We start from the raw sequence: 57,671 nt of genomic DNA, 5'->3' as shown, positions 1-57,671 counted from the left end.
CACTACCTCAGATTCTGAAATCCTGCTAAATATCTTTGCCAATGAATTAACGCAATTCCCGAATTTCCCATTAGAGCCTGACAACATTTTTGCCGCCGTTGCGGAAATGCACAGGAAAGTTCGCGGTGCTTATGCTTGTGTTGCCATGATTATCGGGCATGGATTAGTGGCTTTCCGTGATCCGCATGGTATTCGTCCTCTGGTGTTGGGGAAACGTACACTGGAAGATGGCCGCAATGAATATATGGTGGCATCAGAAAGCGTGGCACTGGATACCTTGGGCTTTGAATTCCTGCGTGATGTGGCTTCCGGCGAAGCGATTTATATCACCGAAAACGGGCAATTATTCACTCGCCAGTGTGCTGAAAATCCGTCACTGACACCCTGCTTGTTTGAGTTTGTTTATCTTGCCCGCCCTGATTCCTTTATTGATAAGATTTCGGTATATAACGCACGGTTACGGATGGGCAAGAAGTTAGGCGAAAAAATTTCCCGTGAATGGGAAGACTTGCATATTGACGTGGTGATTCCGGTTCCGGAAACGTCTTGTGACGTTGCGCTGGAAATTGCTCACATTTTAAATAAACCCTATCGTCAGGGATTTGTTAAAAATCGTTATGTCGGGCGTACTTTTATTATGCCCGGTCAGAATGAACGTCGTAAATCAGTTCGTCGGAAACTCAATGCTAACCGCGCTGAATTCCGTGGTAAAAATGTCTTGCTGGTGGACGATTCCATCGTGCGCGGGACAACTTCAGAGCAGATTGTTGAATTGGCACGTGAAGCGGGAGCCAAGAAAGTTTATTTTGCTTCGGCGGCGCCAGAAGTTCGTTTCCCGAACGTTTATGGTATTGACATGCCGAATGCCAATGAGCTGATTGCCCACGGGCGAGAAGTGGATGAAATTCGCCAGCTCATTGGTGCTGATGCCCTGATATATCAGGATCTCCAAGATCTTATTCAGGCGGTACGGGAAGAAAACCCAGATATTGAAAAATTCGAATGCTCTGTATTTGATGGTATCTATGTGACAAAAGACATTGATCAGACTTACCTCGATTATCTGGAAAATCTGCGTAAAGATGATGCCATGAAAGTGCTTGGGCAGAGCGAAATAGAGAATCTGGAAATATATAATGAAGGATAATATTGTTATTATCATCAGGTTATAGCCAGAACCTCAGAGGAAAAAATGAAAAAATTGATTGTCGGGCTGACCGGGGCAAGCGGTGCGGTTTATGGTGTCAGGTTACTGCAAGTTTTGCAGCCAGTAGAAGGCATTGAAACGCACTTGGTCATCAGCCAATCAGCCCGGCAGACATTAGCATTGGAAACGGATTATACCTTGCGCGATGTGCAGGCTTTGGCAGACGTGGTACATGATAATCGCGATATTGCTGCCTCCATTTCCTCAGGATCATTTAAAACATTGGGCATGGTGATTCTGCCATGCTCCATAAAAACCTTATCTGGTATTGTGCATAGCTATACCGAGGGCCTAATTACCCGTGCGGCAGATGTTGTTTTGAAAGAAGACCGCAAATTGGTGCTGGGAGTGAGGGAAACGCCTTTGCACTTAGGGCATTTGAGGCTAATGACTCAGGCGGCTGAAATCGGGGCGGTGATAATGCCACCTGTTCCTGCGTTTTATCACCGTCCTGAGCATATTCAGGATATCATTGACCAGACTGTTAACCGTGTACTTGATCAGTTTGATATTGACTTACCAGAAGATCTATTTAACCGTTGGCAGGGAGCTAAACCTGCGGGGAGCTATACCCAATAGATTTCAAGTTACACTGTCATCTGTCTTTAATATATCTTGCAAGGCTTCCTCCAGCCGGAAATAGCGAAAGCCAAATCCGGCTTCTTCCAAATTTTTCGGAATAGCTTGTTGCCCACCTAAAACTAATTCTGCTGCTTCCCCCATCATCGCTTTTAATACAAATGCAGGAATGCGAACGAAAGATGGACGGTGTAAAACTTTCGCCAATATGGCACTAAATTGTTCATTATGAATAGGGTAGGGTGATGTCATATTAAAGGGGCCGCTTAATTCAGGCGATACCAGCAGATAGTAAATACCATTAACCATATCATCAATATGTATCCACGGTATATATTGCTTGCCATTACCGATTGCTCCCCCTAAGCCCAGTCGGAACATTGGCAGCATTTTTTGCAGTGCTCCCCCTTTTTTGGCTAATACAATACCAGTGCGTAGCAGGCAAACACGGGTTTTTTCACTTTGAGCCTGTAAGGCAAGCTGTTCCCAACGTTCACAAAGTTGATGGGAAAATTCATCGTGAGGCGGATCATTTTCAGTCACAACGGATTGCCCCTGATTGCCATAATAGCCAATCGCTGAGCCGGAAATGAACACCGATGGAGGAGACTCACTGGCGTTGATCAATTTACTCAACCGTTCAGTAAGTTGCCATCGACTTTGACAAAGGATTGTTTTTTGCTTTGGCGTCCAGCGCTTATTTACAATAGGCTCGCCAGCAAGATTAATAACGGCATCAAAATCATTGAGATCACTCTGGTCATCCAGCGTTGTCCAACATTCAACGCGATCGGAAAACAGAGAATAGACCTTTTGTGGTGAACGGCTCAAAATAGTAATGGAGTGAGAAAGAGAAAGTAATAGGCAGGTCAAATGATGACCAATTAACCCTGTTCCCCCTGTAAGTAAGATACGCATAGCCACCCCCTGTGAGGAAATAGATAGTCGATTGTTGACTATAGCAAGGGATGGCTTACATGGCAGCGAAATATGCTGTTATCTGTTACCAATATCAAATTTTATGGTGAAAAATTTTGCCAATAACTAAATTATTTGCATGAGTTACATTTAAGCATCATTATAAGCAGTTATTGTCGCAGGGCGCTGTTTAATCTTATCGAGCCATTTTTCAACAGCAGGATAATCTTGCAAATTAATTTTTTGAGACTCATGGCATTTAGCCCATGGATAAGTGGCAATATCCGCAATGCTGTATTCGTTCCCACCCAGATAGTCTGTTTTTTCCAGTTGGGTATTGAGCACTTTGTATAAACGTTGTGACTCTTCCACGTAGCGTTTAATGGCATAAGGAACAACTTCAGGAGCATAGCGATTGAAATGGTGATTTTGCCCTAACATCGGGCCAAAACCGGCCACTTGCCAGAACAGCCATTGCAATTGTTCAGTGCGTTCGCGTAAATCTTTGCTTAACAACTGACCTGTTTTGTTTGCTAAATAAAGTAAAATGGCACCTGATTCGAAGAGGGAGATAGGTTCACCCCCATCGACAGGTTGATGGTCAACAATAGCCGGAATTTTATTATTGGGTGCAATGGCAAGGAATTCAGGCTTGAATTGTTCGCCAGTACTGATATTGATGGGATGAATAGTGTAAGGTAAGCCGACTTCTTCAAGAAATAGAGTGATTTTATAGCCATTAGGGGTTGGAGCATAATACAGATCTATCATATAACCTCCAGTAATAATAACTTTCAAATAAGTATAGTGGCGTTACACTAACATTATTTATCTGTGACATGTTACACATTTCTTATATCCGTGTTGTGGATTTATGTTAACCAACTATGGTAACCCTTATCCGTTTTAGTCCCCCCTTAATCGGGACATCACAGCAAAAAACTGGCATACAAATCATTTACTAAAGGTTCTTCGGATGGCGCAAGAAAAATCAGTAGGTATTGAATGGATTGACATTGTCAATGAAGACAATGAAGTGATTGCGCAGGCGACTCGTCATCAGATGAGAGCGCAAAACTTGAGGCATCGTGCTACCTATATCGTTGTACATAATGGTATGGGCAAAATTTTGGTTCAGCATCGTACAGAGACGAAAGATTTTTATCCGGGAAAATTGGATGCAACGGCAGGTGGTGTTGTTATAACAGGAGAAAATTTGCTCGATTCTGCCCGTCGAGAAGCGGAAGAAGAGCTAGGGATTGCGGGTGTTCCATTTGCTGAACATGGTATTTTTTACTATGAAGAAGATATCTGTCGTATATGGGGCGGCTTGTTCAGTTGCGTCAGCCACGGGCCGTTTGCACTACAGGAAGAAGAAGTCACGGCTGTTTATTGGCTAACACCGGAAGAAATCACGGCTCGTTGTGATGAGTTCACACCAGATTCACTGAAAGCGCTTTCCTTATGGTTAGCGCGCAATAATCAGATGGAATATTGATGCTGTAATCATTTTTCTTATATTGTTTAGTCCTGATATACGTTGACACTGATTTTACTCATAACGCCTGATGATGGACTTCATCGGGCTTTTTATTTTTAAGTGCGCCGGGCATGGTGCGTAGCGCTGTGACAGGTGCTATTGACTCACTGTGGTGGTGAATCAACGACTTGGAGGTGCGAGTCTTCTACACACCCGGCAAGGGTGTTCACTGCGAGGTGAAATCTGAAGGAAGCTGAAAGCAAAATGCTAGCTTGACGAGCAGGAAACGGCTTATATCGTCAAAGCCCAATACTTGCACAGAACGCTGTGACGTAGAGTCGACAGGCATAAGCAGGAAGGTCGCGCGAATTACCCCGGGAGATCTGCCATTCTGCCACAGTGCTACGGGCATCGAGAGGTGCCGGGATGGAATGACAGAAGTCAACCGAGGCCGTAGTAGAGCTATAAAACCGATAGCATGAAGGGCTGAACATGGTTAACCACAATTAGGACATGGATAATCAATACATCGACGACTCGTACTCTCCATGTATCATTTAACAGGTAAATTTACGTCCAATACAATTCACCATTATCTGAAACCTACACTATCCCGCCAGGGCACTCTTCAAAGACGAACCATAACCCGTTGTACAATTCTTCTTCTGTTTTTGGAAAAGCCGCCCGAAGGCGTGCCAACTGCTCATCAATTGTGCCTTCCAGAAACACTCCATGTTTAGCGAGTTTGATTTTGCCGTCTTTTAATAACCACTCAAGAAATTCAAAAAAATAGTCTTGTCTCTCGCCAAAAGAGAGGTAAGCCTTTTCGAAGTTTTCTGCCGTTATAGTTCCCCAAATAGTACTGGGGGAACTTCCTTCTAGCTCATCTCGGAAAAATGTATATGTCTTCTCATCAAACAGCATATTCAGCCCTCACCGAAATTTGATTTCCACAGGTTTTTTAACGTTACCCTGCAAATTGCCTATCTGTTCATCACGCAAAATTTCAATTGTCCAACGCGCCTGGGTTTTATCTACGCTGGTTGAAAATTGACGCAAGGTTATGACACTACCATCAACCAGCCTCGCGATATAACTATCCGTTTTACTTGGAACTCTGGTTAAAGGCACTCCGCCTGTTAAACTTTCAGCATAGGCAAAAATATTCTGCTCAGTTAATTTTTTCGGTTGCAAACACCTTAGTAGTACCTATAGAAAATAATGACGGCTGATATTGATAAGGGCTGGATGTTATAAAACTCATTTAATTAAATCAGGCAAATATATCATACAAAAAAATTCCAACTTTTGAGGCTGGGATTTAACCAATACATCGACGACTCGTATTCTCCATGTATCATTTAACAGGCAAATTTACGTCCAATACAATTCACCATTATCTGAAACCCACACTATCCCGCCAGGGCACTCTTCAAAGACGAACCATAACCCGTTGTACAATTCTTCTTCTGTTTCAGGGAAAGCCGCCCGAAGGCGTGCCAACTGCTCATCAATTGTGCCTTCCAGAAACACTCCATGTTTAGCGAGTTTGATTTTGCCGTCTTTTAATAACCGTTCAAGAAATTCGAAGAAATAGCCTTGTCTCTCTTCAAAAGAAAGGTAAGCCTTTCCTAAGTTTCCTGCTGTCATAGCTGACCAAATAATGCCAGGAGAACTTTCTTCTAGGTCATCTCGGAAGAACGTATAGGTCTTTTCATCAAACAACATTTTCTTTTCCTCACCGAAACTTGATTTCCACAGTTTTTTTAGACTTACCCTGTAAATTGCCTATCTGTTCATCACGCAAAATTTCAATTGTCCAACGCGCTTGGGTTTTATCTACGCTGGTTGAAAATTGACGCAAGTTTATGATACTACCATCAACCAGCCTCGCGGTATAAATACCTTCTTGACTGGGAACTCTGGTTATCGATGGTGAATCGGGAAGAGGTCAATCGGTTAAGATATTCTAATCCTTGCTCTATGTCGCGCAAGTTCAAGGTTTTTCCCACCATGTTGGGAAACAGCATCTTGGCCATACGCGGGGGGTTACCGTCAATCTCGACGGCGCCAACCTTGCCTTCAATTACGACAATGAGTAGTTTGCCATCCGCCAAGTTTTGTTCCGGCAGTTGTGCTTGCGAAGTGACATAGCCAGAAGAGATATAGGCGTTAGTGGCCGCCCGTACCAGTTGCTTAAGCCCGGTAAGTGTAACGCATTGATGCACATAAGGCTGAATCAACGTGTTCAGGGTTGAGGCGGATAATGATTCAGCCCCCTGAAACGTGATTTCGTTAATGGTAACGCACTGTGTGTCAGTGGTTGAAACATCCTCGTCTGGCTGTGTGGGCAATAACAGGGATTTTTGTAAATCCTCACGTTGGTGCTGTGCATCTTCGAGCCGTTCTTTCTGTTGCTGATGTTGGCTATCCAATACAGCGGAAGACGTGTCCAGATGTGGTGCTGTTTGCTGAGCCTGACGGCTAAAGGTCGGTATATCTGCCTGCACGGGCTGAATGGCGAATATAGCCCATCCTAATAGCCCTGCTATTATCTTGTAGGGTATTCTTATTGCCATAATTGAACCAAATAAAGTTAATTATTATTAAATGTTTATGAATGAAATTTGAGAGAGGCTATTATGATTCAAGTTGATTGTTTTTCAAGTGATCGGGATAAAAAATGAAATAAAGGGGAATTATTGGTTTGTTAAACCAAAAATATATCTATCGCCAAAATAAAATATAATAAATAAAACAGGAAAGGATAAATAAAATATATTCATCTTGGTTTTGTATTTACAAAAAACAATAAAACTATAAATATGATGAAAAATGCTAATGATTGGCGCAATATTCAGACGATTCTTAATTGCTGCGTAGGAGCTATTTATGGAATTAATTCATGTGGCGAGTAAAATGACGCTGAATGCAAAAAATCATTCATTATAAATTTGTTAAACAAAGAGCATGTGGCTATAAGAAATTTCTGTTATAAATTATAACCCTTGCCAAAGATAACTATCAGAAGAGTAATAACAGCTTAAAATGAAATAATCATCAATAAGCCTCCTTTTTAGGAGGCCATATCAAAATTACCCGTTATGCAGGTGATTTTTTATTTCACTGATTATCAGGAATTTCTTCCAAATAAAAATTAAAGTGATATTTGCCTACTTTCTCAAACCGCATATGAGGCGGCTTTGTTTCATTATAAGTAATAATATCAAGATCGGTGCCATTATATTTAAAATAAACAGCTCCCTGAGTTACCGGGATATTTCGATCATTAAATATCACGACGGAAGTCACATATTCTTGCCCATCTTTGGGTATAAGCCCAACTACTTCATAATCGCCATCTGAATAAGAATCTGCTGGATCAGTGATTGTATAGGTTCGGATATTCGCTCTAAATACTTGCTCATCTCCGGACTCGTTAATCAATTTAACAGCTAATAATTCACGGTTTGACGGTGATACAATAAATTTTGTTAAACCTTGAATATCACTGATATCAGCCTGGCTTGTATCCCATTCGCGATAAATTTGTCCGGCTTGGCTATTACTGCCGTGCCGCCAGGCAAAAACCATTGACTCCAGGCCTATTTCGACAGAAAGAAAATTATCATTTAGTTCAGTGCCATGTAAATTTACTATCTTACTACTTTCTGGGTATTTGTAAGAACTGCCAGTATAATTCTTTTTAGTATAAAATATAGCGCCATTGATTAGCTCAGCTTTAGACATAATAGATCTTTTCCTTACTTTTATTGCGGTAATGGTGGGTTATAATAAAGAAGTGGAGTTATATGTCAAGGTAATGGATGGATCTTATATTAAGCGTTTATTTCAAAAAATAATTGGTTCAATTTTTTATAAAATTAATAAATAAGGGTGTTTTTATTTAATGGGGTTTATTCTGATTTTCTTCTAAGATATTTATTTTTTAATAATTTCTTGAGTAAATAATAATAATACCAATAATTATTATTGGTAGGTGTAATATATTCACAAAAAATAAGTCCAGTGATTTTAACTATATTTTTAACGAACAGTTTAGTAAATAGGGCAGCCAATATGGCTGCCACTTATTGATAATCAACGGCGCAGTTTATTTATATCTACATCTGTTTATCCACACTAACTATCGCTGATGCTAATTCCTGAACAAAAGGTTGGCGCATGATGGTGATGTGATCACCAGATAAACTCTGTGCCGCAATTTCCCCGGTCAGGATTGTCTTCCATCCGTCAATAAAACTCTCGACCGAAGTACCTGACTCCTTATGTTCTTGGTTATCTTCTGCCATAAATAGGTTAATTTTTCCTGAATAGTGCTCTTGTGGTTGATAAGTCATCAAAGAGTGAGCCTTGTACACACTTAAATAGGTTGCTATTTCACGAGATTCAAGTTGAGGTGGTAAAAGTTCCTCTTCAATCAGGCGAAGTCGCAAACTATCAATTTGCTCTTCTTCTGTCATAGATTGAAACTCTTCTTCAGTGAAGTTCTCTTCTGCCCCTTCCAATGAAGCAAGAACATTACCGAATTCGGCTATCCACTGGCTGTTAGACCATTCTGATTCAACCCGGTGCGCTAAGCTCTCAAGAGGAGATTCGCTATCGACCAAAGCCAGTAAGCCAATGCTTTCACCTTGTTGAACAAGTTGTTGAGCCATTTCGAAGGCAAGCCAGCCGCCGAAAGAATGTCCGCCCAAGTAATAAGGGCCATTTGGCTGGACTTTTTTAAGGTCGTTGATCATTGCGCTAGCCATAGCTTCGAGGCTCGATAGGGGAGCATTGCGGCCATCCAGTTCTGGAGACTGCATACCCCAAACCGAGTAAGATCCTTCTAATGCTGTCGCCAATTCCCGCAAGTAGAATACATGTCCCCCGGCTCCCGGTGCAAAGAACAGCGGTGTTGCCTGGGTATTCTGCGACAGGGCGACCATAGAACCCACATCAGCATTCTCGCGGTTTTCAATAGCGTGAGCTTGATCTTTGATGGTTGTAAAGGCCATCAGACGCGCCATCATATTCTGTTCCAGCGCAAACTTTTCTACTGCTAAAGAGCAGGCTTTCAGGATGAGCAACGAATGCCCGCCTAATTCGAAGAAGTGGTCATGGCGGCTGACACGGTCTAATCCCAACAATTCTTGCCAAATTTGAGCCAGTGCTGTTTCCACTTCGCCCTGAGGGGCTTCATAACCACGAGCCACGATGGCAGATTGGTCAGGGGCAGGGAATGCCTTACGATCGATCTTACCATTGGATGTGAGTGGGAAAGCATCAAGGGTGACAAATGCGCCAGGCAGCATATAGTCTGCAAGATGCTGCGAAAGCTGTTGGCGCAGTTCAGCCGGAACGAGTGTAACGCCGGGCTGAGGCAGAACATAGGCGACGAGCCGCTTATCATCTGGTGCTGTTTCGCGGACAAGGACAATAGCTTCAAGCACACCCTGACATTGCACTAAACGGGTTTCTATTTCGCCAAGTTCAATACGGAAACCACGCAGCTTGACCTGAAAGTCATTGCGCCCCAGATATTCAATTGTGCCATTTGGCAGCCAGCGTCCCAAATCACCGGTTTTGTACATGCGGGCATTGGGGTGATCGCTGAATGGATCGGCAACAAATTTCTCTGCTGTCAGTTCGGGGCGGTTCAGATAACCACGGGCAACGCCTGCACCACCAATGTGGATTTCACCACTCACTCCAAGAGGAGTCGGTTGTCCGTGTGCATCCAGAATATAAATGCGGGTATTTGGCAGTGGATAACCAATCGGGATGTTATCGGTGATATCAGTCGATTGTTTACCATCCAGTTTTAATGTGGTTGCAATAACTGTCGTCTCCGTCGGGCCATAGGAGTTGATCCAACGGCACGATTGGGTTTCCGGTATTGACTGCCAACTCAACAGGTGACGAAGTTCTGCTTTCTCACCGCCGACAATGATGGTATGCAGATGTTGGCCGAAACCACTGCGTCCTGCCATCATCTCCTGTACCCATTGGTGCCAGAAAGCGGTCGGCATATCCATAATGGTGATTCGTTGGTCATTCAGCAAAGCGACAAACTCTGCATCCGGTACGCGGATATGCGCAGGGCGCAGAACTAAGGTTGCTCCTGAGGCAAGAGTCGGGAAAATATCAGATACTGAGGTATCAAATGCCACCGTCGCAAATTGCAGTATGCGATCCCCTGACTGAGGTTCACTGGTCTTGTGCTGAGCATGGATGAAGTTCACCACGTTACGGTGTTCCAGCATCACGCCTTTTGGTTGTCCTGTTGAACCCGATGTATAGATGATATAGGCCAGATGATGTGGTTTGAGGCCCAATTGAACAGCGTTAGGATTATGTTCAGGCTGTTTTGCCACGTTATCCCGCAGGGCCGCATCATCCATCAGCCAGACGTTTAAGCCTTGTACTGGTAAATGGGCGTGTAAATGTTGCTGGGTCAACAGTAATACGGGCTTACTGTCCGATAACTGATAGGCCAGTCGATCAACGGGATATTCCGGATCGAGCGGCACATAGCCGGCACCCGCCTTGAGTATTGCGTACATGCCAATAATCATATCCAGACTGCGGTCAGCACAGATAGCGATACGATCATCAGGACGTACACCCGCCGCAATTAATTGATGCGCCAGTTGGTTAGCGTGGCGGTTCAATTCGACATAACTTAATTGCGTGTCACCAAATACCAGCGCAGTTGCATCCGGTGTGCGTTCTGCCTGTTGTTCGAACAATTGGTGGATTAACATATCCTGCGGATAGTCCAGTGCAGTATTGTTAAAATCCACCAATAACCGGGTGCGTTCTGCCAATGGCAGGATATCGATTGATTGGATTGCTTGCTCAGGCGCATGTTGTAATGCGGTCACTATTCCTTTCAGTGCGGCGTTGACATAGGCATTAATGCGCACAGGATTAACTCGCTGGCTGCATTGTGCCGTGAGTTCGAATCCGTCATCAAAATCATCCACATCCAGTGATAACGGATAGTTACTACGCTCTTCACTTTCCTGTTCTTGAATGCCTTCCCATACCGATGATCTGGATTGCTCGTCATCACGCGGGCTATGACGGAAATTGAGCAAACTATTAAACAGTGGCAAGGAAGCCTGAACACCACTGCAACGCTGAGCAATGGCTAATGGTGTTTGCTCATGATCCAGCAATTCGCTCAAGCGCTGATAAGTTTCCTGTACCGCCTGCTTAACTGTGCGTCCCTGCAACTGAATGCGGACGGGCAGCGTGTTGATAAACATACCGAGCACTTGAGAAGCGCCCGAACCTCCCTGCAACCGACCTAACAGAACGGTGCCGAACACCACATCATCACGACCACAGCATTGTGCCAATACCTGCGCCCATGCGACATGGAACAATACGGCTGAACTGATACCTTGTTGGCGGGCACAATCACGGATTTGCTGTGCCAGTTCGCTATCCAGTGTGAGGATGTCTTCCACTATTTCATCGTGTTCATCACGATGGCTTCCCTGTACATCAAGTAAATCAAAAGGCAGGGTAGGCTCTTCTACATCCCCCAATAATTGTTGGAAATAAGCCTTGTGTACTTCAATCGGCACTTTGCGGGTTTCAGCAATAAAATTGCGGTAAGGCACGGGAACGGGCAGGCTGTCTGTTTCCCCTGAAAGCAATGCCTGTATTTCACCGAAAATGATTTCCAGTGACAGATGGTCACAAACCAGATGATGATGTAACAAGCTTAGCCACCACTGTCCAGTGGCAGGATCTTTAGCTGTATAGGAAGCCAATAATGGGGCTTTGGTGATATCCAGACGGACTGTGTCAGGATCGGTAAGACGCTGTAATTGTGTTTCGGCACTTTCTGCCGCGGATAACGTCAATTCGGTAATCGGCATGGGTGCATGGCGATAGACAACTTGTACAGGCACTGGCAGTTCCTGCCAATGGAAGGCACTACGTTGAATATCATGCCGATCAATAACCTGCTGGAGTGCATGTAAGAAGCTATCCAGTCTGGTCCGGCTGTCAAAGTTGATGAGAATGTTTTCGAGATAGGTATCGCCTTCCTCTTCCCGTAAATGATGGAACAGAATACCTTCCTGCAATGGCCCAAGCGGGTAGATATCCTGAATATTGGCAACACCTCCCGGTACGCGGGCAATAATCTGGTCGATCTGGGATTGGGTTAATTCCACCAGTGGTAGCATATCCGGGGTAATGTTCTGGCTGTCTTCACGGATCAGATTAGGTGGAATAGCCTGTCTATCGGCATCCTGATCACTATTCTGATTTAAGCGGGCGCTCATGGCAGATAGTGTAGGAGCGGAGAAGACAGCGCTGACATCAATCGATAACCCTTGCTGGCGTAATTGTTCGATTAGGCTGACTACCAGCAGAGAATGTCCGCCCAGTTCAAAGAAGTTATCGTGGCGTCCGACCTGCTCTAATCCTAGCAAGGATTGCCAGACCGCCGCCAGTTTCTGCTCGATTTCACCTTGCGGTGCTTCAAACTCACGGCTGACAGTAGCGGTGCGATCAGGCGCCGGCAGTGCTTTGCGGTCTAATTTACCGTTGGCGGAGAGCGGGAAGGCATCCAGCATGACAAAGGCACTTGGGAGCATATACTCCATCAAGCTGACACTCAGTTGCTCGCGTAGATTGGCAGGGGTCAGTGTGACGCCCGTTTGCGGGATCACATAGGCGATGAGACGCTTGTCACCTGCTTCTTCTTCACGGGCGATAACGATGGCATCGCTGACGCCTTCACAGTTTGCCAACTGAGCCTCAATCTCTCCCAGTTCAATGCGGAAACCGCGTATCTTGACCTGAAAATCGTTGCGTCCCATATATTCAATCATGCCGTTTGGCAGCCAGCGTCCTAAATCCCCGGTTTTATACATACGGGCATTGGCCTGTTCATTGAATCGATCGGTACTGAATGGATCGGCAACAAATTTTTCTGTAGTCAGTTCTGGCCGATTCAGATAACCACGGGCAACCCCCGCACCAGCGATATGAATTTCACCGCTCACGCCGACAGGAACTGGCTGACCGAGTGTATCTAAAATATAGATACGGGTATTCGGTAGTGGGCGACCAATCGGAATATTGTCAGTCACATGTGGAGAATGTTTATCATCGATCGTTAACGTTGTGGCAATGACTGTCGTTTCAGTCGGGCCATAGGAGTTTATCCAACGGCAGGATTGTGTCTCTGAGCTGGATAACCAGCCAACTAAATGGCGATGTTCTGCTTTCTCTCCACCGACAATGATGGTGTGCAGATAAGGGCTGAAACCACTGCGACCCGCCATCATCTCTTGTACCCAGTGATGCCAGAACGCGGTTGGCATATCCATGATGGTGATTTTTTGTTCCCGCAGGAAATCAACAAATGTGGTATCCGGTATTCTGATATGCGGCGGACGCAGAACCAGTGTCGCGCCTGAGGCAAGGGTGGGGAAAATATCAGACACTGAGGTATCAAATGCCACGGTCGCAAATTGCAGGATACGATCACCCAATTTGGGCTCGCTGGTTTGTCGCTGGACGTGGATAAAGTTAACCACATTGCGGTGTTCCAGCATCACGCCTTTAGGCATTCCGGTAGAACCGGAGGTGTAGATGATATAGGCCAGATGGTGCGGTTGCAGCCCCAATTGGCTGGCATCAGGGTTATGGGCAGGCTGTTGTGCCACGCTATCCCGGTTATGTTGATCATCCAGCAGCCAGACAGGGAGGTTCTTTATCGGCAAACGCGCCTGTAAATGTTGTTGAGTCAACAATAATACGGGCTTGCTGTCCGATAGTTGATAAGCCAGCCGTTCAGCCGGATATTCTGGATCGAGTGGCACATAGCCTGCACCCGCCTTAAGAATACCGTACATGCCAATGATCATATCCAGACTGCGATCGGCACAGATTGCCACGCGATCGTCGGGACGGACACCAGATTCAATCAGTTGGTGTGCCAATTGGTTGGCGTGCCGATTCAGTTCAGCATAACTCAGTTGGCTCTCGCCAAATACCAACGCGATGGCATCTGGTGTCAGCTCTGCTTGTTGTTCGAACAACTGGTGAATCAGGATATCTTGCGGATAGGCTATGGCGGTATCGTTGAAAATTTCCAGTAATTGGGTACGCTCTGTCAGGGACAGAATATCGATCGTTTCAATTGCCTGTTCAGGCACATGTTGCAGGGCGGCTACAATCCCTTTCAGAGCGGTATTCATGTAAGCATTGATGCGGGCAGGGTTAATTTGCTGGCTGCATTGCGCGGTTAAAGCAAATCCGTCATCAAAATCATCTACATCAAGCGACAGCGGATAGTTACTGTGTTCTTCTCCCGCCAGTTCCTGAATCCCTTCCCAGGCTTGTGAAGCAAGTTGTTCATCTTCACGCGGACTATGGCGGAAGTTTAGCAGGCTGTTAAACAGCGGCAACGGTGCCTGAATGCCACTACAACGTTGAGCGACAGCCAATGGTGCCTGTTCATGTTCTAAAAGTGTGCTTAGCTGCTGATAAGTTTCCTGTACGGCTTGCTGAACGGTGCGCGTCTCTAATTTAATGCGGATAGGCAAGGTATTGATAAACATACCGAGCACTTCGGAAGCACCGACCCCTCCTTGTAAACGTCCCAACAGCACCGTACCGAACACGACATCATTCCGTCCACTGCATCGTGCCAGAACTTGTGCCCATGCTACATGGAACAGTACGGCTGAGCTCATGCCTAATTGGCGGGCGCAGTCGCGCAGGTTATGAGCCAGTTCGCTATCCAATGTGTAAGTATTTTCGACTATTTCATCGAGATAACCTCCCTGTACATCCAACAATCCAAAGGGAAGGGTTGGCTCTTCGACATCACCCAGTTGCTCATGGAAGTAGGCTTGGTGAGCTTCCAGCGGCACTTTGCTGATTTGAGCAATAAAATTACGGTAAGGCAGTGGCGTAGATAGGCCGGCGCTGTCCCCCAAGAGAATTGATTGTATTTCACCGAAAATCATATCCAGTGATATATGGTCGCAAACCAAATGATGATATAGCAGGGAAAGCATCCATTTACCGGATGCAGGATCTTCGGCAATGTGTGCAGCCAGCAATGGCGCTTTGGTGATATCCATTCGTACTGCACGAGAATCAGTGAGGCGGCGTAATTGTGTTTCAGCGCTTTCTTCTGCTGATAATGTCAGTTCTATAATAGGCAATGGTGCGCGGCGATAGACAACCTGCACCGGCTTAAGAAGTTCTTTCCAGTGCATGGCGCTGCGCAGAATATCGTGTCGGTCAATAACCTGCTGGAGTGCTTGCAGGAAAATATCCAGCCGTGTGCGGCTGTCAAAGACAATTAAATGATTATCCAGATAGAGATCGCCTTCTGTTTCCAGCAAGTGATGGAACAGAATGCCTTCCTGCAATGGCCCTAATGGGTAGATATCCTGAATATTAGAAATGCCGCCTGTCACATGGGCAACAATCTGGTCGATCTGGTTTTGTGTCAATTCCACCAGAGGCAGCATATCCGGCGTAATCGTCAGACTGTCTTCGTGGATGAGATTCGGTGGCACATCCTGTACCGTGCTGGTTAAGTCGTCATTCTGACTGATAAGCGCACTCATGGAGGCCAGTGTTGGTGCAGAGAATACCGCGCTGACGTCAAGGGACAGGTTTTGTTGACGCAGTTGTTCAATCAGGTTGACCACCAACAGGGAATGCCCGCCCAATTCAAAGAAGTTATCCTGACGTCCGACTTGTTCCAGATTCAGCAAAGATTGCCAGACTGATGCCAGTTTCTGCTCAATTTCACCTTGTGGTGCTTCATATTCACGGCTGACGATAGCGGAGCTATCAGGCGCCGGCAACGCTTTGCGATCCAGCTTGCCATTAGCGGACATCGGGAAAGCATCCAGCATGACAAATGCACTGGGCAGCATGTACTCCATTAATCGGGAACTGAGTTGTTCACGTAATTTAGCCGGGCTGAGTGTGGCCCCCGTCTGTGGGATCAGGTAAGCCACCAGACGTTTATCACCCATACCTTCTTCGCGGGCAATGACCACTGCATCGCTGACACCTTCACAGGCGGCTAATTGTTCTTCAATTTCACCCAGTTCAATACGGAAACCGCGGATCTTGACCTGAAAGTCGTTACGCCCCATATATTCAATCATGCCATTTGGCAGCCAGCGTCCCAAATCGCCGGTTTTATACATACGGGCGCCAGGTTTTTCTTTGAATAGATCGACGCTGAATGGATCGGCAACAAATTTCTCTGTCGTTAAATCGGGCCGGTTCAGATAACCACGGGCAACCCCTGCGCCGGCAATGTGGATTTCGCCACTGACACCGATAGGCACTGGCTGACCTTGTGCATCCAGAATATAAATACGTGTATTGGGTAATGGATAACCAATCGGAACCACTCCTGCCAGTTCAGGTAATTCCTGATTCTTTAAGGCCAGTGTGGTTGCGATAACCGTGGTTTCGGTCGGGCCGTAGGAGTTAATCCAACGGCAGGACTGGGTTTCCGGGCTGGATAGCCAGTTCATTAAATGACGGTATTCTGCTTTCTCACCACCCACAATGATCGTGTGGAGGTAAGGGCTGAAACCACTGCGGCCTGCCATCATCTCTTGCACCCAGTGATGCCAGAATGCGGTGGGCATATCCATGATGGTGATTTTTTGTTCACGCAGGAAGGCAACAAATGTTTTATCCGGTATTCTGATATGCGGAGGACGCAGAACCAGTGTCGCGCCTGAGGCAAGGGTGGGGAAGATATCAGACACCGAAGTATCAAAGGCCACAGTAGCAAATTGCAGGATGCGATCCCCCGATTGTGGTTCACTGGTTTGCTGCTGTGCGTGGATAAAGTTCACCACATTGCGATGTTCCAGCATCACGCCTTTAGGCATGCCAGTAGAGCCGGAGGTGTAAATGATATAGGCCAAATGATGGGGTTGCAGCCCCAATTGGCCGGCATCAGGATTATGGGCAGGCTGTTTCGCCACGCTATCCCGGTTATGTTGATCATCCAACAGCCAGACAGGGATATCCTGTATTGGCAAGCGTGCCTGTAGATGTTGTTGAGTCAGCAATAATACAGGCTTGCTGTCCGATAATTGATAGGCCAGACGTTCGGCCGGATATTCCGGATCGAGTGGGATATAGCCCGCACCGGCTTTAAGAATCGCGTACATGCCAATGATCATATCCAGACTGCGATCAGCACAGATAGCAATGCGGTCATCAGGGCGTACCCCCGAAAAAATCAGATGATGTGCCAATTGGTTGGCATGACGGTTCAATTCTGCATAACTCAACTGACTATCGCCGAAGACTAATGCGGTAATATCAGGAGTGCGTTCTGCTTGTTGCTCAAATAGTTGGTGGATCAGCAAAGTTTGCGGGAGCGGGAAAGCCGTATCATTGAAATCTGCCAAAACCTGAGTGCGTTGCTGTGGTTGCAATAATGGCAAATCGGCCACTCGTTTCGAATCATCCTTAACCATCGCAGTCAGCAAGGTTTGCAGGTAACTGACAATGCGTTCAACGCTGGCATGGTCAAACAGATCGCTGGAGTATTCCAAATCCCCTACTAAGCCATTTTCAGTATCATTCATTGACAACGACAGATCGAAATGCGAGCTGTTTTCGGTGACATCAATTTCACTGATGGTGGCACCCGGCAATTCGATACTCTGCTGCTCTGGCGTATTATCCACTGACAACATGACCTGGAAAATTGGGCTATGGCTGAGACTGCGCGGCGGTTTCAGTGCTTCAACCAGTTGTTCAAATGGCAGATCCTGATGGGCATATGCTTTCAGGGCGTGGCTTCTGATCCGTGCCAGCAACTCACTGATAGTTGGGTTGTCATCTAACTGAACCCGCAGTGCTAATGTATTGACAAAGAAACCAATCAGCGGCTCCAGTTCGCGGTGTTGCCGGTTGGCAACCGGCGTGCCTATCACTAAATCGGTCTGCCCGCTGAGACGGGAGAGTAACGCAGCCCATCCGGCCATCAGAGTCATAAATAGCGTAGTACCATGACGCTGACTCAGTGCCCTTAATCCGGCGCTTAATTCCGGTGGCAGGATAATATCAATATGTCCACCTGTGTAACTCTGTTTTTCCGGGCGTGGCCTGTCAGTGGGCAGTTCCAAAAGCGCGGGTGCGCCCTGTAACGCATCACGCCAGAAATTCACCTGTTTTTCTATCACCTCTCCCTGTAACCATTGCCGTTGCCACAGGGCATAGTCGGCATACTGGAGAGACAGGGCTGGCAGAGGATCATCTCGCCCTTCGCTGAATGCGTGATAAAGAGTGGAAAGTTCATACATCAGAATATTGAGCGACCAGCCATCGGAAACAATATGATGCTGAGTCAACAGCAGGATATGTTCATTTTCTGCCAGTCGCAGTAGCCGGCCCCTGATTAGGGGGCCTTGTGCAAAGTCGAATGGTTGATTGGTTTCACGCTCAGCGATTTCCCCGATCATGGATTGCTGTTCAGCGGTTGGTATATGACTGAGATCTTCCATTGCCAAAGCGAAACCGCTATCTGGTTCACCAATGATTTGCAGCGCTTGCCCTTCTACTGTTTTGATGGTGGTACGTAAAATCTCATGACGAGCAACAACCTTATCCAGCGCCGCTTGCAGGGCATTCAGATCCAGATGGCCTTGCAGGCGCAGGCCACCGGGAATATGGTAGGCAGTCTGCGCTGCCGGATCTAATTGTGCCAAAAACCATAATCGTTGTTGTGCCCAAGATAAAGGGAGTATTTGCTGATCTGCCTTTCTTGGCACAATTTGGCTTTTTTCCACAACCTGACTATTTTGGATGCGTTCTTTAATTTTTTTCTGGAGAACCGCTTGTCTTAATTTAAGCAGGGTCTGTTCGTTATTATTCATTTAATTAATTATCTCCATTTAACAGGGCACGCAATTCATCTTCAGACAAGTTCTCCAATTCTTTTTGCAGCGATTCGAGATCTTCTTGTGCGAAAAAGGTTTCAAGCTGTCTTGATGCGATAAGCTCAGCGAGTTCAGAAAGTGTTGGATGAGCAAAAATGTCTGAGATTGATACCTCAAGATGGAATTCATCACGCAGCCTTGCCATTAACTGGATGATTGACAGGGAATTTCCACCTAAATCAAAGAAACTGTCATGCCTGCCTACCTGTTCTAATTTCAGTAGGTTCTGTAGGATAACGGCGATTTGTTGTTCGATTTCTCCTTCAGGGGCTTCGTATTCATGGCTGGCAATAGAGTCATAATCCGGTGCCGGCAGCGCTTTGCGATCCACTTTGCCGCTGGCAGTCAGCGGGAAGGCATCCAGCATGACAAAGGCGTTGGGAACCATATAACCCGCCAGATGGGCATTAAGTTGCTCACGCAGACTGTTTACATCCGGCACAGCCTCAGGCTGTGGAATGACATACGCCACCAGCCGTTTATCGCCGTTATCTTCCTCGCGGGCGACAACCAGCGCTTCCCTGACACCGGAACAGGCAAGCAATTGCGCTTCGATTTCGCCCAGTTCAATACGGAAGCCGCGGATCTTGACCTGAAAATCATTACGCCCCAGATACTCAATCGTCCCATCAGGTAACCAGCGTCCCAAATCGCCGGTTTTATACATACGGGCACCAGACTTTTCTTTGACTGGATCGGCGCTGAATGGGTCGGCAATAAATTTCTCCGCCGTCAAATCGGGCCGGTTCAGATAACCACGGGCAACGCCTGTTCCGGCAATGTGGATCTCTCCGCTCACGCCGAGAGGAACCGGATGACCTAAAGTGTCCAAAATATAGATTTGGGTATTGGCATTTGGATAACCGATCGGAATAGCGTCTTTGATTGGATAGGTGTCGCCATCCAGAATCAGGTTGGTGGCAATAACGGTAGTCTCAGTTGGGCCATAGGTGTTTATCCAGCGGCAGCGTTGGGTTTCCGGCAGAGCTTGCCAATCCACTAAATGGCGGTATTCTGCTTTTTCTCCACCGACAATAATTGCTTTCAGATAAGCGCTGAAACCGGTGCGACCTGCTTTCATCTCCTGTACCCAGTGGTGCCAGAAAGCGGTTGGCAAATCGATGATGGTAATTTGCTGCTGGTTCAGGAAATCAATGAATTCAGCATTCGGGATACGGATATGCGCAGGACGCAGGACTAATGTTGCCCCTGCTGCCAGCGTCGGGAAAATATCAGAGACTGAGGTATCAAACGCCACAGTGGCAAATTGCAGAATGCGATCCCCCGGCTGAGGCTGGCTGATCTGATGTTGGGCATGGATAAAGCCCACCACATTGCGGTGCTCAACCATAACGCCTTTGGGCTGTCCCGTTGAACCAGAGGTGTAAATGATATAGGCCAGATGATGGGAGCAAAGCCCCAACTGTTCAGCGTCAGGATTATGTACAGGTTGTTGTGCCACGCGTTCCCGATGCGTGTCATCATCCAATAACCAGACGGAGACGTTTTGCAGCGGCAAACGCGCTTGTAAATGTTGCAGGGTGAGCAGTAACACAGGCTTACTGTCCGACACCTGATAGGCCAGCCGATCGAGAGGATATTCTGGATCAAGCGGAACATAGTTCGCGCCGGCCTTGAGAATACCTAGCATGGCAATGATCATGTCCAGACTACGCTCGACACACAGAGCCACATGATCATCAGGTCGCACACCAAAGGCTATCAGGCTGTGTGCCAGTTGGTTGGCATGGTGATTCAGTTCTGCATAACTCAATTGAATATCGTCAGACACCAATGCGATGGTATCGGGTATCCTTGCCGCTTGTTGTTCGAACAGTTGATGAATCAGCATATCTTGCGGATAGGCCAGTTCCGTATCGTTAAAATCCTTCAATAGTTGGTTGCGCTCTGCCAGTGGCAGGATATTGATGGATTCGATCAATTGTTGTGGCGCATGTTGCAAAGCTGATACCAGCTCTTTCAGCACGATTGCCATATAGGCATTCAGGCGCGCTGGATTGATCTGCTGGTTACACTGGGCAGTGAGAGAAAATCCTTCGTCAAAATCATCCACATCCAACGAGAATGGATAGTTACTGCGTTCTTCACCATTGAGTATCTGTATACCTTCCCAAGCCTGTGATGTGAATTCCATTTCGTCACGTGGAGTATGGCGGAAGTTGAGCAGGCTGCTGAACAATGGCATGGGAGCCTGAATACCACTGCAACGCTGGGCAACAGCCAATGATGCTTGTTCGTGATCCAATAATTCAGTCAGTTGTTGGTAAGTTTCCTGTACAACCTGCTGAACAGTACGTGCCTGTAACCGAACGCGAACAGGCAGGGTATTGATAAACATACCGAGTACTTTAGAAACCCCGATTCCACCTTGTAAGCGCCCTAACAGAACCGTGCCGAACACCACATCATCCCGTCCACTGCATCGCGCCAAGACTTGCGCCCATGCGACATGGAACAAGACTGCGGCACTTATCCCCTGTTGGCGGGCACAATCACGCAGACTGCGGGCTAAGTCGCTGTCAAGGACGAAAGTATCTTCCACTATGTCGTTATGCTGATCTTCATCATGATTACCACTCTGGATGTCATGTAATCCAAACGGCAGAGTTGGTTCATCCACATCGCCCAACAGGGCCTGAAAATAAGCCTGATGGGCTTCCGGCGACACATTGTGAATTTGGGCAATGAAGTTACGGTAAGGCAGAGGTGCGGGCAGGTTGTCACCTTCTCCCAAGAGCAGCGCCTTCACTTCATGGGATATGATTTCCAGAGATAAGTGGTCACAAACTAAATGGTGGTTCAGTAAGGAAAGCAGCCACTGTCCTGACGCCGGATCTTGCGCGATATGTGCGGACAGCAACGGCGCTTGGGTCAGATCCATCCGTACCGTGCGTGGATCAGTGAGGCGATTTAATTGGGCTTCGGCACTTTCTTCCGCTGATAGAGTGAGTTCGCTAATTGACAGCGGTGCATGGCGGCAGACCACTTGCACCGGCTGAGCTAATCCCTGCCAGTAAGCAGCGGTCCGCAGAATATCGTGGCGATCAATGATCTGTTGTAAAGCTGTCAGGAAGGCATCAAGGCGTTCACGGGTATCGAATGCGAAAAAATGACGCAATAAATAGGTATCGCCCTGTGTTTGCAGCAGGTAGTGGAACAGAATACCTTCTTGTAGCGGTGCGAGCGGGTAGATATCCTGAATGTTAGCGCTACCACCGGGGATCGCGTCAGCAATAGTATCAATCTCGTTTTGCGACAGGGATACCAGAGGCAGCATATCCGGTGTAATGGCCGTGCAGTCGTCAGGGATGAGATTGGGCGGCACAATGAACGTGTCTGCATTGTCCTGCATAGCCTGCATTGCTTTCGCCATTTCAGACAGTACAGGAGCAGCAAACACGGTACGGATATCAAGATCCCAACCCTGATTACGGAGCTGTTCGAGCAGGTTGACGACCATCAGAGAATGACCGCCCAGCTCAAAGAAATTGTCAGAACGTCCGATGTTTTCCAGCCCTAATAACGCTTGCCAGATTTCAGCCAGTGCCATTTCCGTTTCATTGGCTGGCGCTTCATAGCTGCGCATGACGAGTGCTGCTTGATCCGGTTCTGGCAGCGCTTTACGGTCAATTTTTCCACCGGGTGTCAACGGGAAGGCGTCTAACATCACAAAGGCGTTAGGCAGCATATACTCGGCGAGATGTTGTGCAAGCTGCTGACGTAGGGTCGCAGGCTCAAGTTCAGCGCCGGATTTGGGGATCACATAAGCAACAAGCCGTTTCTCGCCTGAGCTTTCTTCATGGGAAAGCGTTTTATGGGAAAGCACGTCGCGGGCGGTCACGATCGCTTCATGTACTCCATGGCATTGCACCAACCTGGCCTCAATTTCGCCCAGTTCAATGCGGAAACCCCGTATCTTGACCTGAAAGTCATTGCGTCCCAGATATTCAATGGCCCCGTTTGGCAGCCAGCGTCCCAGATCGCCGGTCTTATACATACGGGCATCGGGCTTTTCTTTGAATGGATCGGCAACAAATTTCTCCGCCGTCAAATCGGGTTGATTCAGATAACCACGGGCAACGCCTGCACCGCCGATATGGATTTCTCCGCTCACACCAATGGGAACCGGCTGACCGTGGGTATCCAGAATATAAATACAGGTATTGGGCAGTGGATAACCAATCGGGATAGAGCCTTCGAGATGAAGAGGGTTCTGGCTGTCCAGCGTCAGCGTCGTAGCAATGACCGTCGTTTCAGTAGGGCCATAGGAATTAATCCAACGGCAGGATTGTGTTTCTGAACTGGATAGCCAATTCATTAAATGGCGGTATTCTGCTTTCTCACCACCCACAATAATGGTGTGCAGGTAAGAGCTGAATCCACTGCGGCCTGCCATCATCTCTTGCACCCAGTGATGCCAGAAGGCGGTTGGCATATCCATAATGGTGATCTTCTGTTCACGCAAAAACGCGACAAATGCCATATCCGGTATTCTGATATGAGGAGGACGCAGAACCAGCGTAGCACCTGATGCGAGGGTAGGGAAAATATCAGATACCGAAGTATCAAATGCCACCGTCGCAAATTGCAGAATGCGATCACCCGATTGAGGTTCACTGGTTTGCTGCTGTGCGTGGATAAAGTTCACCACATTGCGATGTTCCAGCATTACGCCTTTGGGCTGTCCGGTTGAACCAGAGGTGTAAATGATATAGGCCAAATGGTGGGGTTGAAGTCCCAGTTGTTCAGGATCAGGATTATGTGCAGGTTGTTGTGCCATCATATTGCGATGGGTTTCATCATCCAGCAGCAGGACTGACACGCCCTGTATGGGCAATCGATCCTGTAAATGATGTTGGGTCAGTAATAATGCAGGCTTGCTATCCGACAACTGATAAGCCAGTCGTTCAGTAGGGTATTCCGGATCAAGGGGAATATAGCCGGCACCCGCTTTGAGAATCGCGTACATGCCAATGATCATATCCAGACTGCGATCCACACAGATAGCGATACGATCATCCGGGCGTACACCGGACGCTATCAGAGAGTGTGCCAGTTGATTGGCATGGTGGTTCAGTTCCGCGTAACTCAGTTGGCTGTCTTCAAACACTAACGCAACCGCATCAGGTGTCCGCTCTGCTTGCTGTTCGAACAATTGGTGGATTAGCTTATCCTGCGGAGAGCTCAGCGCTGTATCATTGAAATCTTCCAATAATTGACTGAGTTGCTGCGGTTGTAGCAAGGGTAAATCTTCCACCCGCAGTGAATCATCTTCAACCATCGCATTCAGCAGGGTGTGCAGGTAGCTGGCGAGGCGCTCAATGCTGGCATGTTCAAACAGATCGCTGGCATATTCCAACTCACCGACTAAACCATTGTCGGTATCATTCATGGAAAGTGACAGATCGAAATGGGTACTTCTTCGGGTTGATGGCAGTTCATCCAATATTACGCCGGATAACTCAAGAGATTGCTGTATTGGCGTGTTATCCAGCGCGAGCATCACCTGAAATATTGGGCTGTGGCTCAGGCTGCGTGGCGGTTGCAGGGCTTCAACAAGTTGCTCAAATGGCAAATCCTGATGGACATAGGCTTCCAGTGCATGGGCTTTCACTTGTGCCAATAAAGCACCCACTGTGGGGTTATCTTCCAGTTTAACTCTGAGTGCCAGCGTATTGGCAAAGAAACCGATCAGCGGCTCTAGCTCACTGTGTTGTCGGTTGGCAACCGGTGTACCAATGACAATATCTCGCTGACCACTTATGCGGGAAAGTAAAATTGACCAGGCTGTCAACAAGGTCATAAATAGCGTGGCGCTATGACGCTGGCTCAGTGCTTTTAATCCGTCGCTCAGCTCTGGGGAGAGGGTGAATGTCACTTGATCCCCGCGATAGCTCTGTACCGCAGGACGTACTTTATCCGTAGGCAACTCCAGCAAAACGGGGGCGTCTTGCAGGGCATTTCGCCAGAAATTCACTTGTTTTTCCAATACACTACCTTGCAGCCATTGCCGTTGCCAGACGGCATAGTCAGCATATTGCAATGTCATCTCAGGCAGCGGATCTTTCTGTCCTTGATTAAAAGCGCGGTAAAGTGTGGTCAGTTCATTCATCAGAACGTTCAGTGACCAGCCATCGGAAATCATATGGTGCTGGGTTAATAGCATGACATGCTCATCATCTGCGAGTTTCAGCAGTTGAGCACGTATTAATGGTTCCCGTGCAAAATCAAAGGGATGGTTGGTTTCAAACTGAGATGCTTCATCAATGGCAGCCTGTTTTGCTGCTTCTGTTAGCTGGCTGAGATCTTTGATAGTTAAGTTGAAACCTTGAGCCGCATCGCCAATGATTTGCCGGGCTGTACCATCGACGACTTTAATGGTTGTGCGCAGAATTTCATGACGTGCAACGATTCTGTCCAGTGTGGCTTGCAGGGCGCTCTGGTTCAGGTGGCCTTTCAGACGCAATCCGCCAGCGATGTGGTATGCCGTTTGTGCAGCAGAATCTAACTGTGCCAGGAACCACAGACGTTGTTGAGCCCAGGATAAAGGAAGCGTTTGCTCCCGGTTGGCAGGCAATATCAACGGTTGTGTGGATTGATGCCCTGATGTGCCTGATATGATAGTTGTGCTCAGCAATTGCGCTAAATCTGACAATACAGGGCGAGTAAACAGAGCCTGCAAGTCCATCTGGATATTAAGAACGTGGCGTAAACGGGAGGCCATTTGCACGGTTAGCAGAGAATGTCCACCTAGTTCAAAAAAGTTGTCGTGACGTCCCACTCGTTCTATTCCCAGCAGGGATTGCCAGACTTCCGCCAGTTTCTGTTCGATTTCCCCTTGGGGTGCTTCGTATTCACGGCTGGCAATCGCAGCGCGATCGGGGGCAGGCAGGGCTTTTCGATCCAACTTTCCACTTCCGGTCAGCGGGAAGGCGTCCAGTATGACAAAGGCACTGGGGATCATGTGTTCCATCAGGTGCGTGCTTAGCTGTTCACGCAGATCAGAAGGGGTAAGTGTGACATCAGGTTGTGGTATCAGGTAAGCGACCAGACGTTTATCGCCGGTTGATTCCTCTCTGGCAATAACGACAACATCTTTAACGCCCTTGCAAGCCGCCAGTTGTGCCTCGATTTCTCCCAATTCAATGCGGAAGCCACGTAGTTTAACCTGAAAATCATTACGCCCCAGATATTCGATAGTGCCATTTGGTAACCAGCGTCCCAGATCGCCACTTTTATACATGCGGGCGTCGGACTTTTCTTTGGATGGATAAACACTGAATGGATCGGGGACAAAGCGTTCTGTAGTCAGTTCCGGCTTATTCAGGTAACCCCGAGCGACACCGGCACCGCCAATATAAATTTCTCCACTGACACCCACAGGAACGGGTTGACCGAGAGAGTCGAGAATATAAATACGGGAATTGGCATTAGGGCGGCCAATCGGAATGTTATTCACGATTTCAGAAGAGTTCCCCCTCTCAAGTGTTAATGAAGTGACAATGACGGTCGTTTCAGTGGGGCCATAGGTGTTGATCCAGCGGCAGAACTGCGTCTCTGGCAGGGATTGCCAGTCTGCCAAATGGCGATACTCCGCTTTTTCTCCACCGACAATCACGGTATTGAGGTAAGGACTGAAACCGGTGCGGCCTGCTTTTATCTCCTGTACCCATTGATGCCAGAAAGCGGTGGGTACATCCATAATGGTGATCTTCTGCTGCTGTAAAAAATCAATAAATGCTGCATCAGGCACGCGAACATGAGCAGGACGCAGGACTAAAGTCGCTCCCGCGGCCAGCGTTGGGAAAATATCAGACACGGAGGTATCAAACGCCATGGTCGCAAATTGCAGGACGCGATCCCCCGGCTGAGGTTGGCTGATTTGATGTTGGGCGTGGATAAAGTTGACGACATTGCGGTGCTCAAGCATAACCCCTTTGGGTAATCCGGTCGAGCCAGAGGTATAAATAATATAGGCCAGATGATGTGGCATCAGCCCCGATTGACTGGCGTCAGGATTATGTGTTGGCTGTTGTGCCACGGTATTTCGATGATCTTCATCGTCCAACAGCCAAACCGGCATTTCCGTTGCGGGCAAGCTTGTTTGTAAGTGTTGTTGAGTCAGCAATAACATCGGCGTGCTGTCTGACAATTGATAAGCCAAACGTTCGGCAGGGTATTCCGGATCAAAGGGAACATAGCCCGCGCCTGCTTTGAGGATGCCCAACATGCCAATAATCATATCGGGACTGCGCTCAACGCACAGAGCCACGCGATCGTCCGGGCGTATACCAAATGCAATCAGGCTATGTGCCAGTTGGTTGGCGTGCTGGTTCAGTTCTGCATAACTCAGTTGAGTATCTTGGTATACCAAGGCGATAGCGTCAGGCATCGACTTTGCTTGCTGTTCAAACAGTTGGTGAATCAGCTTATCCTGCGGGTAATCCAGTGCTGTGTCGTTAAAATCCACCAGCAATTGTTTGAGCTGCGGTGGCTCCATCAACGGCAGTTCAGCCACGTGTTGAGTATCATCTGCCACCATTGCCGCAAGTAAGGTGTATAGGTGGTTGACCATGCGTTCAATCGTGGTGTGATCGAACAGGTCGCTGGCATATTCCAGATCCCCCGTTAACCCGTTTTCGGTTTCATCCAGAGTTAATGTCAGGTCAAAGTAAGCACTGTCCCTGATTAATGGCCGCTCATCCAATACCAATCCCGGCAGTTCGAAATGCCGTTGTCCCGGTACATTATTTGTTGCCAGCATAACCTGAAAGATTGGGCTATGGCTCAGGCTGCGCGGGGGTTGCAGGGTTTCGACCAATTGCTCGAAAGGCAGATCCTGATGGGCGAATGCCTTGATAGCCTGTTCTTTCACCTCTGCCAAGAGGTTGCTGACACTGGGGTTATCATGCAGTTGCACCCGTAATGCCAACGTGTTGGCAAAGAAGCCGATCAAAGGGGCTAATTCAGGTTGTTGACGATTGGCGACGGGCGTACCAATTACAATATCATCCTGACCGCTGAGGCGGGAAAGCAGAGTGGCCCATCCGGCCAATAGTGTCATAAATAAGGTTGTGCCGTGACGCTGGCTGAGATTTTTTAAACCTGTCTGCAATGCAGGCGGGAAAACAATATTAACTCGTCCGCCAGTATAGCTTTGTTTCGCCGGTCGCGGCTGATCAGTGGGTAATTCCAGTAATGCGGGAGCGCCTTTCAAGGTGTTACGCCAGAACTCAACCTGTTTTTCCAGCACCTCTCCCTGCAACGCATTTTTCTGCCAGAGAACGTAGTCAGCATACTGAATTGTCAGGGCTGGCATTGGATCTGGCAGCCCTTGGCTGAATGCGTGATAAAGCGTGGACAATTCTTGCATAAAGACGCTGACTGACCAGCCATCTGAAATAATATGATGTTGGGTCAACAGTAAGATATGTTGGTTTTCTGCCAGTTTTAGCAATCGCCCACGTACCAAAGGACCATTAACAAAATCAAAGGGACGGTTTGCCTCAAGATAGGCGGCTTTTTCAATTGCTGCTTGCTGCTCTGATGCGTTTTTTTGTTCGGAGAATAGTTGGCTGAAATCTTCTTGTATTAAAGGAAAACCACAATTTTCATCATTGATGATTTGCTGTGCTTCGTCTTCTACCGTCACGATAGTTGTACGCAGAATTTCATGGCGCGCCACAATACAATCCAATGCAGCTTGTAGGGCGTTCAGGTCCAGCCTGCCTTTCAGGTTCAAACCTGCTGACATGTGGTATGCCGTTTGTGCGGCAGGATCTAATTGAGCAAGGAACCATAAACGTTGTTGTGCCCATGATAATGGCACACCATTATCACGAGACTGAGGCCTGATTTCTGTTTTCTGGGTAGACTGGCGGGTCAATTTTGCTGATTTGGCTAACTCAAGTAGTCTTCTTCGTTCAGCTAATGGTAGAGATGAAAGCTCGTTCTTATTCATTTAATTATCACCATTTAAAACAATATGAGGTAAGGCCTAATTCATTGATTTATAAATATCTTGTAAAGACTCTGAATCAAATTGCAGCAATAGCGCATCGACAATGCACTCTTCAAGCTGACAGAGGGTCGGGTGTGAAAACAGTTGATAAATGGATAACTCAACATCTAATGTTTTCTTGATCTGCGACTGTAGCTGCAATACCAGCAGAGAATGACCGCCCAATTCGAAGAAGTTGTCATAGCGGCTTATCCGGTCTAACCCTAATAATTCTTGCCAAATAATGGCCAATTGTTCCTCGGTTTCGCCTTCTGGAGCGACATATTCACGGGTAGACATGGCTGAGTGATCAGGGGCAGGGAGAGATTTGCGATCGAGCTTGCCATTTGGGGAGAGGGGAAAAGCTTCCATCATCACAAATGCACTCGGGATCATGTAATCCGCGAGATGCTTACTCAATTGCTCGCGCAGTTGAGAGATAGTCGGTGTGCAATCCTTATTGGGGATTAAATAGGCGACGAGTCGTTTATCTCCCGTGTCATTTTCACGGGCAATCACCACGGCTTCACGAATATCGGCACATTGGGTCAGGCAAGTTTCAATTTCGCCCAACTCGATACGTAATCCGCGAATTTTAACCTGAAAATCATTGCGTCCCAGATAGGCAATGCTGCCATCAGGCAGCCAGCGCCCCAGATCGCCTGTTTTGTATAGACGGGCATCAGGATCGGGACGGAATGGATCGGTAATGAAACGCTCTGCGGTCAGTTCAGGCAGGTTTAAATAACCACGGGCAACACCGACTCCCCCGATGTGGATTTCACCTGCGGCACCAATTGGAACGGGTTCTCCATATGTATCGAGAATATAGATTTGAATATTGGAAATAGGATGCCCAATCGGCACTTGTCCGATATAGCGATCCGGTACACATTTCCAGGCCGTAACATCAATGGCTGCTTCTGTTGGCCCATATAAATTATGCAGTTCAGTGTGAGGAAAGTGGGACAGGCACTGTTGTTGCAAGGCATAAGGAAGCGCTTCCCCGCTGCATAAAATTTGGCGCAGAGAAAGGCAACGTCCGGTTGGGATGTAGTGGAGAAAACTTTGCAACATGGAAGGTACAAAATGGAGCGTAGTAATATTACGGTTTTCGATCTCGTCCAATAAATAGTGCGGTTCTTTGTGACCACCAGGGCGGGCCATCACTAACTGGGCACCAAACATCAGGGGAAGGAAAAATTCCCAAACAGAAACATCAAAACTGAATGGGGTTTTTTGTAAAACCCGATCTTGAGGGGTGAGTTGATAAGTATCCTGCGCCCAGAGTAAACGGTTAACCACACCGCGATGTTCATTCATTACCCCTTTGGGTAGTCCCGTTGATCCGGAAGTGTAGAGCACATAGGCCAAATGCCGGGATGTTAGCCCCAAATGCACGGCATCTAAATTATCACCGGGCTGGTGGGTGATATCAGCCTGAACGGTTGGATTATCCAAAAACCAGACAGGTATTTCGATTGCAGGTAATTGTTCTTGCAAGTCATGATGGGTTAGCAGGATCACCGGTTCACTGTCTGACAGGATATAAGCAAGCCTATCAGTCGGATATTCAGGATCGAGCGGCACATAAGCAGCTCCTGCTTTTAAGATACTGACCAGACTGATTACCATATCCAAACTGCGTTCCATGCAGATGGCTACGCGATCATCAGGGCGAACACCCGCATTAACAAGGGCATGAGCCAGTTGATTGGCCCGATGATTTAATTCCGCATAACTGAGTTGCGTATTCTCATAGCACAATGCCGTAGCATCAGGGCTGCGTTCTACTTGCTGTTCAATGAATTGATGGATCAGCGCATGTTGTGGAAAGGGTTTGTCGGTGTTGTTGAAACTATGGAGGACTTGTTGACGTGCTTGTTCGTCCATCAAAGGCAAACGATTAACTGTTTGTTGTTCGTCATCGGCCATTGCTTCCAGCAGGTTCAGGAGATTCTGCATTAACTGAGAGATGAGTCCAGTATCAAACACCTTGGTATCGAAATAAAAGGCATAACGGATTTGACCATCGACTTCCAGAATATTCACCATTAATGGAACAGGAATGTCGGCGTAGTATGGATGAGGGAAAGGCCTCAATTCAGCATTACCCCATTGCACCATCACATCGTTGTCTTCCGCCATCCAGAGTGAGGATAAATCACCAATATATCTGGCTTTTTGAAATATCATGACGGTTTGGAAAACCGGATGGGTTTCTGCATTACGTTGCAATTGCAGTTGTTCCAATACCTTGGAAAACGGATATTTCTGGTTTTCAATACCTCGCCGGACGGTTTTTGTTGCCTGTGTGATATGCTCCTGAACTGTCATTTCACCCTTTATCTGGCTGCGTAACGCTATCGGGTTGATAAACTCGCCGACCAGTTTTCCCCAACGGGCACGTCCCCGGCCCGGCATGATAGAGCCGATGATAATGTCATCCTGACCGGTATAGCGACTAAGGAGGATTTGGTAGGCGGCCAGAAAAATGGCAAACAGGCTGTTATCATATTTCGATGCCAGAGCTTGCAGTTTATTTGCCAGAGAATTGGGTACTTTTTTATATAAAGAGATTTTCCCTGTATCAGGCGTAAGGCTATTTTTAGCGGGCCATTGCGTTACAGTTAAATTACCAGCCAAGGTATTTTGCCAGAATTGTTGTTGTTTTTTTGCGCTGGCGCTTTTTAACCATTGTTGCTGCCATTCCACATAGTCGTGAAAGCTATTTTCTGGCGCAGGTTTCAGGGGCTTTTCAGAAAGCAGGGCATCAAGTTCATCTAACAGTACCCAATAAGACCAGCCATCAACCGCCAGATGATCAAAGGTCAGTACCATAACACCTTCTTGCGGATTGCACTGATACCAACTGGCGTACATCCGAAGCGGGTGTGTTAAATCAAAAAGATGCCAGCAGTCGTCCTGAACACGTTGCTGAAGCGCTTCTTCACTAAGATGCTGTGCATCATGTATTGTGAGTGCGATTTCAGAACTATCTGCAATGCAATAGCCCAGTTCACCGTGATATAGTCCAAAACTTGCTCGCAGCATCGGGTGTCTTTGCACTAATTTATTGAGAGCTTCTTCTAGTTGTTTCGCTGTTAAACCTTTAATGCGAGCACAAAATGCACTATTATTCTGACCACGTTTATCAGGGTCTATTTGATATTGAAACCAGCGACTACTTTGCGCTTCCGATAGAGGGAATGGTTTCAATTGTTCAGGGTAATTCATTCTATAGCTCCCTTTTTATGGGTACATTAAAAATAAAAACATGAGAACTGTTAAAACAAAAAATCACACTCGGGGTTGAACTAATAAAAAATATTTTCATGAAATAGACGATATATCTATTCCTGCCAGGAAAAGTAGCTGTTATCCAGAGTAAGTGGCATAAAAATAGCCGACCATTCTGATAAAAAAAGAACAGCCTAATTCTTAATGTTTTGCTCAATTCCTTTTCATCACTGAAAGAAATTATAATCTTTACTGTATTAGATAATTTTACATTAGATTATTTAATTCCACATTTATAATAATGTTTTTCTAATGTATCTAATTTTATTACAGGTATTAAATATCAAAGTTTATTAGTTTTGGTTATTTTGCGTCCACTCCATAAACCAAAACTTATATGGATATGTAAAGTGAAATAAGAGCCTATGTAATTAGGCTCTTTGTAATGTGTTTCATTTTATTCTAATGAACTAATGAATTTTATTACTGATCTCTTTAATATTGCCATCTTCTAATTTGATAATGCGATCGGCAGAATCAAAATAACCATCATCATGGCTAATAACGATGATAGTTTTACCATTAGCTTTTAATTCAGGCAGTAGTTCAGTATAGAATAAACGTTTGAATACGGGATCTTGGTCTGCGGCCCATTCATCAAACAGGTATATAGGACGATCTTCTAAATAGGCCGAAACTAATGCCAGTCTTTTTCGTTGACCAGCAGAAAGATTGGTTGTGGAAAAACCACCATCAACGATTTTGACTTTGTGTGACATATTTAATGATTCAATATAATGCGTCGCTTTTTCAGTAACATTGGCATCGCTATTGAGTAGTTGTTCGAAGAGATGGTAATCGGAGAAAACAGCAGAAAAGAATTGGCGATAATGCTCATTATTAGCTGATGTTACCGGTATGCCGTTTAGCGAGACAGAACCCGATTCTTGTTCAAACAAGCCAACAAGCAACATCGCGAGTGTGGTTTTCCCGCTGCCATTACCCCCAACGATAAAAACAATTTCGCCTTGCGATATTTTCAGACTTAATGGGCCGAGGGCAAACTGACGATCTTCCTTATCCGTTGTGTAATGATGGACAACATTTTTCAGTTCAAGTTCTATTGGCAGCTTATTATGGAATGGATTAGGGCCTTCGATTTGTTCGGAGAGCGCTTCTTCCAGTTCATTATCAAGGCGGCGCATTTTATTCAACGAAACTTCAGCTTCTCTCAATTCCGGGATTGCACCAATCACTTCACTAATAGGGCCTGATAAAAAGAGCACAAGCAGCGCTACCGTGAACAGGGTTGATGGCTCCTGAGGGATCCAAATGGGGACAATAAAAATGCTGATACCAATAATGATATAAAAGGTGACGGAACTGGCATTGATGAGCCATGCGTAACTGGAATTCGCTTTAATACAGATTTCTTTGAATACATTGGCGGCAGGAGAGATAACTTTATCGACAAAAAGATTACCTTTTTGTTTATTGAGTTTCAGCTCTTTGCTGCCGTTAATCAGGCTTTGAAAATTAAGGTATATTTTATCCACCTGATCACGCATTAAGGTCATCAGACGTAATGGGTATTTCTCCCAAATATAAAACACGTACATTGCAATAAGGCTGAGTGCCGCCAAAATGACAAATAATTGCCAGGACATCCAGGCCAAATAACTAAAGCAGGCGATAATTAGGGTGACATTACCAAAAACACTGGGTGCCAGCATAAAAGAGTGTACGAAAACATCGACGTCTTTAGTTAAAACTGCCAGAAGACCGTGCCGTCCGATTTTATTCAGTTTTTTGAGTGGTGCACGTAATATCTTGTTACTTAAACTGAGGCGTAATGAAAAGATAGCTGCTTGAGCTAGATGGGATAACGTAATTTCCGATATAGTCTTAGTAATAAAAAAAATAAAACAGATACCAAAAAAGCTCCAAAGAAATGTGGTGAGGTTAATGGTTTCTGTTACACCTTGACTAATCATGCCAACTATCGAAGCACCTGCGAACCCACTAATTAATGCGCTTATTGTCGATACAAGCAATAATACCCAGGATTGACGATATAAATAAGCTATTAGAGTCATAAAAAAAAGCCATTGTCGAAGGTTATAATTTATATGAAAATTCATATATCTGTTTACTCAATCCATTATGGTTGTTTTTTTCTTATAAAACTGCAAGCGTGATTTATAGCATGGCAATATTAATAAATATAATTGTGATAAAAATCACTAGTCATGTAAGTGGTTACTTTACTTAATTGCAGGAGTAAACTATGTGAATAATGTTTTTTAATAAATAATAGAATTTATTATGCAGAAGCCCATAATAAATAAACTTAATCAGAAAACATTTCTATTCTTTTTAAGTTTTATAATATTTATTTTTACGCCCATATTGCCCAGATATCTGTGTCATTAATTCCCCTGCCGGAAGGGTTTTTTTGTGTTTTTTACCAGGGAAAAGGTATAAGCTTGGGGAGAGTATCTGGATCTCGTTAGGAGGGGCTTATGAAACTTAATTTTCATTGGTATCAAGAGTTTAAAAACTTATCTTTGGAAGAACAAGTGCGCAATTCGGCAAGGTTGATACCTTATTTACAGGGAGGATTTCAGTATTTTATTGACGTATCTTCTACATATCCGACTAACAGGCTGAATCTCATAGGACATGGTGATCAGTTCAAACTGTTGTTTGAAGGATTGATGCCAAGGGCAAAAAAATTGTCGCCGCAAGATCTGGCTGATTGCATAGGGCCGTTGCTCACTAAGAATAATGCCCGTTCCATCCGGTTGCTATCTTGTTTCTCCGGGAAAAGTGGGTTTGCTCAGAAATTAGCCGATATTACAGGCTTGCCGGTAAAAGCAAACAGAGGGATTTTTTCACCACAATGTTTCTACTATGCTCAAGATGAACGGTTATGGTTGCGGAGAGACAAACAGGTTTTCTCGTCAGAGTCATTGAATACGAGTGAAGACAATATGGTTCGATTTTTTTGGTATAGGCCCCATATCTCTTAGCCTGAGAGTTTGCCTGAGTGAACTTGCCAATAAGGTGGAAAAATAAGTGTATTGTTTTTTAATAGTTTGATTTTAAATAAAATTATTGATATGTAGGGTAAAACTTGCTAATTGCAAATACATTTTTTAGAGTATGGGTATAATTTATACTCATACTCCGTGAATAATTATTGAACAAGAATACCTCAATTCCGTTATCTCCAATTCCATCCCTCTTTTTATTTATTTTTTTATGCATAAATGGTGCATAAATTGACAATAAATTCATTTCTATAAATTGTGAAAAACATCATAAAGTAAATTCATTGTGATTTTATTGTGTTGACTTTGTTAAATCACGAAGAGATTATGAGATTAATTACTAATCAAAAAGGATGAGAAAGATACAGAGATAATGTCATTGGAAACTTTTCGAAAATAATAAATAGATAAATTATATGAATCTATTAATTAAAAATTATCTTCAATGATATATAAATTTATTTTTCTTTTAATATCCTAATTATTTGAGGAAAAACAAATGTCAGGTACGATCCAAAGAAATTGGTTTGATCAGTATATGGTTCCCTGCTTTTCACCTGCTAAATTTATCCCGGTTAAGGCTAAAGGCTCGCGCGTCTGGGATCAGGATGGGAAGGAATACGTTGATTTTGCAGGCGGAATTGCTGTTAATTCGTTAGGGCATGTCAATGATGAATTAAAAGATACATTAATTTCTCAAATTGAAAATATATGGCATATTGGTAATGGTTACACTAATGAGCCTGTGTTAAAACTTGCAAAATCTTTAGTTGAAAACACTTTCGCAGATAAGGTTTTTTTCTGTAATTCTGGAGCTGAGGCTAATGAAGCTGCATTAAAAATTGCCAGAAAATATGCCCTGGATAAATATGGAAGTCATAAAAACGAAATTATTTCATTTGAGAATTCCTTCCACGGTAGAACATTATTTACCGTGACTGTCGGTGGTCAACCTAAATACTCTCAGGACTTCGCTCCACTGCCGCCGCAAATTACCCATCTTCCATATAACGATATTGCCGCCATTAAAACCCATATTTCAAAAAAAACCTGTGCCGTCATCGTTGAACCCATTATCGGTGAAGGAGGGGTTATCCCTGCTGATCCGGCATTTTTGAAAGCATTGCGAGAACTGTGCGATCAGTATCAGGCATTGCTGATTTTTGATGAAATTCAAACAGGAGTCGGACGGACCGGATATTTGTATGCCTATGAAGAAACGGGCGTGGAACCCGATGTTTTGACCACAGCCAAAGGGCTTGGCGGCGGTTTCCCGATAGGGGCTATGTTGGTCAGGCAACATATCGCAGAAGCCTTCCAGCCGGGTTCACACGGTACAACATTTGGTGGAAATCCATTGGCAGCCGCGGTCGCCAATAAGGTGATCGAGTTGGTGCATCAGCCGGAATTTCTGGCGGGAGTAAAAGAGCGCCACCATGAATTTTTCCAGCGGATGTCAGCACTCAATCAACGTTATCAGGTATTCAGTGAATTACGCGGTAAGGGGCTATTGCTGGGGGCTGAACTGGATAAAAAATATCAAGGCAAGGCGAAAAACCTGACCAATATCGCAGCAGAAGAGGGATTGATTGCTTTAATAGCCGGCCCCGATGTGCTGCGTTTTGCGCCTGCATTAAATATCGAACAGCAGGATATTGATGATGGTTTCATCCGCCTTGAAAACGCCCTCAAGCGATTTGTTCAGGAATAAAGCCGATTTGAGGTGATATCATGATGCTATTTAGATCCGTTCAACATGAAGATTTAGGGGATATCCTTAATCTTTCGTCCCGTGCTGGCGTTGGCCTGACGACGTTACCAAACAATCAGGAATATCTGGCGGCACGGATTTCACGCAGCATTGATTCTTTCAACGATGCAAGGGGACGAGCACAGCAAGGTTTTTTGTTTACCTTGGAGGACACGGAAAAGCATCGTGTTGTTGGTGTGAGTGCGTTGGAAGTTGCCGTTGGGCTGGAAGAGCCCTTTTACAACTTCCGTGTGCAGAAAGCAGTGCGTTCTTCCCGGGAATTGGGCATTTACAACACATTTGAAACGCTGATTGTCGGGCAGGATTATACCGGATGCAGTGAACTGTGTACGTTGTTCCTCGATCCCGATTATCAAGGCGGGCGCAATGGCGTTTTCCTTTCCAGAAGCCGTTTTATTTTTATTTCCGCATTCAGGCACCTTTTCCCGAAATCCATCATTGCGGAAATGCGCGGGGTCTTGGATCAACAAGGTGAATCGCCATTCTGGAATGCGTTTGGGCAACACTTTTTCAATGTTCCCTTTGCAGAAGCGGATTATTTGACGGGGACTGGCTCAAAAACGTTTATTGCGGAATTGATGCCATTCTATCCGGTCTATGTCCCTCTGTTGCCGGAAGAAGCCCGTCAGGCGATTGGTCAGGTACATGAAAATACCTTGCCTGCCCGCGCTATTCTGGAAAAAGAGGGTTTTGCTTATCACGATGCGGTCGACATTTTTGATGCTGGTGCCATTTTGGATGCGGAAATTGACAATATACGCACAGTCAAAGACTGCCGGCTCGTACATGCCAAGAAAAGCCCCCATGTTTCTCGCGCGCAGGATGGGGTGCCATGTATTGTTTCTAACCTGCATTTTCAGGCGTTTAAGGCGTTACTCCTGCACATCTCTGATCCGCTGGATGGTGATGAACTGCGGCTTACACCCTCAGAGATGGAGGCACTCCAGGTAGATGAGGGCGATCCGGTACGCTTTGTTTCTCTTCTCTCTTAAGGGATTTAACAATGAATCATCAAGCAAATTACATTGGCGGTGAATGGATAGTTGGGCAAGGTTTGCCTGTTATTAAGTACTCTCCTGTGGACCAACAGGTTTTATGGCAGGCAAACGGCGCTTCTGCCCGTCAGGTAGATGAAGCGTGCCAATCTGCCCGCAAAGCCTTTCCTGCTTGGTCAGGGTTGGCGGTTGAAAAACGTATTGCAGTTATTCAGACATTTGCAGATTTGTTGACACAGGAAAAAGAAAATATCGCCCGTGTAATCAGTGAAGAAACCAGTAAGCCGTTGTGGGAAACGCGAACGGAAGTTCAGTCAATGATTGGCAAAATTGCCATTTCCATTGAGGCATGGGAACAACGCACAGGATATTCTGAAACCTCCATGCCTGATGGCAAAGCGATATTGCAGCATCGCCCTCACGGTGTGATGGCAGTTTTCGGCCCCTATAATTTTCCCGGTCATTTACCGAACGGGCATATTGTACCTGCATTGATCGCGGGTAATACGTTGGTATTTAAGCCTAGTGAACTGACGCCGATGACGGCAGAGAAAACGGTTGAACTGTGGATCAAGGCAGGGTTGCCAGTCGGTGTGCTGAATCTGGTACAGGGCAGTAAAGAAACCGGCGGTGCGTTGTTGGACAGCCGCGAAATTGATGGTGTGCTGTTTACGGGCAGTGCGGCGACAGGGTTCCATTTCCACCGTGTCTTGGCAGGTCAGCCAGAAAAAATGCTGGCGCTGGAAATGGGAGGCAACAATGCCCTGATTGTGGACGATTATGATGATATTGAGGCCGCTGTTTATACCATTATCCAGTCTGCATTCATCTCCGCAGGGCAGCGCTGTACTTGTGCCCGTAGGTTGTTGGTGAAACAAGGGGAAAAAGGGGATGCGTTGATCCAACGGCTACTTGATGCCGCAGGTCAGATTGTACCAGCACACTGGAATGCAGAGCCACAGCCTTTTATCGGGGGTGTCATCTCTCTGGCTGCGGCAGACAGTTTGCTGGCGGCTCAATCCAAATTGCTGGCATTAGGTGGCGTCCCTTTGCTCGCCTTAACGCAGCCTGATCCTCATTCAACCTTTATGACGCCGGGCATCATTGATCTGACCAATATCAAAGATGTTCCTGATGAAGAATATTTTGGCCCTTTGCTGACCCTGAGACGCTATGGCACTTTCGACGAAGCCATTTCCATTGCGAATGATACACGGTTTGGTTTGGCATCTGGCTTGATTTCCCCTGATGCTGCCCTGTTCGAGAAATTATTGCAGGAGGCGAGGGCAGGGATCGTGAATTGGAATAAACCACTGACAGGCGCATCCAGCAAAGCACCGTTTGGTGGTATCGGGGCATCCGGTAATCATCGCCCCAGTGCGTATTATGCGGCGGATTATTGCGCCTGGCCGATGGCTTCTTTGATGGCTGACAATTTAGTTCTGCCTGAAATACCCGCGCCGGGGCTTGGTTTCTTTCGTTCATGATTTCGTTCGCTCGTGATTTTTTCCATTAATAAATAGGATGTCAGAGGTGATTATGTCGGGAATTGAAGCAAATTTTGATGGTTTGGTGGGAATGACACACCATTATGCCGGGCTATCAATGGGTAATCAGGCTTCCATGAATCATCGGGGGAAAAAATCCAATCCCCGCAAAGCCGCCCTTCAAGGATTGATGAAAATGAAGGCATTGTCTGATATGGGGTTGGTGCAGGGGGTATTGCCTCCACAGCAGCGCCCCAATCTTCCGACATTGCGCCTGCTAGGATTTACGGGCAGTGATGAACAGGTTTTAAACAAGACTGCAAAGTATTCACTGTTATTGTTGTCCAAACTGAGTTCTGCTTCTTCTATGTGGACAGCCAATGCGGCAACGGTTTCCCCTTCAGCGGATAGTGCGGATCAGCGCGTTCATTTCACCGTTGCCAACTTAAATAAAAAGTTACACCGTTCTCTGGAAAGTGTGGAGACTTCGCGGGCATTAAAAGCCACCTTTTCTGATCAGAACCACTTTGTTCACCATGATCCTTTGCCGCAGCATGTGGATTGGGGAGATGAAGGGGCGGCAAATCATAATCGTTTTTGCGGTGAATATGGTGAAGCGGGTGTACAGCTATTTGTCTATGGCCGCGAAGCATTGCAAGAAGGTATTGTGCCTGAACGCTATCCTGCACGGCAAACGCTGGAAGCGAGTCAGGCAGTAGCCCGCCTGCATCAGCTTGAGGAAGCAAGAACCGTATTTGCCCAACAAAATCCGGTTGCCATTGATAATGGCGTGTTTCATAACGACGTCATCGCGGTCAGTAACCGCAATGTCTTTTTCTATCACCAGCAGGCTTTTCTGAACCAGCAATCGGTACTGGCTGAACTCAGGGAAAAAATGGCCCGGCTCGGGCAAACACTGATAACGGTTGAAGTGCCTGCTGAACAAGTCACCATTCAGGATGCAGTTAATTCCTATCTTTTTAACAGCCAATTGTTAAGTCAGCCTGATGGCAACATGATGCTGATTTTACCGGAAGAGTGCCGCCATAATCATAACGTTTCGTCCTATCTGCAATCATTGATTGCTGAGGGAAATTCTCCCATCAATAAACTCCACTTTTTTGATTTACGGGAAAGTATGCGTAATGGCGGAGGGCCGGCTTGTCTGCGTCTTCGGATCGTTTTGAACGAAAAAGAGCTGGCGGCGACCAATCCGGCCACCTTGATGACACCGGCGCTGTATCAGCGGCTGACGACATGGGTAGAACGCTATTATCGGGATTCTCTGTATGTGGCTGATCTGGCTGATCCACAATTGTTGGATGAAGTTTATGCTGCCCTTGATGAACTGACACAAATCCTCAAGCTCGGTCCGATCTATGAGTTTCAACGTTAATCAGGAGGGACGATGGATTTATTGACTTTACTGCTTGAGAACAAACTTGAAGATAGCCTGTATTTTCCGCCAACGATCAAGGCATCATGGTTAGCAGAAGGCGTATTGCAGTTATTGCCACAAGATCTTTCGCAAGAGAAAAAAGCCGATACGCTGATTATTTCAGCCGGAATACATGGTAATGAAACCGCTCCCGTAGAAATATTAATCCGGATATTGTCACAACTGGCCCAGGGAAGTCTGGCATTACGGAATAATCTCTTATTGATTTTCGGTAACCTGCCCGCCATGCGCGCAGGACAACGATATCTTGATCATGATCTTAATCGTATGTTCGGTGGCCGCCATCAGCATTTTCCTTTGGGGAATGAATCGGGCCGTGCAATAGAGCTGGAATCGGTTGTCCGCCAATTCTTTAGTGAACCGACAGTCATGGCCTCAACCAGATCTCGGCACTTGGATCTTCACACTGCGATTAGGGGATCTTGTCATGAACAGTTTGCTCTGTTGCCGTACCAATCCCGTGGCTATGCTGCTGATTTTTTACAATGGCTGGAAGAGAGTGATATTGACGCCTTGGTATTTCATAACTCGGTGGGAGGCACATTCAGCAATTTTACCAGCGAACATTTCAATGCAGACAGTTGCACATTGGAGATTGGTAAAGCACGGCCCTTCGGACAAAACGATCTGGCAAGGTTCAGTAATATTGCGACAGCCTTGCAGGATTTGGTCGCAGGTTTATTTTCAATCAAACGAAGTAAAGTGGCGCTCAAACGTTATCGTGTAGTGGATGCGATTATCAAACAGCACGACAATTTTAAGCTCAATATTCCAGAGGATACCAAAAACTTCACTAAACTGCCGGAAGGGTTCGACATTGCCTGTCAGCAGAATCAAACTTGGAAAATCACATCTCCTGCCAATTTTATTCTGTTTCCTAATGCCCGTGTTGCCATCGGCCTGAGGGCAGGTCTATTGCTGGCGCAGTTAACATAATCAATTCATACAAAAAAGCTGTGGAGGTTATTGATGACGGAATCATTAAAAACACCTGTGGGACAATCCACAGGTGCGCAGAAGCTTCACCGTGGATTAGGTAAACGTCATATTCAGCTCATTGCAATTGGCGGTGCCATTGGTACAGGTTTGTTTATGGGAACAGGGAAAACCATTGCGGTATCAGGCACTTCAATAATCCTGACTTATTTGTTGATTGGTTTTTTCGCTTTTATGGTAATGAGGGCAATGGGAGAACTGTTGCTCACTAAACTGGACTATCGGACTTTTGCGGATTTTGTGGCGGATTATCTTGGAGCTAAAGCCAGTTATTTTCTGGGCTGGACTTATTGGATGAGTTGGATCGTCAGTTGTATTGCAGATGTTGTCGTGTGTGGTGGCTATATTCAGTATTGGTTTCCTGACAGTTCACTTTGGTTAACGGCCCTGTTTATCCTAGGGTTAATGTGTTTATGTAACTTTTTCTCAGTACAGTTATTTGGTGAAGCAGAATTCTGGTTTGCCATGATTAAAGTTGTGGCGATAGTTGCTTTGATTATCGTTGGCATTGGTATGGTGCTGGTGGGATGGACTTCACCCAATGGCGTAACCGCTTCTGTACGCCATTTGACGGAGCCTGAGGTATTCCTGCCCAACGGGGTATTTGGATTTTTAGCGGGTTTTCAGATTGCTATTTTTTCTTTTACGGGGATTGAACTGGTTGGCACAGTAACGGCAGAAACCAAAGAACCAGAGAAAATCTTACCGAAAGCCATCAATAGTATTCCGATCAGGATCATTATCTTTTATGTGCTCTCCATGATGTGCATTATCGCCGTGACTTCATGGGCGCATATTTCACCGGAGGTCAGCCCATTTGTGACGTTGTTTGCACTGGCCGGTTTGCCGGCAGCGGCAGCGGTCATTAATTTCGTGGCCCTGACTTCAGCGATGTCTTCGGCAAACAGTGGGTTATACGCTTGTACCCGCATGCTTTATGGCCTGTCTACGGAAAAGCTGGCACACAGTAAATTCGGGCAACTTTCAGCGAGCAGTGCGGTTCCCATTTTTAGTTTGCTATTCTCTGTTATCTGTATGGCGAGTGGTGTATTCCTGTTGTTTGTCATCCCAGATGTCATGAAATTATTTACAATTGTATCGACTGTGGCGGCTATCATGGTTATTTACAGTTGGTGCATGATATTGTTTGCCTATCTGGCTTACCGGAAAAAACGCCCTGACCTGCATAAAGTATCTGTCTATAAAATGCCACTGGGCATCCCTATGACATGGTGTACTTTGATATTTTTTGCCTTTACGATTGTGATCATGGTATTTGATTATGATACACGTGTAGCGTTATATGGCACTCCGGTCTGGTTTGTGATCTTAGAAATCTTTTGGCGGATGAGAAAGCATCGGGAACAACAGCAAACCCGGGAAGAAATGGTAAATTAAATAAATCCTCTGAATATATTTTTTATATTGTTATTGGGAGGTATATCATGATACTTAAATCAAAATTTTTTAGCATTTTGGACTCAGATATCGCGGGGCCATTGACGCGTAGTGAATCAAATTTAATAAATATGGCTTCCAGGGTATTTAATGTTAAAAGTTTTATCACTATCAGAGAAGTTGCGCTTCAAGATGCTTTATGTATTGCGAATCGAATAAGAACGAACATGATTAATGGTGATTGGTTCATAGGTTCTAATCAGAGCAGACAATTAAGCCGGGAGCAGGAACGGTGGAATTCAAGGTATAAGGCTACATATGGAATGCTTACTCAAATTTCTTCTATCTTAGAAAATAAATTTGAGGGTATTTCAGCCTCAATAGAGCATTATTTCTTTGTGATGTTTTTTCAAGAAACACCAATTGGTATGTTGATATTTTCCAATAACAAGGCAAAAGCCACAGAACCTTCCAATATTATAGAGTTCGTTACTCACGTAGGTATTAGAAATTGTGGGATTTTTCTAATGGAATATGCAGTGAATAAATCAAAAACACTTGGTAAAAATGGAAGCGTCAAACTAATCCCTGCGCCTGCTGCGAGGGATGTTTACTTTAAATATGGGTTTGGATTTCAAGAAGGTTACATGGTATTAGAACCCGCTAAAAGTGATAAATGGGGGTTTTGGTCGGGAGGATACTATTTTAAGGCAAATGCTTAAGGCAAATGCTTAAGGTAAATGTTTAAGGCAAATATTTAAGACAAATTGTGTATAAACAGTAAGTTTCTGACTCCTGAACCATTGGAAATAATTGATGATAATCAGCAGACAAAAAATAACCCCATACTTTTGGCATGGGGTTATTTTGCATAGTTATTTCGCTGCGTAGTTATTTCGCTTAGCTATCTAGCCAGAAAATTACGCATTTTCTTGCTGAGTTGCCTGAATTGCAGTCAGTGCAACGGTATAAACGATGTCATCAACCAGTGCACCACGGGACAGGTCGTTAACAGGTTTACGCATACCTTGCAGCATTGGTCCGATGGAGACCAGATCCGCAGAGCGTTGTACCGCTTTATAGGTAGTGTTACCTGTGTTCAGATCAGGGAAAATAAATACCGTCGCCTGACCTGCAACCGGAGAGTTTGGTGCTTTGGATTTTGCTACATCGGCCATGATAGCCGCATCGTACTGCAATGGGCCGTCGATGATCAGGTCCGGACGTTTTTCCTGTGCCAGACGGGTTGCTTCGCGAACTTTCTCAACATCACTGCCTGCACCAGAGTTACCGGTAGAGTAGGAGATCATTGCTACGCGAGGCTCGATACCAAATGCTTTCGCAGAATCTGCGGATTGGATAGCAATTTCAGACAATTGCTCTGCGGTTGGATCTGGGTTGATTGCACAGTCACCGTAAACCAATACTTGCTCTGGTAACAACATAAAGAAGACGGAAGAAACCAGTGAGCTGTTTGGTGCAGTTTTAATTAACTGCAATGGCGGACGAATGGTATTCGCTGTCGTGTGAACCGCACCAGAAACCAGGCCATCAACTTCACTTTGTTCCAGCATCATTGTACCCAGAACAACGTTGTCTTCCAGTTGCTCACGGGCAACAACTTCGGTCATGCCTTTGCTCTTACGCAGTTCAACCAGACGTGGAACATAACGCTCACGTACTGCTGCCGGGTTAACGATTTCAATGCCAGCGCCCAGCTCAACGCCTTGAGCGGCTGCCACACGGCGGATTTCTTCTGGATCACCCAACAGGATACATTCTGCAATACCACGTTCAGCACAGATCGCTGCGGCTTTGACAGTACGTGGTTCGTCGCCTTCTGGCAGAACGATACGCTTGCCAGCCTGACGCGCCAGTTCGGTCAGTTGATAACGGAATGCAGGTGGAGACAAGCGGTTCGGACGTTCTGACGCGGCAGCCAGAGAATCGATCCACTCGCTGCTGATGTACTGTGCAACGTAGTTCTGTATTTTTTCGATACGCTCGTGGTCATCGGCTGGAACTTCCAGACTGAAGCTTTGCAGGTTCAGAGAAGTCTGCCATGTGTTCGTTTTCACGGTGAACACTGGCAGGCCGGTGTTGAATGCACGTTCGCACAATTCACGGATGGAGTCATCAATAGAGTAACCACCGGTCAGCAACACTGCGCCCACTTCAATACCATTCATGGCAGCCAGACATGCCGTGATCAGGACGTCAGGGCGGTCAGCAGAAGTTACCAGCAGAGAACCCGGACGGAAGTACTCCAGCATGTTAGGGATGCTGCGGGCACAGAAAGTCACGGATTTAATGCGACGGCTCTCAATGGCGCCTGCGTTGATGATGTCAGCTTTCAGGTGTTTTGCCATATCAATTGCACGCGTGGCGATCAGGTCAAAACTCCAAGGAATGCAGCCAAGAATTGGCAGCGGGCTGTTTTTGAAGATAGTTTTTGGATCAACGTGTGCGATAGTCGCTTTAGTGGATTCACCAAAGATTTCGGACAAATCCGGGCGAGTACGGCCTTGATCATCAACAGGTGCATTCAGTTTGTTGACAATAACACCAATGATGTTTTGGTTCTTGATGCCACCGTATTCTGCGCGGCTCAGTTCGATGCGCTCTTTAAGCTGCTCAGGGGAGTTAGTGCCCAGTGCAGTGACAAATACGATTTCAGCGTTCAAGGTCTTGGCGATTTCATAGTTCAGGGACTGGGCAAATGGATGTTTGCGAGTCGGAACCAAGCCTTCAATCAGAACGACTTCTGCATCTTTGGAATTTTCGTGGTAACGCGCCACGATCTCTTCCATCAGTACATCTTTCTTGTTAGTGGTCAGCAGGGATTCCACATGTGCCATATCCAGAGGTTCAGCAGTATGGATGCTGGAATGTGAACGGATAATGGAAGTGGTTTGATCCTGAGAACCAGTGTGACGTGGTTGTGCGATAGGTTTGAAAACGCTCAGACGAACGCCTTTTTGCTCCATGGAGCGAATAACACCCAAGCTGACACTGGTTAAACCAACACTGGTGCCAGTAGGGATTAACATAATTGTACGGGACACGGAAACCTCTTTAACGGTTGCTCGTCAGTCAATAAATGTGACTCAATGCGATAGATTCATGCTATATGAATAGATGAAATATGAACCATGAGCCAACGCAATATTTATTAAGGAAATATTACTCAATGTATTCATGGATAAATGTATTCATGAATAAAGAGCAGAACCGCCAGCAATGCTGGCGGTTCTTTGAAAGTCATATTGCTTACGCGGTCAGGCGTGCTGAATCCTGGGCGATGACCAATTCTTCATTGGTTGGGATAACCAGAGCAGGGCGGCCATTATCAGTGGTGATAACGCCTGACTTGCCGAAGCGTGCAGCAAGGTTGCGCTCGTGATCATATTCGAAGCCTAGCAGTGCAACTTTCTTCATAGTCAGTTCACGAACCAGCGCAGAGTTTTCACCGATGCCGCCCGTGAAGATAATCGCATCCAGACGGCCTTCCATCAATGCGCTGTAAGCACCGATGTATTTAGCCAGACGATGGCAGTAAACGTCCATTGCACGTTTTGCATCATCTTTGGTTTCATAGTTATCTTCTACGTAACGGCAGTCGCTGGTCACTTCAGTCAGGCCCAGGAACCCCGACTCTTTGGTCAGCAGGGTGTTGATTTCAGCAACACTCATACCCATTGCATCGTGCAAATGGAATACGATAGCAGGATCGATATCACCACTACGGGTACCCATCACCAGACCTTCCAGCGGAGTCAGGCCCATAGAAGTATCAACACACTGGCCGTTAACAATAGCAGAAACAGAACCACCATTGCCCAGATGGCAAGTGATGACATTCAGTTCTTCAACAGGTTTGTTCAGCATCTTAGCTGCTTCGCGGGAAACGTAGAAGTGGCTGGTACCATGTGCGCCGTAACGGCGGATGCCATGCTCTTTATACAGATTGTAAGGCAGTGCGTACAGATATGCTTCTTCAGGCATCGTCTGGTGGAATGCAGTATCAAATACGGCAATGTTTTTCTCAAGCAGATGAGGAAACGCTTTCTTCGCTTCTGCGATACCGATCAGGTGAGCAGGGTTGTGCAGTGGTGCGAACGGAATAGCCGCTTCAATGCCTTTGATAACTTCATCATTGATGATCACAGAAGAAGTGAATTTCTCACCACCGTGAACGATACGGTGACCGATGGATGAAATCTGTGCAGAAAGTTCTGGCTTTTCAGCCAAAATAGTATTAACAATGAAGTTCAGCGCTTCGCTGTGTGCTGCGCCGGCACCTAAAGCAGCTTCATTTTTTGCGCCATCCATTTTCCATTTAATACGGGCTTCAGGCAGGTTAAAGCATTCAGCTAAACCAGAAAGATATTCTTCACCATTGGCAGGATCGATGATAGCGAATTTCAGGGAGGAGCTACCGCAATTAAGAACCAGTACCAGCTTACTTGACATGGAAATACCTATTATCTTGTTGTGATCTAATCTTAAATAAGAAAAGTGTTAAAAAATAAAGCAATTTGTTAACAAATCGAATCCAGTTGTTGCGAAAGAGGTCAAAATTTTTGTTTTGCTGCTGCAACAACATAAAAGTCTGTGTAGGATACCGTTTGCTAGCAATAAAGACAAAATATACTTAATAGTATTAATATTACAAAAAAGATTTTATCTTTTGTAGGGATTTTTTAAGAAGTATACCTTTAATTGATTGAGGTCATGATGAATACGACACCGCCTGTTAATCAAGGTTGGTTCAAGCGGATGCAATTGGGCCAGCAATATTTAAAAACTTGGCCGCTGGAAAAGCAGCTTTCGCCTGTTTTTCCTGAAAATCGTGTGATTAGGGCGACTCGCTTTGGTATTCGTTTTATGCCGCCATTGTCCATTTTTACGCTGACATGGCAGATCGCGCTGGGTGGTCAATTGGGACCGTCGGTCGCAACGGCACTGTTTGCCTGTAGCCTGCCGTTGCAGGGATTGTGGTGGCTGGGAAAACGTGCGGCGACACCTTTGCCCGAAGGATTGTTGAAATGGTTTTATGAAATTCGGGAGAAATTTGCAGAAGCGGGTATTGCAATGATGCCAGTGGAAAATGTCCCGACTTATCTCTCGTTAGCTGAATTGCTTAAACGGGCATTTAAGCAACTGGACAACTCTTTTCTTGATGACATTTAAATGGCCGGAACGCCTGTTCCGGCGGTTGTTGAATCAATTAACCGATAAATCCTCTGTTCAGATCAATAACCGGTTGTTAATACAAACTTATGTCCTTGCTTGAACCTGAATATGCTGAACGTTATCGTCGTTACCAGACTATTATCGAACGGGGTTTTGGTTTGCAATTGCGTGAGTTGGATCGTGATTTTGGCGAGTTATCTGAAGAGATTTGTCGTACCATTATTAATATTATGGAAACGAGCGCTGTTGAGATTGGTCAGATTATTAACGCCTAGTTGCGTTTAAAGGAGCCGGGTTTGGTACTGAAATGTAGGGGTTTTTTATTCGATTTGGATGGTACGCTGATTGATTCATTACCTGCGGTTGAGCGGGCGTGGAGTAAGTTTGCTGATAAGATGGGGATCGATCGTGATGAAGTGTTGAATTATGTGCATGGTACGCCGGCGATATTATCATTACGTCATTTTATGCCTGATGCCAGTGAAGAAGAGATTGCCAGCACGTTCAAATGGATTGAAAAGATCGAAACAGAAGATACAGAAGGCATTACCGCTTTACCTGGTGCTATTGCCCTGATTGATAAGTTGAATGCACTGGATATTCCGTGGGCAATCGTAACATCGGGAACTATTCCTCTTGCTACTGCGCGCCATCAGGTCGCCGAGTTACCAGAGCCGGCCCATTGGGTGACCGCGGAGTCTGTTAAAAACGGAAAACCAAACCCTGCACCTTATTTGTTGGGAGCCCAAAAACTGGGATTACTGCCAGAAGAGTGTGTGGTCTTTGAAGATGCCATTGCAGGAATTCATGCCGGGCTGGATGCAGGTTGTCAGGTCGTCGTAGTCCATGATGCGCCAGATATTCCACGCCGTGATGAAACGCATTTGACGATTACTAATCTGGAAAATATCGAAATTGTCAAATCTGGCGGTTATGTTTCGATTTACACCACAAATCAGGAAAATTCTTGATCATAACGTGGGATTTTCCCTGAGAAAAGTGCTCTACTTGGCCCATTAACGTTTGTATCGTTTTAAAGGTATCGTTGATAGAGGCCAGATTGAATAGCGAACTGTTGTGGGTATTGACCCTGCTCTCGATAGCTATTGTGCTTTTCACCACCAATAAAGTCAGAATGGATGTTGTGGCTTTATTGGTGATCATTGCATTTGTCCTGAGTGGCACACTGACGTTAAGTGAAGCCACTGTCGGTTTTAGTGATCCTAACGTTTTGTTGATTGCTGCCCTGTTTGTCATTGGCGAAGGGCTGGTGAGGACAGGTGTTGCCTATCAGATGGGGGATTGGCTGGTTCGGATTGCCGGTAACAGTGAGACTAAGATGTTGGCCTGGTTAATGGTGTCGGTCGCGGGTCTGGGCGCTTTTATGAGTTCAACCGGGGTTGTGGCAATCTTTATTCCTGTTGTCCTGAGTGTGGCTGCCAGAATGAAAATCTCGCCGGGGCGGCTGATGATGCCATTGGGGTTTGCCGGTTTGATCAGTGGCATGATGACATTGGTTGCAACGCCCCCCAATATGGTTGTCAATAGTGAGCTGGTACGCGAGGGCTTGCGGGGGTTTGATTTTTTCTCCATTACACCGATTGGTATTTTAGTCTTGCTGGCCGGTGTGGTGTATATGTTGATTGCCCGTCGTTGGTTGGGAGGAGCCGCTCATCAGGCGATGGATGAACGTTATCACCGCACATTTCGTGATTTAATCCGTGACTATAAATTGTCAGGTCGCGCCCGCCGGCTCGCTATCCGCCAAGGTTCGCCTTTGGTTGGTCATACGCTGGATGAATTGGGATTGCGCGCACGTTATGGTGCCAATGTAATTGGTATTGAACGCTGGCGTAAGTTCCGCCGGGTGATGGTGGCAGCCACTGGCGATATGGAATTACGGGAACAAGACGTGCTGCTGGTGGATATGTCTGAGAGTGATATTGATTTACGGGAGTTTTGCAGCGAGCAACAGTTGGAGCCGATGGTATTGCGCGGGGAATATTTTTCGGAACAATCCCGTGAGGTCGGTATGGCAGAGGTTTCCGTGATCCCTGAGTCCGATTTATTGGGGCAATCGCTGCGTGGTATGAAATTTCGCACCCGTTATGGTCTCAATGTTGTCGGCATTCGTCGTGGCGGTAAGGCATTGGAAGGCAAGTTAGTTGACGAGCCTTTGCTGCTTGGTGATACGTTACTGGTGATTGGCGACTGGAAACTGATTCGTGCATTGAAAACTAAGACTCCTGATTTCATTGTGCTAAATTTACCCATCGAAGTGGAAAGTGCAGCGCCTGCCGCATCACAAGCCCCCCACGCATTATTCTGCCTTGCCTTGATGGTTGCGATGATGCTCACCAATGAAATTCCCAACTTTATCGCTGCGTTGGTTGCTTGTCTGTTAATGGGCAAATTTCGCTGCATCGATATGGAAAGCGCCTATCGTGCTATTCACTGGCCGAGCATTATTTTGATTGTTGGCATGATGCCTTTCGCGCTGGCATTGCAGAAAACAGGAGGCATAGACTTAATTGTCCGTGGGTTGATGGATGTGGCGGGTAATATGGGGCCACGGGTGATGTTGATGTGCTTGTTTGTGCTTTGTGCTGTTATCGGATTGTTCATTTCTAACACGGCGACGGCGGTATTAATGGCTCCGATAGCGATTGCGGCAGCGAACGAAATGTCTGTTTCGCCTTTGCCTTTCGCCATGATTGTTGGTGTGGCGGCCTCAGCAGCATTTATGACACCAGTTTCATCTCCTGTTAATACATTGATACTGGGGCCGGGTGGATATCGATTTGCAGATTTCCTGAAACTTGGCATACCCTTTACGTTAATTGTTATGGGGATCAGCGTCGCGGTTATCCCAATACTTTTCCCGTTTTAATAATTCCATGATGCAGTTTTAATGCGATAAGGTGCTGCATCATAGCTATAGATTAGCACTACTGGATGACCGTTATCATGGAGGGCGATATCTATACACTGATCTCATCAAGAGAAAGATTAAAACTGGGGACGAATACGTTCATAAAATAATCCATTTCTTCACTGTGGCGCTCTGCCAGTGTTTTTTCCAACCGGGTTTTGGCCTGATTGAATTCAGTATTGCCCGCCGAAATCTCTTCCAAACATTTTAAATAAGCACACAGAGCATCAGCCTGTTTAATAATGCGTGTTTCTTCTTCGGTATGCAGGTGCTCATCCAAAATAGAACGAAAATCATCTTGTAATTCTGCCGGCAGCATATTCAATAATTTTTGTTGGGCTATCTTCTCTATTTTTTTATATTCATGGGCAATTTGCGGGTTATAGTACTTAATTGGGGTAGGCAAATCTCCGGTAATGACTTCACTGGCATCGTGATACATGGCCAGCAGGGCGATCCGATCGGCATTAACCTTGCCGTTAAATTTGCGGTTTTTGATGACGGCCAGTGCATGTGCGACAAAAGCAACCTGCAAGCTGTGCTCTGAAACATTTTCTGTGCGCACATTTCGCATCAGGGGCCAACGGTTGATTAATTTCAATCGGGATAATTGGGCGAAAAAATGGCTCATAATTTTCTCTTTCAACGGAATGATATGGTTAATTGTGAGCGGATGGGAAAGGGAAGTAAACCTATTCAGTATCAATTTTCACCAATATATCTCTTTTATCTTTTAAATAGTGACTTAAGAAACAACAGGAATATTCATTTCTGAGAAAATTATTTATGGAAAAAGGCTCATTAGTAAGAAATAAGCTTTCTTGTATCAAATAAGAGCTCACCTCATTATGTTATTAATAGTCATAAGGGTAAGCTCTAAATGATAAATATTATATTTATTGGCGATAGTTACCCATAAAGCGGGCAAATTTTTCAATAGCCATTTGCAAGTCAGTGACATGCGGTAATGTGACAATACGGAAATGGTCTGGCTCTGGCCAGTTAAATGCGGTGCCTTGAACCAGCAGAACTTTTTCTTGTAATAAAAGATCTAATACCATTTTTTGGTCATCATAAATATTGAAACGTTTGGTATCTATTTTAGGGAACATATAAAGTGCACCCATTGGTTTCACACAGGAAATCCCCGGAATTTGGTTTATCAATTCCCATGCGCGATTGCGCTGCTCATAAAGCCTGCCACCTGGAAAAATAAATTCACTGATACTCTGGTAGCCGCCCAATGCCGTTTGAATCGCGTGCTGCATTGGCACGTTAGCACAAAGGCGCATTGATGCCAGCATTTCTAAGCCTTCAATATAGTCTTTAGCCTGTTTTTTCGGGCCATTCAATACCATCCAGCCCTGACGGAAACCTGCAACGCGATAGGTTTTGGACAAGCCATTAAAGGTGACAGTAAAAAGATCAGGCGCTAATGCGGCAATGGAGTGGTGTTGGGCATCGTCGTACAGGATCTTGTCGTAAATTTCATCGGCGAAAATAATCAGGTTATGCTGGCGGGCTATCTCCACGATTTCCAATAACAACTCTTTGCTATATACCGCCCCGGTTGGGTTGTTCGGGTTAATAATCACAATCCCACGGGTACGCGGGGTAATTTTACGGCGGATATCATCTAAATCAGGAAACCAGCCTTGTTGCTCATCACACAGGTAATGTACGGCATTACCGCTGGAAAGTGATACAGCCGCTGTCCAAAGAGGGTAGTCAGGCGCAGGAACCAGCATTTCGTCGCCTGTATTCAACAGGGCCTGCATGGATTGAACGATAAGCTCAGACACACCATTACCGATGAAAATATCTTCAACAGTAATATCCAGCATATTTCTTGCCTGATAATGCTGCATAATCGCCTTGCGCGCAGAATATAACCCTTTTGAGTCGGAATAACCCTGGGCGGTCGGCAGGTTACGGATGACATCGACTAAAATCTCATCGGGTGCTTCGAAGCCGAATGGCGCCGGATTGCCAATATTTAATTTCAGTACCTTATTGCCTTCTTCTTCGAGTCGCTTGGCTTCTTTGAGGGTTTTCCCCCTGATGTCATAGCAGACATTATCTAATTTGCTGGATTTATTAATGGAAAACATAGGATGCCCTAACCTCTTTGGCGAAATGGATACTACCCGGCATAAAAAGTGTGATATTCAATGTACTCTTCTCAGTCTGTCTTTTGAAGAGCCTTTGATATCTTTGGTTAAAACGGTTGTTTTAATAATAAATGAATAAGCCTGCTATCTAAAACTGTCGTTTTTATTGGTATTTTATTCTTAATTTTAATGTTTAAATGAAGCATTGTTCTGAATAATGGCATGTTTTTAGTTGCCTGAGAGCACAGCGGATGACATTTTGACAATGGTTCCTTAAGCCAATCTGGTTAGGAAATCTCGAATTGTCAATAAAAGTAAGAAGATTTGTATAATGTATTCTTATAATTTATCTTTGGCTGACGTAAAGCTAATTTAGGTTTTTTATCACATGATAGTTTGATAATTTTTTTGAGTTTTTACCCATAACATTTTTAGGCTTATTCTGTAAAAATGTTAACTCATTAAAAATACTTATATTATCTTGGCGCATTAAGTTTTCCTAATTCAGGTTACGTTATTCTTTGAAGCAAGTCAGAAAAAGGATATTTGTACTGGAAATTGGGGATTATGTGATGTAAATAGGGTTTTATCTCTAATTTATTTTTAGGTTGCATAAATTTTGTTAAGAAAGGAGAAAATAAAACCCGTGATGTTCTAAATAGTGAAAAAAATGCAGTAAACCTTTGCCCTATTTAATAGAGTAGAGTAATGTCACAATCGGTATTATTTTATTTGATACTGCTGAAGTAAAAACACCAGGTTAGTTAGTAATTAAAATCAAAAAAAAGTGATGAATAAACAATGATAAATGCAAATCGTCAGATAATAAACCTCGATCTCGATCTGCTAAGAACTTTTGTTGCCGTTGCTGACTTAAATACTTTTGCAGCAGCAGCAGCAGCCGTTTCTAGAACGCAGTCAGCTGTGAGTCAGCAAATGCAGCGGTTGGAACATCTCGTGGGGAGAGAATTATTTGCTCGCCACGGCCGTAATAAGCTTCTGACCGAGCACGGGCTTCAACTTCTTGGTTACGCACGTCAGATTCTTCGTGCCAATGACGATGCAACAGCATCATTAACCTACAATGATGCAGACGGTGAATTGAGAATAGGCGTATCAGACGACGCTGTTGATACACTGCTTCCCTTCTTGTTGAACCGTATTGCCTCAGTCTATCCACGTGTTGCTGTTGATGTGCGGATTAAGCGCGCTCAGTTTATCGAAAGCATGTTGGATAACCATGAGATTGATTTGGCATTAACCACAGCAAAAATTAACCACCACCCCAAAACAGCCCTGCGCTCTTCGCCTGTTTTATGGCATTGCGCGCCGGATTTCCAATTACAAACAAACGAACCCGTGCCATTGGTTGTCATGGATGAAACCAATCCATTCCGCCAGATTGCGCTGGATACGCTTGATATGGCAGGCATTTCATGGCGTATCGCATATGAAGCGGCTTCCCTGTCTGCTGTCCGTGCTGCTGTAAATGCAGAAGTTGGCATCACAGCCCGCCCTCTGGAAATGCATAATGCAGACCTGAGAATTTTGGGTGAAAGTGAAGGGTTACCACGTTTACCGGAAATTCAATTCTATCTATATCGCAATAGTAATGAACAGAATGAATCTGTCCTGACTGTTTTTGATGCTATAGAAAATAAGAAAACACCTTATACCGTGACGCCTGTCGAATCCGATGAGCCTAATGAAATGGATGAATCTATTGAACCCATTGATATTACTAAATCGGCTGAGTCATTTGATGAAACTTCCGTCGAAAATATAGACGAATAAGTATTTAAGTATTATGTGTTTTATAGGCTAATATTTCCATTTTACTTGTGGAGATATTAGCCTATTTGCTAATTGCGTATTAATAATCCTCCCAAGTTTTCATTCCCATTTCTGATATTTCCATTAAGAAATATACTCTACTAATTTTCCTATCACTTTCGAATTTTAGTTAAAAGAATGTTGCTGTGTTAACAAATTTCATTTTGCTAAATTGATAAAATAAATCCGTTTTTAGAAATAACGGCGTTATCGCAATCAAATAGTTCTTTTTAGAAACAATTTATTAAGAGTTGAATAAATTACGTTCATGTATTGAATATTTTTCAATGAAACTGTGCGCTTGATCATAAAAATACCCCAGGCAGCACAGTGGAAAGACAGGTTTTTCCTGCGATAATGGTGTAGTAAAGTCGAGTTATCGGTTAGACTAGTCATGTCAGGAAGTTGTTTTTTTATACGACTGACACGTTTTAGCGGTATATTAGCACAATCTGTTAATTAATGGTTTTTTGTTTGTAAATAGATAGGTAAGCGCTTTTTGCCCTTGTGGCAAAATATTGTTGAGAGGAATAAAAACCAAGACGATCCAAGCGCCAAAAGATATTGATTAGCGCTGTTTCAGATTTGGTTGTTATTCCTTCCCATGAATCGATGTGGTGCAATACTGCCAGCTAAAAGAGCAGACACCTTGACACCACTTTTGATGAGTAAGCAACGAGTATGTCTACATCCACTGGAATTTTAGCCCATCACTGGGCATTTGCGGTTTTCCTAATAGGTGCTCTTGGGTTGTGTGCGCTCATGTTACTGGGCGGGTACTTCATGGGGGGCAGGGCGAAAGCCAGGGCAAAACACGTACCTTATGAATCAGGTATCGATTCTGTCGGCAGTGCCCGTATGCGTCTGTCGGCAAAATTCTATCTGGTTGCCATGTTCTTTGTCATCTTCGATGTTGAAGCCCTTTACTTGTATGCTTGGGCCGTCTCAATCAAAGAGAGCGGTTGGTTGGGCTTTGCCGAAGCAAGCATTTTCATTTTGGTGTTATTGGCAGGCTTGGTTTATCTGGCACGCATTGGCGCGTTGGACTGGACTCCGGCACGTTCAAAACGTCAAGTCAGTAAACCGAGTGTTGACACCTATACCAACAACAGTCATATGCAGTAATAGCGAGGCATGAAAGATGGATTATACGCTCACCCGCATAGATCCGAACGGTGAGAATGACCGTTATCCCCTGCAAAAACAGGAAATTGTTAGCGATCCTCTGGAACAGCACGTTCACCGCAGTGTTTATATGGGAAAATTAGAACATGCTTTGCATGACATGGTGAATTGGGGAAGAAAAAACTCCCTGTGGCCCTATAACTTCGGGCTTTCTTGCTGTTATGTAGAAATGGTGACGTCGTTTACCGCAGTCCACGATGTTGCACGTTTTGGCGCAGAAGTATTGCGGGCATCTCCCCGTCAGGCTGACTTCATGGTGATTTCCGGAACCTGTTTCGTCAAAATGGCCCCTGTCATTCAACGTCTTTACGATCAAATGCTGGAACCAAAGTGGGTTATTTCCATGGGAGCCTGTGCAAACTCTGGGGGTATGTACGATATTTACTCCGTGGTTCAGGGCGTTGATAAATTTATCCCTGTCGATGTTTACATTCCCGGCTGTCCTCCCCGTCCAGAAGCCTATATGCAGGCATTGCTGCTGTTGCAGGAATCTATAGGTAAAGAACGCCGCCCGTTGTCATGGGTTGTCGGCGATCAGGGGGTTTACCGCGCCAATATGCAATCAGAAAGAGAACGGAAGCGCGGTGAACGTATTGCAGTGAAAAATTTGCGTACTCCAGACGAAATTTAAGGCTTTTAGCCATATAGCGTAACCAGAGCAATGTGTTGCGATCACAAAAACCCTGATCAAGCGTTGTGGTGAAGAATGATGACAGATCAGATAGCGCAAGAAAGCGCCCGGTCAGCTTGGCAAACACAAGATCATCTTAATGATCCTGTTGTTAGCGAGCTTAATCGTCAATTTGGCCCGGATGCCTTTACTTTCCAG

34 protein-coding genes and 1 pseudogene (2 of these 35 cut by a window edge) are annotated in these 57,671 nt (G+C 45.5%); 19 read left to right on the top strand and 16 right to left on the bottom strand.

What is annotated here, in order from left to right:
- Together purF and Xenpb_RS05330 are read left to right on the top strand one after the other, a co-directional pair.
- Positions 1-1,147 carry the 3' portion of an amidophosphoribosyltransferase gene (purF, locus tag Xenpb_RS05335; RefSeq protein WP_187653403.1) on the top strand. 371 nt of this gene lie to the left of the window's left edge, so the window shows 1,147 of its 1,518 coding nt (coding positions 372-1,518); its start codon lies off the left edge, out of view; it ends in the stop codon at positions 1,145-1,147.
- Positions 1,148-1,192: 45 nt separating this feature from the next.
- On the top strand, positions 1,193-1,786 hold the full coding sequence (locus Xenpb_RS05330) for a UbiX family flavin prenyltransferase (RefSeq protein ID WP_187653402.1): 594 nt from the start codon (positions 1,193-1,195) through the stop codon (positions 1,784-1,786).
- 3 nt (positions 1,787-1,789) lie between these two features.
- On the opposite strand, the gene Xenpb_RS05325 is transcribed toward Xenpb_RS05330, so the two are convergent.
- Positions 1,790-2,704, bottom strand: a complete 915-nt coding sequence (locus Xenpb_RS05325) for a TIGR01777 family oxidoreductase (RefSeq protein WP_187653401.1) — start codon at positions 2,702-2,704, stop codon at positions 1,790-1,792.
- 150 nt (positions 2,705-2,854) lie between these two features.
- Positions 2,855-3,475, bottom strand: a complete 621-nt coding sequence (locus Xenpb_RS05320) for a glutathione binding-like protein (protein WP_187653400.1) — start codon at positions 3,473-3,475, stop codon at positions 2,855-2,857.
- A gap of 205 nt (positions 3,476-3,680) precedes the next feature.
- On the opposite strand from Xenpb_RS05320, the gene yfcD reads away from it, so the two are divergent.
- A complete protein-coding gene (gene yfcD, locus Xenpb_RS05315; protein ID WP_187653399.1) occupies positions 3,681-4,202 on the top strand; it encodes an NUDIX hydrolase YfcD in 522 nt (173 codons plus the stop codon).
- A gap of 208 nt (positions 4,203-4,410) precedes the next feature.
- Here the strand turns inward: yfcD and Xenpb_RS05310 are convergent, their stop codons facing one another.
- From Xenpb_RS05310 to Xenpb_RS05265, 10 genes are all read right to left on the bottom strand, one after another.
- A complete protein-coding gene (locus tag Xenpb_RS05310; RefSeq protein WP_187653398.1) occupies positions 4,411-4,596 on the bottom strand; it encodes a hypothetical protein in 186 nt (61 codons plus the stop codon).
- A 191-nt stretch (positions 4,597-4,787) separates the two neighbouring features.
- Complete coding sequence (locus Xenpb_RS05305) at positions 4,788-5,108, bottom strand: DUF596 domain-containing protein (RefSeq protein ID WP_187653397.1); 321 nt, start codon at positions 5,106-5,108, stop codon at positions 4,788-4,790.
- A gap of 9 nt (positions 5,109-5,117) precedes the next feature.
- Entirely contained in the window at positions 5,118-5,378 is a 261-nt protein-coding gene (locus Xenpb_RS05300; RefSeq protein ID WP_187653396.1) for a hemagglutinin, read from the bottom strand.
- 180 nt (positions 5,379-5,558) lie between these two features.
- Positions 5,559-5,912 (bottom strand): DUF596 domain-containing protein, encoded by a 354-nt coding sequence (locus tag Xenpb_RS05295; RefSeq protein ID WP_187653395.1) that lies wholly within the window; start codon positions 5,910-5,912, stop codon positions 5,559-5,561.
- A gap of 152 nt (positions 5,913-6,064) precedes the next feature.
- The gene (locus Xenpb_RS05290) at positions 6,065-6,763 is read right to left on the bottom strand and encodes a ShlB/FhaC/HecB family hemolysin secretion/activation protein (protein ID WP_187653394.1); all 699 of its coding nucleotides are present in this window, start codon (positions 6,761-6,763) and stop codon (positions 6,065-6,067) included.
- A gap of 544 nt (positions 6,764-7,307) precedes the next feature.
- Positions 7,308-7,934, bottom strand: coding sequence for a beta/gamma crystallin domain-containing protein (locus Xenpb_RS05285; RefSeq protein WP_187653393.1), 627 nt, complete (start codon positions 7,932-7,934; stop codon positions 7,308-7,310).
- A gap of 374 nt (positions 7,935-8,308) precedes the next feature.
- Positions 8,309-19,102: a non-ribosomal peptide synthetase gene (locus Xenpb_RS05280; RefSeq protein ID WP_187653392.1), complete on the bottom strand. Its 10,794-nt coding sequence runs from the start codon at positions 19,100-19,102 to the stop codon at positions 8,309-8,311.
- Positions 19,103-19,106: 4 nt separating this feature from the next.
- Entirely contained in the window at positions 19,107-29,147 is a 10,041-nt protein-coding gene (locus Xenpb_RS05275) for a non-ribosomal peptide synthetase (RefSeq protein WP_187653391.1), read from the bottom strand.
- 36 nt (positions 29,148-29,183) lie between these two features.
- On the bottom strand, positions 29,184-32,423 hold the full coding sequence (locus Xenpb_RS05270) for a non-ribosomal peptide synthetase (RefSeq protein ID WP_187653390.1): 3,240 nt from the start codon (positions 32,421-32,423) through the stop codon (positions 29,184-29,186).
- A gap of 473 nt (positions 32,424-32,896) precedes the next feature.
- Positions 32,897-34,522 carry a cyclic peptide export ABC transporter gene (locus Xenpb_RS05265; protein WP_187653389.1) on the bottom strand — a complete coding sequence of 542 codons (1,626 nt, stop codon included), beginning with the start codon at positions 34,520-34,522 and terminating at the stop codon, positions 32,897-32,899.
- A 426-nt stretch (positions 34,523-34,948) separates the two neighbouring features.
- On the opposite strand from Xenpb_RS05265, the gene Xenpb_RS05260 reads away from it, so the two are divergent.
- The 8 genes from Xenpb_RS05260 to Xenpb_RS05225 all read left to right on the top strand — a co-directional run bounded on the left by Xenpb_RS05260 (position 34,949) and on the right by Xenpb_RS05225 (position 44,307).
- Entirely contained in the window at positions 34,949-35,458 is a 510-nt protein-coding gene (locus Xenpb_RS05260; protein ID WP_187653388.1) for a hypothetical protein, read from the top strand.
- A gap of 520 nt (positions 35,459-35,978) precedes the next feature.
- Positions 35,979-37,190: an aspartate aminotransferase family protein gene (locus Xenpb_RS05255; RefSeq protein ID WP_187653387.1), complete on the top strand. Its 1,212-nt coding sequence runs from the start codon at positions 35,979-35,981 to the stop codon at positions 37,188-37,190.
- Positions 37,191-37,210: 20 nt separating this feature from the next.
- Positions 37,211-38,242: an arginine N-succinyltransferase gene (gene astA, locus Xenpb_RS05250; RefSeq protein WP_187653386.1), complete on the top strand. Its 1,032-nt coding sequence runs from the start codon at positions 37,211-37,213 to the stop codon at positions 38,240-38,242.
- Positions 38,243-38,253: 11 nt separating this feature from the next.
- Positions 38,254-39,732 (top strand): succinylglutamate-semialdehyde dehydrogenase, encoded by a 1,479-nt coding sequence (gene astD / locus Xenpb_RS05245; RefSeq protein WP_187653385.1) that lies wholly within the window; start codon positions 38,254-38,256, stop codon positions 39,730-39,732.
- 52 nt (positions 39,733-39,784) lie between these two features.
- Complete coding sequence (gene astB / locus Xenpb_RS05240) at positions 39,785-41,128, top strand: N-succinylarginine dihydrolase (RefSeq protein ID WP_187653384.1); 1,344 nt, start codon at positions 39,785-39,787, stop codon at positions 41,126-41,128.
- 12 nt (positions 41,129-41,140) lie between these two features.
- Positions 41,141-42,127, top strand: coding sequence for a succinylglutamate desuccinylase (gene astE, locus Xenpb_RS05235; RefSeq protein WP_187653383.1), 987 nt, complete (start codon positions 41,141-41,143; stop codon positions 42,125-42,127).
- 33 nt (positions 42,128-42,160) lie between these two features.
- Positions 42,161-43,585, top strand: a complete 1,425-nt coding sequence (locus Xenpb_RS05230) for an amino acid permease (RefSeq protein ID WP_187653382.1) — start codon at positions 42,161-42,163, stop codon at positions 43,583-43,585.
- The gene (locus tag Xenpb_RS05225) at positions 43,528-44,307 is read left to right on the top strand and encodes a GNAT family N-acetyltransferase (RefSeq protein WP_187653381.1); all 780 of its coding nucleotides are present in this window, start codon (positions 43,528-43,530) and stop codon (positions 44,305-44,307) included. The genes Xenpb_RS05230 and Xenpb_RS05225 overlap by 58 nt, the downstream gene beginning before the upstream one ends.
- Before the next feature lie 198 nt (positions 44,308-44,505).
- Here the strand turns inward: Xenpb_RS05225 and pta are convergent, their stop codons facing one another.
- Positions 44,506-46,650, bottom strand: a complete 2,145-nt coding sequence (gene pta, locus Xenpb_RS05220) for a phosphate acetyltransferase (protein WP_187653380.1) — start codon at positions 46,648-46,650, stop codon at positions 44,506-44,508.
- 205 nt (positions 46,651-46,855) lie between these two features.
- Positions 46,856-48,058 carry an acetate kinase gene (gene ackA / locus Xenpb_RS05215; protein ID WP_099113137.1) on the bottom strand — a complete coding sequence of 401 codons (1,203 nt, stop codon included), beginning with the start codon at positions 48,056-48,058 and terminating at the stop codon, positions 46,856-46,858.
- Between the two features lie 264 nt (positions 48,059-48,322).
- On the opposite strand from ackA, the gene yfbV reads away from it, so the two are divergent.
- The 4 genes and pseudogenes from yfbV to Xenpb_RS05195 all read left to right on the top strand — a co-directional run bounded on the left by yfbV (position 48,323) and on the right by Xenpb_RS05195 (position 51,671).
- Complete coding sequence (gene yfbV, locus Xenpb_RS05210; protein ID WP_187653516.1) at positions 48,323-48,778, top strand: terminus macrodomain insulation protein YfbV; 456 nt, start codon at positions 48,323-48,325, stop codon at positions 48,776-48,778.
- 89 nt (positions 48,779-48,867) lie between these two features.
- Positions 48,868-49,017 (top strand): annotated as a pseudogene (locus Xenpb_RS05205) (YfbU family protein); the annotation flags it as partial.
- A 60-nt stretch (positions 49,018-49,077) separates the two neighbouring features.
- Entirely contained in the window at positions 49,078-49,752 is a 675-nt protein-coding gene (locus Xenpb_RS05200) for a sugar phosphatase (RefSeq protein WP_304952538.1), read from the top strand.
- 89 nt (positions 49,753-49,841) lie between these two features.
- A complete protein-coding gene (locus tag Xenpb_RS05195) occupies positions 49,842-51,671 on the top strand; it encodes an SLC13 family permease (protein WP_187653379.1) in 1,830 nt (609 codons plus the stop codon).
- Positions 51,672-51,762: 91 nt separating this feature from the next.
- Here Xenpb_RS05195 and yfbR read toward each other — a convergent pair whose 3' ends face one another.
- Both yfbR and Xenpb_RS05185 read right to left on the bottom strand, forming a co-directional pair.
- Positions 51,763-52,344, bottom strand: coding sequence for a 5'-deoxynucleotidase (yfbR, locus tag Xenpb_RS05190; RefSeq protein WP_099113140.1), 582 nt, complete (start codon positions 52,342-52,344; stop codon positions 51,763-51,765).
- A 265-nt stretch (positions 52,345-52,609) separates the two neighbouring features.
- Positions 52,610-53,824 carry a pyridoxal phosphate-dependent aminotransferase gene (locus Xenpb_RS05185; protein WP_187653378.1) on the bottom strand — a complete coding sequence of 405 codons (1,215 nt, stop codon included), beginning with the start codon at positions 53,822-53,824 and terminating at the stop codon, positions 52,610-52,612.
- An 801-nt stretch (positions 53,825-54,625) separates the two neighbouring features.
- Between Xenpb_RS05185 and hexA the strand changes: the two genes are divergently transcribed.
- From hexA to nuoC, 4 genes are all read left to right on the top strand, one after another.
- A complete protein-coding gene (hexA, locus tag Xenpb_RS05180; RefSeq protein ID WP_187653377.1) occupies positions 54,626-55,618 on the top strand; it encodes a transcriptional regulator HexA in 993 nt (330 codons plus the stop codon).
- Between the two features lie 720 nt (positions 55,619-56,338).
- Positions 56,339-56,782 (top strand): NADH-quinone oxidoreductase subunit A, encoded by a 444-nt coding sequence (locus Xenpb_RS05175; RefSeq protein WP_099113143.1) that lies wholly within the window; start codon positions 56,339-56,341, stop codon positions 56,780-56,782.
- A 16-nt stretch (positions 56,783-56,798) separates the two neighbouring features.
- Complete coding sequence (locus tag Xenpb_RS05170) at positions 56,799-57,473, top strand: NADH-quinone oxidoreductase subunit B family protein (protein ID WP_069315203.1); 675 nt, start codon at positions 56,799-56,801, stop codon at positions 57,471-57,473.
- A gap of 75 nt (positions 57,474-57,548) precedes the next feature.
- Positions 57,549-57,671, top strand: partial view of an NADH-quinone oxidoreductase subunit C/D gene (gene nuoC, locus Xenpb_RS05165; protein ID WP_187653376.1) — the 5' portion only. It continues 1,677 nt past the right edge of the window; only the first 123 of its 1,800 coding nucleotides appear in the window; it begins with the start codon at positions 57,549-57,551; its stop codon lies beyond the right edge, outside the window.

Source organism: Xenorhabdus sp. PB62.4, assembly GCF_014467285.1.
In the GTDB taxonomy this organism is placed as follows: domain Bacteria; phylum Pseudomonadota; class Gammaproteobacteria; order Enterobacterales; family Enterobacteriaceae; genus Xenorhabdus.
This window is presented reverse-complemented; position numbering and strand designations above follow the sequence as displayed.

Excerpts from the sequence above, each read along its gene's own strand:
- yfbV (WP_187653516.1), top strand. The coding sequence starts at position 48,323 with ATGAATACGACACCGCCTGTTAATCAAGGTTGGTTCAAGCGGATGCAA.
- ackA (WP_099113137.1), bottom strand. The coding sequence starts at position 48,058 with ATGTCAAGTAAGCTGGTACTGGTTCTTAATTGCGGTAGCTCCTCCCTG.
- astB (WP_187653384.1), top strand. The coding sequence starts at position 39,785 with ATGTCGGGAATTGAAGCAAATTTTGATGGTTTGGTGGGAATGACACAC.
- Xenpb_RS05310 (WP_187653398.1), bottom strand. The coding sequence starts at position 4,596 with ATGCCCGTAGCACTGTGGCAGAATGGCAGATCTCCCGGGGTAATTCGC.
- Xenpb_RS05325 (WP_187653401.1), bottom strand. The coding sequence starts at position 2,704 with ATGCGTATCTTACTTACAGGGGGAACAGGGTTAATTGGTCATCATTTG.
- Xenpb_RS05275 (WP_187653391.1), bottom strand. The coding sequence starts at position 29,147 with ATGAATAAGAACGAGCTTTCATCTCTACCATTAGCTGAACGAAGAAGA.
- Xenpb_RS05320 (WP_187653400.1), bottom strand. The coding sequence starts at position 3,475 with ATGATAGATCTGTATTATGCTCCAACCCCTAATGGCTATAAAATCACT.
- astE (WP_187653383.1), top strand. The coding sequence starts at position 41,141 with ATGGATTTATTGACTTTACTGCTTGAGAACAAACTTGAAGATAGCCTG.
- yfbR (WP_099113140.1), bottom strand. The coding sequence starts at position 52,344 with ATGAGCCATTTTTTCGCCCAATTATCCCGATTGAAATTAATCAACCGT.
- astD (WP_187653385.1), top strand. The coding sequence starts at position 38,254 with ATGAATCATCAAGCAAATTACATTGGCGGTGAATGGATAGTTGGGCAA.
- yfcD (WP_187653399.1), top strand. The coding sequence starts at position 3,681 with ATGGCGCAAGAAAAATCAGTAGGTATTGAATGGATTGACATTGTCAAT.
- Xenpb_RS05265 (WP_187653389.1), bottom strand. The coding sequence starts at position 34,522 with ATGACTCTAATAGCTTATTTATATCGTCAATCCTGGGTATTATTGCTT.
- Xenpb_RS05295 (WP_187653395.1), bottom strand. The coding sequence starts at position 5,912 with ATGTTGTTTGATGAAAAGACCTATACGTTCTTCCGAGATGACCTAGAA.
- Xenpb_RS05230 (WP_187653382.1), top strand. The coding sequence starts at position 42,161 with ATGACGGAATCATTAAAAACACCTGTGGGACAATCCACAGGTGCGCAG.
- Xenpb_RS05255 (WP_187653387.1), top strand. The coding sequence starts at position 35,979 with ATGTCAGGTACGATCCAAAGAAATTGGTTTGATCAGTATATGGTTCCC.
- Xenpb_RS05260 (WP_187653388.1), top strand. The coding sequence starts at position 34,949 with ATGAAACTTAATTTTCATTGGTATCAAGAGTTTAAAAACTTATCTTTG.
- Xenpb_RS05270 (WP_187653390.1), bottom strand. The coding sequence starts at position 32,423 with ATGAATTACCCTGAACAATTGAAACCATTCCCTCTATCGGAAGCGCAA.
- Xenpb_RS05305 (WP_187653397.1), bottom strand. The coding sequence starts at position 5,108 with ATGCTGTTTGATGAGAAGACATATACATTTTTCCGAGATGAGCTAGAA.
- Xenpb_RS05175 (WP_099113143.1), top strand. The coding sequence starts at position 56,339 with ATGTCTACATCCACTGGAATTTTAGCCCATCACTGGGCATTTGCGGTT.
- Xenpb_RS05185 (WP_187653378.1), bottom strand. The coding sequence starts at position 53,824 with ATGTTTTCCATTAATAAATCCAGCAAATTAGATAATGTCTGCTATGAC.
- Xenpb_RS05280 (WP_187653392.1), bottom strand. The coding sequence starts at position 19,102 with ATGAATAATAACGAACAGACCCTGCTTAAATTAAGACAAGCGGTTCTC.
- Xenpb_RS05290 (WP_187653394.1), bottom strand. The coding sequence starts at position 6,763 with ATGGCAATAAGAATACCCTACAAGATAATAGCAGGGCTATTAGGATGG.
- hexA (WP_187653377.1), top strand. The coding sequence starts at position 54,626 with ATGATAAATGCAAATCGTCAGATAATAAACCTCGATCTCGATCTGCTA.
- Xenpb_RS05170 (WP_069315203.1), top strand. The coding sequence starts at position 56,799 with ATGGATTATACGCTCACCCGCATAGATCCGAACGGTGAGAATGACCGT.
- Xenpb_RS05285 (WP_187653393.1), bottom strand. The coding sequence starts at position 7,934 with ATGTCTAAAGCTGAGCTAATCAATGGCGCTATATTTTATACTAAAAAG.
- astA (WP_187653386.1), top strand. The coding sequence starts at position 37,211 with ATGATGCTATTTAGATCCGTTCAACATGAAGATTTAGGGGATATCCTT.
- Xenpb_RS05330 (WP_187653402.1), top strand. The coding sequence starts at position 1,193 with ATGAAAAAATTGATTGTCGGGCTGACCGGGGCAAGCGGTGCGGTTTAT.